This is a genomic window from Mesorhizobium sp. M0119 (assembly GCF_040322615.1).
GTDB lineage: Bacteria > Pseudomonadota > Alphaproteobacteria > Rhizobiales > Rhizobiaceae > Mesorhizobium.
The window spans coordinates 169,621-223,979 of the sequence record NZ_JAMYTU010000006.1; the positions used below are offsets into that span (position 1 = coordinate 169,621).

59 protein-coding genes (2 of these 59 only partly in view) are annotated in these 54,359 nt (G+C 62.9%); 28 read left to right on the forward strand and 31 right to left on the reverse strand.

The annotated features are described in order from the left end of the window. On the forward strand, positions 1–652 hold the 3' portion of the coding sequence (locus NKJ40_RS08650) for a M48 family metalloprotease (RefSeq protein WP_352465721.1). It extends 818 nt beyond the left edge of the window; the window shows 652 of its 1,470 coding nt (coding positions 819–1,470); its start codon lies off the left edge, out of view; the stop codon is at positions 650–652. Between the two features lie 13 nt (positions 653–665). On the opposite strand, the gene NKJ40_RS08655 is transcribed toward NKJ40_RS08650, so the two are convergent. Next, positions 666–1,523, reverse strand: coding sequence for an RNA polymerase factor sigma-32 (locus tag NKJ40_RS08655; protein ID WP_031194549.1), 858 nt, complete (start codon positions 1,521–1,523; stop codon positions 666–668). 325 nt (positions 1,524–1,848) lie between these two features. Here NKJ40_RS08655 and NKJ40_RS08660 point away from each other — a divergent pair, with 325 nt between their 5' ends. From NKJ40_RS08660 to NKJ40_RS08670, 3 genes are all read left to right on the forward strand, one after another. Continuing rightward, the gene (locus NKJ40_RS08660) at positions 1,849–2,622 is read left to right on the forward strand and encodes an amino acid ABC transporter substrate-binding protein (RefSeq protein ID WP_352465722.1); all 774 of its coding nucleotides are present in this window, start codon (positions 1,849–1,851) and stop codon (positions 2,620–2,622) included. 120 nt (positions 2,623–2,742) lie between these two features. Then, positions 2,743–3,423 carry an ABC transporter permease subunit gene (locus tag NKJ40_RS08665; protein WP_292664797.1) on the forward strand — a complete coding sequence of 227 codons (681 nt, stop codon included), beginning with the start codon at positions 2,743–2,745 and terminating at the stop codon, positions 3,421–3,423. Then, on the forward strand, positions 3,420–4,193 hold the full coding sequence (locus NKJ40_RS08670) for an amino acid ABC transporter ATP-binding protein (RefSeq protein ID WP_292664798.1): 774 nt from the start codon (positions 3,420–3,422) through the stop codon (positions 4,191–4,193). The genes NKJ40_RS08665 and NKJ40_RS08670 overlap by 4 nt, the downstream gene beginning before the upstream one ends. A gap of 75 nt (positions 4,194–4,268) precedes the next feature. On the opposite strand, the gene NKJ40_RS08675 is transcribed toward NKJ40_RS08670, so the two are convergent. From NKJ40_RS08675 to NKJ40_RS08695, 5 genes are all read right to left on the reverse strand, one after another. Continuing rightward, the gene (locus NKJ40_RS08675) at positions 4,269–4,850 is read right to left on the reverse strand and encodes a CarD family transcriptional regulator (protein WP_006327799.1); all 582 of its coding nucleotides are present in this window, start codon (positions 4,848–4,850) and stop codon (positions 4,269–4,271) included. 368 nt (positions 4,851–5,218) lie between these two features. Next, a complete protein-coding gene (gene fdxA / locus NKJ40_RS08680; RefSeq protein WP_352465723.1) occupies positions 5,219–5,557 on the reverse strand; it encodes a ferredoxin FdxA in 339 nt (112 codons plus the stop codon). 149 nt (positions 5,558–5,706) lie between these two features. Further along, complete coding sequence (locus NKJ40_RS08685; RefSeq protein ID WP_352465724.1) at positions 5,707–6,093, reverse strand: RNA-binding S4 domain-containing protein; 387 nt, start codon at positions 6,091–6,093, stop codon at positions 5,707–5,709. Between the two features lie 12 nt (positions 6,094–6,105). Then, positions 6,106–9,507 carry a helicase-related protein gene (locus NKJ40_RS08690; RefSeq protein WP_352465725.1) on the reverse strand — a complete coding sequence of 1,134 codons (3,402 nt, stop codon included), beginning with the start codon at positions 9,505–9,507 and terminating at the stop codon, positions 6,106–6,108. Between the two features lie 700 nt (positions 9,508–10,207). Further along, the gene (locus NKJ40_RS08695) at positions 10,208–10,792 is read right to left on the reverse strand and encodes a TetR/AcrR family transcriptional regulator (RefSeq protein WP_352465726.1); all 585 of its coding nucleotides are present in this window, start codon (positions 10,790–10,792) and stop codon (positions 10,208–10,210) included. Between the two features lie 83 nt (positions 10,793–10,875). Here NKJ40_RS08695 and NKJ40_RS08700 point away from each other — a divergent pair, with 83 nt between their 5' ends. Continuing rightward, a complete protein-coding gene (locus NKJ40_RS08700) occupies positions 10,876–12,126 on the forward strand; it encodes an FAD-dependent oxidoreductase (protein WP_352465727.1) in 1,251 nt (416 codons plus the stop codon). Positions 12,127–12,193: 67 nt separating this feature from the next. Here the strand turns inward: NKJ40_RS08700 and phbB are convergent, their stop codons facing one another. Further along, entirely contained in the window at positions 12,194–12,919 is a 726-nt protein-coding gene (gene phbB / locus NKJ40_RS08705) for an acetoacetyl-CoA reductase (protein ID WP_352465728.1), read from the reverse strand. A 104-nt stretch (positions 12,920–13,023) separates the two neighbouring features. Continuing rightward, entirely contained in the window at positions 13,024–14,208 is a 1,185-nt protein-coding gene (locus tag NKJ40_RS08710) for an acetyl-CoA C-acetyltransferase (RefSeq protein WP_352465729.1), read from the reverse strand. A gap of 278 nt (positions 14,209–14,486) precedes the next feature. Between NKJ40_RS08710 and phaR the strand changes: the two genes are divergently transcribed. Then, on the forward strand, positions 14,487–15,095 hold the full coding sequence (phaR, locus tag NKJ40_RS08715) for a polyhydroxyalkanoate synthesis repressor PhaR (protein WP_352465730.1): 609 nt from the start codon (positions 14,487–14,489) through the stop codon (positions 15,093–15,095). 109 nt (positions 15,096–15,204) lie between these two features. On the opposite strand, the gene NKJ40_RS08720 is transcribed toward phaR, so the two are convergent. Beyond that, the gene (locus NKJ40_RS08720) at positions 15,205–15,651 is read right to left on the reverse strand and encodes a hypothetical protein (protein ID WP_352465731.1); all 447 of its coding nucleotides are present in this window, start codon (positions 15,649–15,651) and stop codon (positions 15,205–15,207) included. Between the two features lie 101 nt (positions 15,652–15,752). Between NKJ40_RS08720 and NKJ40_RS08725 the strand changes: the two genes are divergently transcribed. Further along, the gene (locus tag NKJ40_RS08725; RefSeq protein WP_352465732.1) at positions 15,753–16,406 is read left to right on the forward strand and encodes a TetR/AcrR family transcriptional regulator; all 654 of its coding nucleotides are present in this window, start codon (positions 15,753–15,755) and stop codon (positions 16,404–16,406) included. A 41-nt stretch (positions 16,407–16,447) separates the two neighbouring features. Here the strand turns inward: NKJ40_RS08725 and NKJ40_RS08730 are convergent, their stop codons facing one another. Further along, on the reverse strand, positions 16,448–17,596 hold the full coding sequence (locus NKJ40_RS08730) for a citrate/2-methylcitrate synthase (RefSeq protein ID WP_352465733.1): 1,149 nt from the start codon (positions 17,594–17,596) through the stop codon (positions 16,448–16,450). Between the two features lie 92 nt (positions 17,597–17,688). On the opposite strand from NKJ40_RS08730, the gene NKJ40_RS08735 reads away from it, so the two are divergent. The 6 genes from NKJ40_RS08735 (at position 17,689) to NKJ40_RS08760 (ending at position 25,940) form a co-directional block, all read left to right on the forward strand. Then, positions 17,689–18,777 carry a citrate synthase/methylcitrate synthase gene (locus NKJ40_RS08735; protein ID WP_352465734.1) on the forward strand — a complete coding sequence of 363 codons (1,089 nt, stop codon included), beginning with the start codon at positions 17,689–17,691 and terminating at the stop codon, positions 18,775–18,777. A gap of 199 nt (positions 18,778–18,976) precedes the next feature. Then, positions 18,977–19,759 (forward strand): 3-hydroxybutyrate dehydrogenase, encoded by a 783-nt coding sequence (locus tag NKJ40_RS08740; RefSeq protein WP_352465735.1) that lies wholly within the window; start codon positions 18,977–18,979, stop codon positions 19,757–19,759. Positions 19,760–19,785: 26 nt separating this feature from the next. After that, positions 19,786–20,916, forward strand: coding sequence for a patatin-like phospholipase family protein (locus NKJ40_RS08745; protein ID WP_352465787.1), 1,131 nt, complete (start codon positions 19,786–19,788; stop codon positions 20,914–20,916). Between the two features lie 382 nt (positions 20,917–21,298). Continuing rightward, a complete protein-coding gene (locus tag NKJ40_RS08750; RefSeq protein WP_352465736.1) occupies positions 21,299–22,510 on the forward strand; it encodes an efflux RND transporter periplasmic adaptor subunit in 1,212 nt (403 codons plus the stop codon). A 2-nt stretch (positions 22,511–22,512) separates the two neighbouring features. Beyond that, the gene (locus tag NKJ40_RS08755) at positions 22,513–25,689 is read left to right on the forward strand and encodes an efflux RND transporter permease subunit (protein WP_352465737.1); all 3,177 of its coding nucleotides are present in this window, start codon (positions 22,513–22,515) and stop codon (positions 25,687–25,689) included. A gap of 92 nt (positions 25,690–25,781) precedes the next feature. After that, a complete protein-coding gene (locus tag NKJ40_RS08760; protein ID WP_023678456.1) occupies positions 25,782–25,940 on the forward strand; it encodes a DUF3309 family protein in 159 nt (52 codons plus the stop codon). 65 nt (positions 25,941–26,005) lie between these two features. Here NKJ40_RS08760 and NKJ40_RS08765 read toward each other — a convergent pair whose 3' ends face one another. Then, complete coding sequence (locus NKJ40_RS08765) at positions 26,006–26,965, reverse strand: SDR family oxidoreductase (protein WP_352465738.1); 960 nt, start codon at positions 26,963–26,965, stop codon at positions 26,006–26,008. A 94-nt stretch (positions 26,966–27,059) separates the two neighbouring features. Here NKJ40_RS08765 and NKJ40_RS08770 point away from each other — a divergent pair, with 94 nt between their 5' ends. Continuing rightward, a complete protein-coding gene (locus NKJ40_RS08770) occupies positions 27,060–27,971 on the forward strand; it encodes a LysR family transcriptional regulator (RefSeq protein ID WP_352465739.1) in 912 nt (303 codons plus the stop codon). Here NKJ40_RS08770 and NKJ40_RS08775 read toward each other — a convergent pair. From NKJ40_RS08775 to NKJ40_RS08790, 4 genes are all read right to left on the reverse strand, one after another. Beyond that, a complete protein-coding gene (locus NKJ40_RS08775; RefSeq protein ID WP_352465740.1) occupies positions 27,929–29,110 on the reverse strand; it encodes an MFS transporter in 1,182 nt (393 codons plus the stop codon). The two genes, NKJ40_RS08770 and NKJ40_RS08775, sit on opposite strands and share 43 nt — an antisense overlap. 146 nt (positions 29,111–29,256) lie before the next feature. Next, on the reverse strand, positions 29,257–29,718 hold the full coding sequence (locus NKJ40_RS08780; protein ID WP_352465741.1) for a cupin domain-containing protein: 462 nt from the start codon (positions 29,716–29,718) through the stop codon (positions 29,257–29,259). Between the two features lie 10 nt (positions 29,719–29,728). Beyond that, positions 29,729–30,037: a DUF1244 domain-containing protein gene (locus NKJ40_RS08785; protein WP_352465742.1), complete on the reverse strand. Its 309-nt coding sequence runs from the start codon at positions 30,035–30,037 to the stop codon at positions 29,729–29,731. 27 nt (positions 30,038–30,064) lie between these two features. After that, on the reverse strand, positions 30,065–30,862 hold the full coding sequence (locus NKJ40_RS08790; RefSeq protein ID WP_352465743.1) for an N-formylglutamate amidohydrolase: 798 nt from the start codon (positions 30,860–30,862) through the stop codon (positions 30,065–30,067). A gap of 285 nt (positions 30,863–31,147) precedes the next feature. Between NKJ40_RS08790 and NKJ40_RS08795 the strand changes: the two genes are divergently transcribed. The 3 genes from NKJ40_RS08795 to NKJ40_RS08805 all read left to right on the forward strand — a co-directional run bounded on the left by NKJ40_RS08795 (position 31,148) and on the right by NKJ40_RS08805 (position 34,304). Then, positions 31,148–31,594 carry a DUF1036 domain-containing protein gene (locus NKJ40_RS08795; RefSeq protein WP_502903696.1) on the forward strand — a complete coding sequence of 149 codons (447 nt, stop codon included), beginning with the start codon at positions 31,148–31,150 and terminating at the stop codon, positions 31,592–31,594. Beyond that, positions 31,591–33,021, forward strand: a complete 1,431-nt coding sequence (pyk, locus tag NKJ40_RS08800) for a pyruvate kinase (protein WP_352465744.1) — start codon at positions 31,591–31,593, stop codon at positions 33,019–33,021. The genes NKJ40_RS08795 and pyk overlap by 4 nt, the downstream gene beginning before the upstream one ends. A 215-nt stretch (positions 33,022–33,236) precedes the next feature. Next, a complete protein-coding gene (locus NKJ40_RS08805) occupies positions 33,237–34,304 on the forward strand; it encodes an NAD(P)H-dependent flavin oxidoreductase (RefSeq protein WP_352465745.1) in 1,068 nt (355 codons plus the stop codon). Positions 34,305–34,345: 41 nt separating this feature from the next. Here the strand turns inward: NKJ40_RS08805 and NKJ40_RS08810 are convergent, their stop codons facing one another. Further along, positions 34,346–34,945 (reverse strand): tetratricopeptide repeat protein, encoded by a 600-nt coding sequence (locus NKJ40_RS08810; protein ID WP_352465746.1) that lies wholly within the window; start codon positions 34,943–34,945, stop codon positions 34,346–34,348. Positions 34,946–35,040: 95 nt separating this feature from the next. Next, positions 35,041–35,166, reverse strand: a complete 126-nt coding sequence (gene ykgO / locus NKJ40_RS08815) for a type B 50S ribosomal protein L36 (protein WP_006327841.1) — start codon at positions 35,164–35,166, stop codon at positions 35,041–35,043. Between the two features lie 249 nt (positions 35,167–35,415). Between ykgO and NKJ40_RS08820 the strand changes: the two genes are divergently transcribed. Beyond that, positions 35,416–35,838 (forward strand): lysozyme inhibitor LprI family protein, encoded by a 423-nt coding sequence (locus NKJ40_RS08820; RefSeq protein WP_352465747.1) that lies wholly within the window; start codon positions 35,416–35,418, stop codon positions 35,836–35,838. 71 nt (positions 35,839–35,909) lie between these two features. Here NKJ40_RS08820 and NKJ40_RS08825 read toward each other — a convergent pair whose 3' ends face one another. From NKJ40_RS08825 to NKJ40_RS08880, 12 genes are all read right to left on the reverse strand, one after another. After that, complete coding sequence (locus NKJ40_RS08825) at positions 35,910–36,986, reverse strand: 5-(carboxyamino)imidazole ribonucleotide synthase (protein ID WP_352465748.1); 1,077 nt, start codon at positions 36,984–36,986, stop codon at positions 35,910–35,912. After that, a complete protein-coding gene (gene purE / locus NKJ40_RS08830; protein WP_352465749.1) occupies positions 36,983–37,480 on the reverse strand; it encodes a 5-(carboxyamino)imidazole ribonucleotide mutase in 498 nt (165 codons plus the stop codon). The genes NKJ40_RS08825 and purE overlap by 4 nt, the downstream gene beginning before the upstream one ends. A gap of 122 nt (positions 37,481–37,602) precedes the next feature. Continuing rightward, positions 37,603–38,436, reverse strand: a complete 834-nt coding sequence (locus NKJ40_RS08835) for an anti-sigma factor family protein (protein ID WP_352465750.1) — start codon at positions 38,434–38,436, stop codon at positions 37,603–37,605. Beyond that, entirely contained in the window at positions 38,433–38,993 is a 561-nt protein-coding gene (locus tag NKJ40_RS08840) for a sigma-70 family RNA polymerase sigma factor (RefSeq protein ID WP_352465751.1), read from the reverse strand. Before NKJ40_RS08840 ends, NKJ40_RS08835 begins: the two co-directional genes overlap by 4 nt. A gap of 25 nt (positions 38,994–39,018) precedes the next feature. Next, the gene (locus NKJ40_RS08845) at positions 39,019–39,366 is read right to left on the reverse strand and encodes a cupredoxin domain-containing protein (RefSeq protein ID WP_352465752.1); all 348 of its coding nucleotides are present in this window, start codon (positions 39,364–39,366) and stop codon (positions 39,019–39,021) included. A gap of 11 nt (positions 39,367–39,377) precedes the next feature. Beyond that, positions 39,378–40,325, reverse strand: a complete 948-nt coding sequence (locus tag NKJ40_RS08850) for a metallophosphoesterase family protein (RefSeq protein WP_352465753.1) — start codon at positions 40,323–40,325, stop codon at positions 39,378–39,380. A 166-nt stretch (positions 40,326–40,491) separates the two neighbouring features. Beyond that, complete coding sequence (locus tag NKJ40_RS08855; protein ID WP_352465754.1) at positions 40,492–41,697, reverse strand: aminotransferase class V-fold PLP-dependent enzyme; 1,206 nt, start codon at positions 41,695–41,697, stop codon at positions 40,492–40,494. Positions 41,698–41,723: 26 nt separating this feature from the next. Then, on the reverse strand, positions 41,724–42,185 hold the full coding sequence (locus NKJ40_RS08860) for a RidA family protein (RefSeq protein ID WP_292655697.1): 462 nt from the start codon (positions 42,183–42,185) through the stop codon (positions 41,724–41,726). A gap of 34 nt (positions 42,186–42,219) precedes the next feature. Beyond that, positions 42,220–43,014 (reverse strand): amino acid ABC transporter ATP-binding protein, encoded by a 795-nt coding sequence (locus NKJ40_RS08865; RefSeq protein ID WP_352465755.1) that lies wholly within the window; start codon positions 43,012–43,014, stop codon positions 42,220–42,222. Between the two features lie 4 nt (positions 43,015–43,018). Then, positions 43,019–43,669, reverse strand: a complete 651-nt coding sequence (locus NKJ40_RS08870) for an amino acid ABC transporter permease (protein ID WP_292655692.1) — start codon at positions 43,667–43,669, stop codon at positions 43,019–43,021. Between the two features lies 1 nt (position 43,670). After that, a complete protein-coding gene (locus NKJ40_RS08875) occupies positions 43,671–44,336 on the reverse strand; it encodes an amino acid ABC transporter permease (RefSeq protein WP_352465756.1) in 666 nt (221 codons plus the stop codon). Between the two features lie 68 nt (positions 44,337–44,404). Continuing rightward, a complete protein-coding gene (locus NKJ40_RS08880; protein WP_352465757.1) occupies positions 44,405–45,286 on the reverse strand; it encodes a transporter substrate-binding protein in 882 nt (293 codons plus the stop codon). A gap of 127 nt (positions 45,287–45,413) precedes the next feature. Between NKJ40_RS08880 and NKJ40_RS08885 the strand changes: the two genes are divergently transcribed. Continuing rightward, on the forward strand, positions 45,414–46,217 hold the full coding sequence (locus NKJ40_RS08885) for an IclR family transcriptional regulator (RefSeq protein ID WP_292655683.1): 804 nt from the start codon (positions 45,414–45,416) through the stop codon (positions 46,215–46,217). Between the two features lie 51 nt (positions 46,218–46,268). Here NKJ40_RS08885 and NKJ40_RS08890 read toward each other — a convergent pair whose 3' ends face one another. Continuing rightward, positions 46,269–46,472 carry a YdcH family protein gene (locus NKJ40_RS08890; RefSeq protein WP_352465789.1) on the reverse strand — a complete coding sequence of 68 codons (204 nt, stop codon included), beginning with the start codon at positions 46,470–46,472 and terminating at the stop codon, positions 46,269–46,271. 240 nt (positions 46,473–46,712) lie between these two features. Between NKJ40_RS08890 and NKJ40_RS08895 the strand changes: the two genes are divergently transcribed. The 7 genes from NKJ40_RS08895 (at position 46,713) to NKJ40_RS08925 (ending at position 53,438) form a co-directional block, all read left to right on the forward strand. After that, a complete protein-coding gene (locus tag NKJ40_RS08895) occupies positions 46,713–46,892 on the forward strand; it encodes a YdcH family protein (protein WP_023678481.1) in 180 nt (59 codons plus the stop codon). Between the two features lie 199 nt (positions 46,893–47,091). Then, positions 47,092–48,345: a flavodoxin-dependent (E)-4-hydroxy-3-methylbut-2-enyl-diphosphate synthase gene (gene ispG, locus NKJ40_RS08900; RefSeq protein ID WP_352465758.1), complete on the forward strand. Its 1,254-nt coding sequence runs from the start codon at positions 47,092–47,094 to the stop codon at positions 48,343–48,345. Positions 48,346–48,349: 4 nt separating this feature from the next. Beyond that, positions 48,350–49,204 carry a lytic transglycosylase domain-containing protein gene (locus tag NKJ40_RS08905; RefSeq protein ID WP_352465759.1) on the forward strand — a complete coding sequence of 285 codons (855 nt, stop codon included), beginning with the start codon at positions 48,350–48,352 and terminating at the stop codon, positions 49,202–49,204. Positions 49,205–49,365: 161 nt separating this feature from the next. Further along, complete coding sequence (locus NKJ40_RS08910) at positions 49,366–50,562, forward strand: phosphoglycerate kinase (protein ID WP_352465760.1); 1,197 nt, start codon at positions 49,366–49,368, stop codon at positions 50,560–50,562. 140 nt (positions 50,563–50,702) lie between these two features. Then, positions 50,703–51,728, forward strand: coding sequence for a class I fructose-bisphosphate aldolase (locus NKJ40_RS08915; RefSeq protein ID WP_352465761.1), 1,026 nt, complete (start codon positions 50,703–50,705; stop codon positions 51,726–51,728). Positions 51,729–51,879: 151 nt separating this feature from the next. After that, a complete protein-coding gene (locus tag NKJ40_RS08920; RefSeq protein ID WP_352465762.1) occupies positions 51,880–52,620 on the forward strand; it encodes a DUF899 domain-containing protein in 741 nt (246 codons plus the stop codon). An 86-nt stretch (positions 52,621–52,706) separates the two neighbouring features. Next, on the forward strand, positions 52,707–53,438 hold the full coding sequence (locus tag NKJ40_RS08925) for an SGNH/GDSL hydrolase family protein (protein ID WP_352465763.1): 732 nt from the start codon (positions 52,707–52,709) through the stop codon (positions 53,436–53,438). A gap of 117 nt (positions 53,439–53,555) precedes the next feature. Here the strand turns inward: NKJ40_RS08925 and NKJ40_RS08930 are convergent, their stop codons facing one another. Then, complete coding sequence (locus NKJ40_RS08930) at positions 53,556–53,717, reverse strand: hypothetical protein (protein WP_008873884.1); 162 nt, start codon at positions 53,715–53,717, stop codon at positions 53,556–53,558. A 204-nt stretch (positions 53,718–53,921) separates the two neighbouring features. Here NKJ40_RS08930 and NKJ40_RS08935 point away from each other — a divergent pair, with 204 nt between their 5' ends. Then, complete coding sequence (locus NKJ40_RS08935) at positions 53,922–54,089, forward strand: hypothetical protein (RefSeq protein WP_254816537.1); 168 nt, start codon at positions 53,922–53,924, stop codon at positions 54,087–54,089. Between the two features lie 141 nt (positions 54,090–54,230). Then, positions 54,231–54,359 carry the 5' end (the start) of a hypothetical protein gene (locus NKJ40_RS08940; protein ID WP_352465764.1) on the forward strand. It continues 279 nt past the right edge of the window, so only the first 129 of its 408 coding nucleotides appear in the window; its start codon is at positions 54,231–54,233; its stop codon lies beyond the right edge, outside the window.

Consider the following 54,359-nt stretch of genomic DNA (forward strand, 5'->3'; position numbering starts at 1 on the left):
CGATTCATTCCTTGCTGGCATAGACGGGCTGCTTTACGGCGACACGCCGGAGGAAGGCTATGTGCGCGGCGAAACCTTCCTGCATCCTGGCCTCGGCGTGTCGTTCTCGGTGCCCAACGGCTTCATCATCGACAATTCGGCGGCGGCGGTGACGGCGACAGGCCCGGGCGACATCGCAATCCGCTTCGACGGCGTCTCGATCGACAAGGACCGCTCGCTGACCGACTACATCCGCAGCGGCTGGGTTGCCGGCCTCGACGAGAGCAGCGTGCGCCAGGAGACGATCAACGGCAACGAAGCGGCAACCGCGCATGCCGGTGCCGATGGCTGGCAATTTGACATTGCGGTGATCCGCGCCGGCGGCCAGGTCTACCGCTTGCTGACCGCGGCGCCTTCGGCCAGCACCTCGCTGAGCACGGTGGCGCGCTCGGTCAGCGGCTCGTTCCGCATCCTGAGTGCTGCCGAGAAGGCGGCGTTGAAGCCGCTGCGTATCCGCATCGTCACGGTGCAGCCCGGCCAGACCATGGGCTCCCTGGCCGCACAGATGGTCGGCGTCGACCGCAAGCTGGATCTGTTCAGGGTGCTCAACGCGCTGTCGCCGGGTGCCGCGGTTTCGGCCGGCGACAAGGTCAAGATCGTCACCGACAAATAGCAGCTGACGCGATTCAGGCTGCGAGAAATTCCGGATTCTGCTTTACCAGCGCCGCCTTGAGTTTTTCCATGGCGCGCGCCTCGATCTGGCGGACACGTTCCTTGGAGATGCCGAGCGTTTCGCCGAGTGCTTCGAGCGTCGCGCCCTCGTCGCTCAGCCGGCGCTCCTCGATAATCCTGAGTTCTCGCGCATTGAGCGCGCCGAGTGCCGTCTTCAGCCAAACCGAGCGGCGCTCGACGTCGATCGTATCGCCAACGACCTCGTCGGGCAGCGGATCATCCGAAACCAGGAACTCCATCCGCTCGGTTGCGCCCGCATCGTCGGCAAGCGGCGTGTTGAGCGAGCTGTCCGGCGCCGAAAGCCGGGAATCCATCATCGCCACATCGGCCTCGGAAACGCCGAGAGCCGCCGACACTTCGCGGTAGAGCGTGGCATTCGACGTCTGCTCGGCGCCGTTTGCCAGGCGGGCGCGCAGGCGCCGCAGGTTGAAGAACAGCGCCTTTTGCGCCGAGCTGGTGCCGCCGCGCACGATCGACCAGTTGCGCAGGATATAGTCCTGCATCGAGGCGCGGATCCACCAGGTCGCATAGGTCGAGAACCGCACCTCGCGCTCGGGCTCGAAACGGGCCGCTGCCTCCAGCAGCCCGACATGGCCTTCCTGGATCAGGTCGCCCAGGGGAAGGCCGTAGTGGCGAAACCGCGACGCCATGGAAATGACCAGCCGCATATGCGCGACGGTGATGCGGTGCAGCGCGTGCTGGTCATTGTTTTCCTTCCAGCGCAGCGCCAGGAGATGCTCTTCGTCACGTTCCAGATAAGGGGCTTTCATCGCCGCGCGAACCATGGTCCGTCCTGCACTGTCTTGCATCATGCCGCGCTCCTGCTTCAGGCGTTGCGGTGCGATCGAATCGTGAGTTGGCGCCGATGGTTGAAATGGCGGCACCGCGCCCTACAACAGCCAAGAACGTGCCATGCGGGGGAATGTTCCCCCGGACTGTCATGTCGATTGCGCTGTTCCAGGCGATTCACCACCGGCCTTGACTCAGCCGGATGGCGCCGGGAGATGCTGGTTGAGAATGGGATTTCAAGGGCGCGAGATTTTTGAAATTTAGTTTCTTATTCTGGCATCGCGCATCTGTCATTTTCCGGCACTCGCAATGACGCCGGACATCGGCCAAGGACGGGATCACAGAAAAATGAAATGGCTCAAATCGCTCATTGTCGCCGGAACGCTGCAGCTTCTGGCCATCGCCGCAAGTCATGCCGGTGCCAATCTCGACCAGATCAAGCAATCCGGCGTCTTCAAGGTCGGCACGGAAGGAACCTATGCGCCCTTCACCTATCATGATGCTTCCGGCGCGCTGGTCGGCTTCGACGTCGAGATCGCGCGGGCCATTGCTGAGCGCCTCGGCGTCAAGGCCCAGTTCCTCGAAGGCAAATGGGACGGGCTGATCGCCGGTCTCGACGCCAACCGCTACGATGCCGTTATCAACGAGGTCGGCATCACCGCGGCGCGCAAGGCCAAATATGACTTTTCCGATCCCTACATCGCCTCCAAGGCGGTGTTGATCGTGCGCGGCGACAACACCGATATCAAGAGCTTCGCCGACCTCAAGGGCAAGAAGGCGGCGCAGTCGCTGACTTCGAACTTCGGCAAGCTGGCTGAAACCAACGGCGCCGAACTCGTCGGCACCGACGGCTTCGACCAGTCGATCCAGCTGCTTCTTACCGGCCGCGCCGACGCCACCATCAACGACAGCCTGTCCTTCCTCGATTTCAAGAAGCACAAGCCAGACGCCAATGTGAAGATTGCCGCCCAGGAGGAAAACGCCGACTATTCCGGCGTCATCGTGCGCAAGGGCGATCCGGAACTGGTGGCCGCCATCAATAAGGCGCTGGCCGACATCAAGGCCGACGGCACCTACAAGAAAATCGCCGACACCTATTTCGGCCAGGACGTTTCGAAGTAAAACGGCTTCTCGTGTGGGCCGAATGCCGGCCCGCGTCGTTCGTATCGCGGCGAGCTGTCTTTGACGGCCCGCCGCTTTCGCGTGATATGAGCAACGGCAATCTGGCAAGGAGGAGCCTTCGTGCCGCACTGGCTGCAATTGATGCTGGAATCCCTGCCTACGTTGCTGTGGGCTGCACTGATCTTCACCGTGCCGTTGACGCTGCTGTCGTTTGCATTCGGTCTTGTCCTCGGCCTGGTCGTGGCGCTTGTCCGGCTGTTCGGTCCCAAACCGCTGGTCGCCGTGGTCCGCTTCTACGTCTGGATATTCCGCGGCACGCCGCTTCTCGTGCAACTGTTCCTTATCTTCTACGGCCTGCCATCGATCGGCATCCTGCTCGACGCCTTTCCGGCAGCACTGATCGGCTTCACCTTGAACATCGGTGCCTATTCGTCGGAAATCATCCGCGCCGTTATCGGTTCGGTGCCCAAGGGCCAGTGGGAAGCGGCCTATTCGATCGGCATGACCTGGGCCCAGGCAATGCGGCGCACCATTCTTCCACAGGCGGGGCGCGTCGCGGTGCCGCCGCTGTCCAACACCTTCATCTCGCTGGTCAAGGACACTTCGCTCGCCGCCGCCATCACCGTGCCGGAAATGTTCCAGGCAGCGCAGCGCATCGTCGCCACCACCTATGAGCCGCTGATCCTCTATGTCGAGGCGGCGGCCCTCTATCTGATCATGAGCTCCGTGCTGTCGGCCTTGCAGGCGCGGCTGGAAAAGCGGCTCAACCGTTATGGCGGCTTCCTGGAGGCGCGCGCATGATCGGCCTCACCAACATCGAAAAGCGCTTCGGCGACAATCTCGTGCTGAAGGGCGTGACCGTCACCATCGAGGAAGGCAGCGTGACGGCGCTCGTCGGGCCATCGGGCGGCGGGAAAAGCACGCTTTTGCGCTGTATCAACCTGCTCGAGCTACCGACGTCAGGCACGGTGCGGATCGGCGACGATGCACTCGAATTCCACCCCGGCGGCAGGGTCTCGACCAGGGATATCCAGCGGCTGCGGCTGCAGACCGGCATGGTGTTCCAGAATTTTCAGTTGTTTCCGCATCGCACCGCGATCGAGAACATCATGGAGGGGCTGGTGACGGTGCTGAAATGGCCCAAGGAAAGGGCGCGCGAACGGGCGCTCGCCCTGCTCGAAAAGGTCGGCATGGCGCACAAGGCCGATGCCTGGCCGGCAACGCTGTCAGGTGGCCAGCAGCAGCGCGTGGCGATTGCCCGGGCGCTGGCGCCTTCGCCGAAAGTCCTGCTCTGCGACGAGCCGACCTCGGCGCTCGATCCGGAACTGGCGCAGGAGGTGGTCGATGTGCTCGGCAAGCTCGCCAGCGAGGGCACGACCATGGTGATGGCGACGCATGATCTGCGGCTCGCCTCGAAGATCGCGCGGGAAGTGGTGTTCCTCGATGCCGGCAACATCGTCGAACAAGGCCCGGCCGCGGTGCTGTTCAGCAACCCGGAACGCCAGCGGACCAAGCGGTTTATCGCGACGCTGAAGCACGAGGCGGAAAGGGAGGGCGGTGGCGAGCGCTAGAATGGCCATCGCCAGTCAGCCAAAACAAAAAACCCGGCGCGAGGCCGGGTTTTTCTGAATTCGAAAGCAAAAAGCTCAAGCAGCCTCTTCCTGCTCGGCTTCCTCGTTGTCGGCCTTGGCGCCGCGCTTCGGACCCTTGTTGAGGTTCACCTCGATGAGGCGCACCGCTTCGGTCTCCGACATGCGGTTGACGGCCGCGATCTCGCGGGCCATGCGGTCAAGCGCCGCCTCGTAGAGCTGGCGTTCGGAATAGGACTGCTCCGGCTGGTTGTCGGCGCGGTAAAGGTCGCGCACAACTTCCGAGATCGAGATCAGATCGCCGGAGTTGATCTTGGCATCATATTCCTGGGCGCGGCGCGACCACATGGTGCGCTTGACGCGGGCGCGGCCCTGCACGACCTTCAGCGCGCGCTCGACATAATCCTCTTCCGACAGCTTGCGCATGCCGATCGAGGTCGCCTTGGCGACCGGCACCTTGAGGCGCATCTTATCCTTCTGGAAGTCGATGACGAACAGCTCCAGCTTGTGGCCCGCGACTTCCTGCTCATCGATCGAGACGATCTGGCCGACACCATGCGCCGGATAGACGATGTACTCGCCGGTCTTGAAACCGTGGCGCGCTGCGGTGGACTTCTTCTGCGGGGTGATCGTTGCCATTACGCCCTGAACTCCTTGTTGTGGTACCGGCATCGTGCCGGCCCGAACTCGTGCGACCGGGGTGACCGGTCCTTAGCCACACAACGATGAACTCACCGGAAAGGCCAGGACCGGCAAATCGCAACATTGCGACCGCCTGCCCCAGATCGCTCTGGTCCGGATTGAGAAATTCACCTTTCAGTGATTTGGGGCGTTTGCGCCATAAATCGACGTTGTGTCACCGGCATGTTTGGTTCGTGTAACACAAAAAGTCGGAAGAATCAAGGTTTTGCTGCACGCGCGAAGGCCACGCGCCGTCGCCGCCTGTCAAGGCAGTTAATGTATCACGTCTGTTACGCGACGTCAGGCCGCCGCAGCCGGCAGGCTCGTCAATCGCCTTCACCGGGCTCCGGGGAGAAATATTTCTCGAATTTGCCAGTTTCGCCATCGAAGTCTTTAGCGTCGGCCGGCGGCTCCTTCTTGGCGGTGATGTTGGGCCATTTCTCGGCATATTCGGTGTTGATCTGCAGCCATTTGTCGAGGCCCGACTCGGTGTCGGGCTTGATCGCGTCGGCCGGGCATTCCGGTTCGCAGACGCCGCAATCGATGCACTCGTCCGGGTGGATGACGAGCATGTTCTCACCTTCGTAGAAGCAGTCGACCGGACAGACCTCGATGCAGTCCATGTATTTGCATTTTATGCAATTGTCGGTCACGACATAGGTCATTGGTCGGCTCCGGGACGTCCCATTTTGTTGGGCTTTTTTGGTGAGGTAACGCCTTTGTCCGCTGGTGGCAAGGGCGGCCCTTACCAGCGGTGCCGCGGTTTTCCGGAATGGAATTCCAGCGGGCCGGCAAAGCGGAAGTTCGACCTTGCTCAATCGTCGCCGAGCAGGTGGTCGGTCTGGCGGCGTTCTTTCTTCGTCGGGCGACCGCTGCCGGCCTCGCGCAACGGCGGCACCGCATCGGGAAGCGCCTCGCCCTTGGGTGCGGGGGGCGGCGACATGTCCTCGTAGAGCAGGCGGGCTTCTTCGGCCGGGCCACGCCGTACGCCGGTGCCAAGGACTTTCCAAACGAAGATCCGCCGCTCCAGCGTGATGGTCAAAACATCGCCCGGCCGGACCATATCGGAGGCATGCGCTGCTTTGTCGCGATTGATGCGGACGCGTCCGGCGACAACCAGCTTGGCTGCCAGCGTGCGCGATTTTACCGCGCGCGAGAAGAACAGCCACTTGTCGATGCGCTGGCGGGCATCAGTGACCATCGGACGAGCAGCTTACTTCTTCAGCTGGTCGCGCAACGCGGCGAGCTTGGCGAAGGGCGAGTCCGGATCGAAGCGGACCGGGCGTTCCTCACGCGGCTTTGGCTGGAAGGCGGGCTTTGCGCCTTGGGCGCCGCCTTTGCCGTCCTGCCGGCCAGCCTTCCAGTCGGGCCGGTTTTCGCGCCGGTCTGGGCGTTCGCCTTGCGGCTTGCCGGCGCGCTGCTCTCCAGCCTCGCCTTGCAGTTTAGGCTTGAACTTGCTGCGGTCGAAGCGCGGCTTGCCGGCGCCGTCGCGCTGGTCGTGCCGCCCCTGACGGGCGGGCCGGTCGCCCGGCGTCGGTTGCCCGCCGGCATCCACCGGCGCATCGCTGCGGCCGTCCGGCGCAGCTTGACCATTGCGCGCGCGACTGTCCCGATGATTGTCCCGGGGGCGGTTGTCATGCTGGCGATGACGCGGGCGCTGGTCGAAACGACCCTGCCGCCACAACAGGATAGGTTTTGGCTCCTCCGCCTCTGGGGCAGCTTCGCCGGCGACGGCTCCTGCCGTCGCTGCAGGTTCGGCCGGCGATGCTTCCGTAGTGTCGGAAACCGGCGGCTCTGCCGGTGCCGCAGCTTCAGTTTCCGCCCCAAGTTCCGCCCTTGGCTCGGCCGCTGGTTCCGCAGGTGCTTCAGCAATCGCCTCGGCGGCGGGCTGGGTCTCTTGCGTGACTTCTGCCGCAGCTTCAGGGGCTGGAGCTTCCGGCTGGTCTTCCGTTTCGGTCACGGCTTCGGCCGCAGCCTCCGCAACTGGGGCCGCATCCGACACGGGCTCGGAAACCTCCGCCGGCGGCTCTGCCGCGGCAGCTGCTTCCGCCATCCTCGCCTGCTCGGCTTGCGTTGCCTCTTCCGCCGCCTGCTTTGCAGCGGCAGCTTCACGCGCGGCATTGTCCTGTGCTTCGAGCCGCGCCTTGACCTCGGCCGCCGGTTTGGCATCGGCGCGATAGCCGAGTCCCTTCAGGATTTCTTCCATGTCGTCGGCGGTGGCGCCGAGGATCGACATCATCGGCGGCGTCACCACGAAGGACTGGCCGTCATAGGCGCCGTCGGGGCGAGGCCCAAGGCCCGGCTTCCAGTTGGTCGCCGGCCGGATCAGGTCGGCCAGCCGCTCGAGAATATCGACGCGTACAGCACGCCGGCCCAGATTGCGGTAGCCCGCCAGCTTGTAGAAGGTCTTGTCGAAGGTCGGATCGATGACCACCGAGGTGCGGCCGGAGGCCAGTGCGTGAACGACATCGCCGAAGCCAGGTTTGTCCTTGCCGTCGTTTCTCAGCGCCCACAGCAGCGTTATCAACCCGGCCGGCGCCGGCTTGATCAGCGCCGGCACGAAGACATGGTAGGCGCCGAAGCGCACGCCGAGACGGCGAAGCGCCGCGCGGCCTTCCTGGTCGAGGGATTTCATCTCGTCGGCGATGTCGCGACGGTTGATGAGGCCGAAATGCTCGACGAGCTGGAAAGCGATGCCGCGGCCGATGCCAGTGATCTGCTCGGCGTTCTTGAGGTCGACCAGCGGCTTCAGCAGGAATTCGATCTGAAAGTTGACGAAGCGCTCGGCGCGCGCCGCAACCTTGTCGCGGGCCGGGCCGGTGAGTTGCTCGTCGGCGAGCAGAACGAGACGCGGCTTCAAAGCGTCTTCGCCGGCAACCAGTGTGCCGATCGGGGCGCCGATCCAGCGCAGCGTGCCATCCGAACCCAGCGCGATGTCGCCATTGGCAGAGGCGCCGAAGCGCTCGGCCCGCGCCTCGAACTCGGCGGCAAGCGCTTTCTGCGCCGCCGCCCGCACCGCCTTGGCGTCCTCGCCGCCGGCGCTCTGGTCGGCGGTGAAGCGGAAACCCTGCAACTCGCCGACATGGTGGCCTTCGACGAGGACGGTTCCGGTTGGGCTGATTTCGGCTTCAGGCATCGTGTTTTCTCTAAGGCGCCGCATGAGGACGGAAGTCCTGCGGTCTACAAAACGTTTCGTCAACCGCTCATGCAGCGCATCCGACAATCTGTCTTCGATTTCGCGCGTCTTTTCCTGCCAGTGTGCCCGATCGGCCAGCCAGCCGGGCCGGTTGGAAACGAAGGTCCATGTGCGGATCTGGGCAATCCTGTGCGACAGCGTGTCGATGTCGCCTTCGGTGGTGTCGGCACGGCGCACCTGCTCGGCCATGTAGTTCTCGTCGACATGGCCTTGCCTGGCAAGGTCCATGTAGATGGAGGCGATCAAGTCGGCGTGCTGGGCCGGCGCGATTTTCCTGTAGTCGGGCAGCGCGCAGGCTTCCCACAGCAGCGCCACGCGTCCGGCATCGGTGGTGAGTGCCCGGACGTCCTCGTCGCGCGACAGATGCTCGAGCGCCTGCGCGTCTACTGCCGGCAGTGCGCGCGTCAGGCCTTCGACCGGGGCGTTGGTCTCAATCGAGCGCTTCAGCGCATCGAGGTTGGCGAAATCGAAATGCGCGGTACGCCACTGCAGCACCTTCACCGGATCGAAATCATGCGCCTCGATGTTCTTGACCAGTTCCTCATCCAGCGGATCGACCTGGCCGGTGACGCCAAAGGTGCCGTCGCGCAAATGCCGGCCGGCACGGCCGGCAATCTGGCCGAGCTCGGCCGCCGTCAGGTTGCGGTACTGGTAGCCGTCGAATTTACGGTTCTGGGCGAAGGCGACATGGTCGAGGTCGAGGTTGAGGCCCATGCCGATGGCGTCGGTGGCGACGAGATAGTCGACGTCGCCCGACTGGAACAGCGCCACCTGGGCGTTACGGGTGCGCGGGCTGAGTGCGCCGAGCACGACGGCGGCACCGCCCTGCTGGCGGCGGATCAGCTCGGCGATGGCATAGACCTCGTCGGCCGAGAAAGCGACGATCGCGGTGCGCCGCGGCAGGCGGGTCAGCTTCTTCGAGCCGGCATAGGCAAGATGCGATAGGCGTGGCCGGGTCACCACCGACACGCCCCGCAGCAGGCGCTGCAGGATGCCGTGCATGGTGGCCGCACCCAGCAGCAGCGTCTCCTGGCGGCCGCGCAGATGCAGGATGCGATCGGTGAAGATGTGGCCGCGTTCGAGATCGCCGGCGAGCTGGACCTCGTCGATGGCAACGAAGGCGGCGTCGGTCTCGCGCGGCATCGCTTCCACGGTGCAGACCGAGTATTTCGCGCCCGCCGGCTGGATCTTTTCCTCGCCGGTGATGAGCGCAACCTTATGGGCGCCGACCTTCTCGCAGACGCGCGTATAGACCTCGCGGGCAAGCAGCCTGAGCGGCAGGCCAATGACGCCGCTTTCATGCGCCACCATGCGTTCGATGGCGAGATGGGTCTTGCCGGTGTTGGTCGGGCCGAGCACGGCCGTCACGTCTCGACCCGACAGGATCAGCGGTTCAGTGTGTTTCGGATGGATGTTCATCGGCCTGGAAATAAGGCTCTCTGCCTCGCATTGTCGGGAGCGCGCCCATATTGGCCGCGTATGACAGGCGACACATAGGGATTTCGGGCGCGAAGCGAAAGCGGAATGTGCCGAGGGCAGGCCGATTGGTCGCTTCAAGCCAGAAAATCTGTTCCCGATTAACAGTTGGAACGAGTCTGGAACGAATCAGCGACGAATCACTGACTGGCGCTGATTCAGGGTTTGTTCACGGCTACATCTGGGCTTTCTGCCAGCGAGTCTCACCACATGCTGAATCACAGAAACTGGCCCGATTCATGCAAGCGGCATCCAAGCGAGCACTGCGGTTAACCTTTGCCGGTGAATGATCGTGGCCGGCCAATCTGCTTCGCCCAACATTATGAAATTATTGATGTTTCCTAATACGCTTTAATCATTTCGAGGGTGTTTTCAGCTCTCGCCGTTAACGTTCCGCTCAAAGCCGGAACGAATCGGCGACGAATCAGAGATAGGCGAAGTTTCTTGGTTTGTTCACCGCAACATGTTGTGTTGTGAACATCTTTCCCACCGAGAATCCACAGGCTGCCGGCGGTTTTTGCACAGGCTGCGCGGCGGCCGTTAACCTTTGTGTACTGGTTCGGCACACGCGGCGTCATGGCCATCGGGTCGACGCAGTTGCTGCATGAGGCTCACACTCGGCCAGCCACGCTGAACGGCTTGTTCAGGATACGTCCGCTCCGACGGCATAGCGCTGCAATGTGGGGCCGACGTTCTGGATGATTTCGTCTTGGGACAGGGCGACGACCGGCGGAAGCCGCAGCAGGTACCGGCACATCGCCAATCCCAGCAACTGGCTGGAAATGAGCCCGGCCCGCCGGCCCGCATCGGCTGGATCAGCGACCGCCGCAACCAGTGGCCTCACCTGGTTGGCAAATACATCGCGCAACTTTTCGGCGGCAAATTCGTTCGACGTCGCCGAACGCAGCAGAATTACCATGCCGGTACCGTTGGCCGGATCTTCCCAGATTTCGAGAAATCGCCTGATCAGTGTCTTGCCGATGTCGGTTCGGTCGATCACCCGTAGTGCGGGCAATTTCAGATCGACGACGGCCGCCCTGGCGAACAACTCGTCCTTGCTGCGGAAATAGCGGATCACCATGGCCGGATCGATCGAAGCATGGGCCGCGACGTCACGGATCGAGGCGCCGTCATAGCCGCGTTCGGCGAACAGGAGCCTCGCGGCCTCAAGTATCTGAGCCCGGGTGCGATCCGACTTGCTGGGTTTCTTCGACTGATTCTCGGTCATGAAAATGCATATGCCAACGGTCGTTGACAAATGCAATGGCTTCGGCTAAAAAGTCAACATATGTTGACAAATGGAGAGAGAAAATGTTGCCCGATACAACGGAAATCCTGATTATTGGCGCCGGCCCGACCGGCTTGGCGCTGTCCATCGTGCTGCACCAGGCCGGGGTCGACCATGTTCTGATCGACAGGCTTGGGGAGGGCCTTCAGACCTCGCGGGCTGGCGTCATCCACGCTCAGACGCTGGAAGCGCTGGAGCCGCTGGGCGTCACGCAGCGGCTGAGCGAACTTGCCCTGAAGCTGCAGAATTTCGCCATCCGCGACCGCAATCGGGCACTGCTCAAGCTCGATTTCGGAAGGCTTCCGTCGAGGCATCCCTATCTGATGATGCTGCCTCAGAATCTCACCGAGCAGGTGTTCGCCGAGCGGATTGCCGCCCTGGGCGGCGTGATCCACCGCATGGTCGAGGCCAAGGCCGTGGTTCAGGACACTGACGGTGCGTGGGTGACGGTGGTCGAGAACGGCAGCGAGAAGATCATATCGGCACGCTACGTTGTTGGCGGCGACGGTATGCACAGCCTGGTGCGCAGCTCGGCCAGCATCGAGTTCGACGGCGCGGCCTATGAGGCGTCGTTCGTTCTCGCCGACGTTCGTCTCGACTGGCCGGTTGGGCCAACCGAAGTGTCGCTGTTCTTTGCGCCAGCCGGGCTGGTGGTGGTGGCGCCGCTTCCGGACAGATCGTACCGCGTCGTCGCGACAATGGACGACGCGCCGGAAAAACCCGCGGTCGCAGACATACAGGCGCTGCTGGACAGCCGCGGACCGACCGGCAAACGAGGCCGGGTGCTCGACCTGAAATGGAGCTCGCGTTTTCGCGTGCATCACCGCCTGGTCCGGTCATACCGCAAGGACCGGTTGTTCCTGATGGGCGATGCCGCGCACGTACACAGCCCGGCCGGAGGGCAAGGCATGAACACCGGCATCGTCGACGCGGTCGTGCTTGGTCAGTTGCTTGGCGACGTGGTGAACGGCGTGCGCCCGGAAGCGGAGCTCGAACTCTATGAAACACTGCGACGCCCGGCGGCCCAGGAGGTGCTTGACCTGGCTGCCATGATGACCGGCATGGCGCTTACCCGCAGTCCGGTGAAGCGGTTCGTCCGCAACCTCATGCTATCGGTGCTGAACCTCACACCATTCCTGAAGCGCCGCATCGCCTTGAAGCTGTCGGGCCTCAGTCGGGCGCCGCTTGCCCGTCTGCCGGCGCCCGCGTGCGAGGCAGGTTCAATTGCCCAAATCCAGCCTGAAGCCAGCCCAGCGCTGAAACGTGCCGCGTGACAGCCCGGTTATCTGCCCGTACCTGCCGTCAGGCCGGTACGGGGGGGCATCCGCGACATCCCAAGCCTCAGCTAATGTACTGGCCGCCATTGGCTGATATGGTCGACCCGGTGATGAAACCGGCATCGTCGGAAGCGAGGAAGACGACGCAGCGCGCGATCTCCTCCGGCTCGCCGAGACGGCCGACCGGGATCTGCGGGATGACGCGCTCGTTAAGGACCTTCTCGTCCATCGCCTTGACCATCTCGGTGGCGATATAGCCGGGGCAGATGACGTTGACGGTGATGCCGGCGCGCGCGCCTTCTTGGGCCAGTGCCTTGGTGAAGCCGATATCGCCCGCCTTCGAGGCCGAATAATTGACCTGGCCGACCTGGCCTTTCTGGCCGTTGATCGAGGAGATGGTGATGATGCGACCGAACTTGCGGTCGCGCATGCCGCCCCACAACGGATGCGTCATGTTGAAGACGCCGGAAAGGTTGGTATCGAGGACCTCCTTCCATTGCTCTCGCGTCATCTTGTGGAACATCGCGTCGCGAGTGATGCCGGCATTGTTGACCAGCACCGAGACGGGACCGAGATCGGCCTCTACCTGTTTGATGCCGGCGGCGCAGGCCTCGTAGTCGGCGACCGACCATTTATAGACCGGGATGCCGGTCGCGGCCTTGAACTTTGCCGCCGCTTCCTCGTTGCCCGCGTAGTTTGCGGCGACCGAATAGCCGGCGCTTTTCAAGGCGACCGATATCGCCGCGCCGATGCCGCGCGACCCGCCTGTGACGATTGCAACCTTTGTCATATGTCCTCCCGGGAAATGCAGATGACTGAGCGTTGAAGCGGTGGGGTTTGCCCTCTATTCCCTACTCGCTTTGCGCCAGCATCCTATTCGTATCGCTTATCTCATCACAATGCTTCCACGCACATGGCAACACCCATGCCGCCGCCGATGCACAGCGTCGCAAGACCTTTCTTGGCATTTCTGCGGCCCATTTCGTAGACCAGCGTGTTGAAGATGCGCGCGCCCGAGGCGCCGACCGGATGGCCGATGGCGATGGCGCCGCCATTGACGTTGACGATCGCCGGGTCCCAGCCCATGTCCTTGTTGACGGCGCAGGCCTGCGCGGCGAAGGCCTCGTTGGCTTCGACCAAATCGAGGTCGCCGACCGACCAACCGGCCTTGGCCAGCGCCCTGCGCGAGGAGGGGATCGGTCCCGTCCCCATGATCTGCGGGTCGACGCCGGCGGTCGCCCAGGAAACGATACGCACCAGCGGTGTGATGCCGCGCCTTGCGGCTTCCGCTTCGGTCATCAGCACCACGGCGGCGGCGCCGTCGTTGATGCCGGAGGCATTGGCAGCGGTTACCGTGCCTTCCTTGTCGAAGGCGGGCTTGAGCTTGGTCATGGCGTCGATTGTCGCGCCGTGGCGGATGTATTCATCCTGGTCGACTATCGTGTCGCCCTTCCTGCCCTTGACTGTGAAGGCAACGATCTCGTCCTTGAATTTTCCGGCTTTCTGCGCGGCCTCGGCCTTGTTCTGGGAAGCCAGTGCGAACTGGTCCTGGTCGTCGCGGGTGATCTGGAACTGGCGGGCGACGTTCTCCGCGGTGTTGCCCATATGATAGCCATAGAAGGCATCGGTCAGGCCGTCCTTGATCATGGTGTCGATCAGCTTGAAATCGCCCATCTTGACGCCACCGCGCAGATGCTGCGCGTGCGGAGCCATCGACATTGATTCCTGGCCGCCGGCAACGATGATCCTTGCGTCGCCCTGGGCGATCTGTTGCATGCCGAGCGCGATGGCGCGCAAGCCGGAGCCGCAGAGCTGGTTGAGGCCCCAGGAGGTCGCCTCCTGCGGCACGCCGGCGGCCATAGCCGCCTGTCGCGCCGGGTTCTGCCCTTGAGCCGCGGTCAGGATCTGGCCGAGGATGACCTCGTCCACCTCCTTGCCGTCAACGCCGGCTCGGACAAGCGCTTCCCTGACGGCGACGGCACCCAGTTCATGGGCTGGCGTGTTGGCGAAGGCGCCGTTGAAGGAGCCGACAGGCGTGCGCGCTGCACTGGCGACAACGATGGCGTTGGAAGCGGACATGTTCTTCTCCAGGCTTTCGGGGAACGATTTCGGGTGCCGTCGGGGACTTTTCTTGCCCTTTCCACAACCCGAGTCAAACCCGAAATGGCTAGGGCGTTGCTCCGTCGCAAGCAGGCCGCGCGTCGCGGCGACGGCAGCCCATCCGTGCTGCGCAGCATAAAATGTTCTCGCACTGCACAAACTGCTTGGATTCATGACGCTTTTGCGCATATCCTTTAAAAAGGCGCAATCGTTACCGGCGGCTTACTTAAGCTGCCCGGTGTCCGGGGAGGATGCAGATGGCCGCAAAAGACGAACCTATTGTTATCAAGAAATATGCCAATCGCCGTCTCTACAATACGGGCACCAGCACCTATGTGACGCTCGAGGATCTCGCTGAAATGGTCAAAAAAGGCGAGGACTTTACTGTCCAGGACGCCAAGACCGGTGACGACATCACGCATCCGGTGCTGACCCAGATCATCTTCGAGCTGGAGAACAAGGACGGGCAGAACATGCTGCCGATCCCGTTCTTGCGTCAGCTCATCGCCTATTACGGCGACCAGATGCAGATGATCGTGCCGAGCTTTCTCGAACAGTCGATGCTGGCCTTCTCGAAGGAGCAGGAACGCTTTCGCGAGCAGATGAAAGATGCCCTCGGCAAGTCGCCGATGGACATGATGAAGATCGCGACGCCGATCAAGGTTCTGGAGGAGCAGACGCGGCGCAACATGGAGATGTTCCAGAACGCCATGCGGCTGTTCACGCCGTTCCCGCCTGGGGGGTCTGCGCCGGCAGCAGCGCCGGCCGAACCGGCCAGGAAGGAAACATCGGAAAAACCCGACGACCTTCAGGAGCTGAAGGAGCAGATCGCCGCGATGCAGCGCAAGCTCGACACGATGTCGTGACTGCCGGCCGGCGAAGCGCCGGCCCAAATTTCCCTCAGCAGGCCCGTGTCAGAAAACATCTTCGCCTCGAAGGTGAAGATGTCATCCATGCTCTATTTCGTGGCATGCCCTATTTCGTGGTCACCGTCACCAGAGCGGTAACAGGTTTGCCGTCTACTAGAATGGGCCGGTGATGATCATCGGCAAGAAGCACGCCGATCACGTGTCTGCCGGCGGCATCCGGGCAATGGCCGAAACGGGCCTTGATAAGATCACCGCCAAAGTCGCTGTTCATGCTGTTGTACGGCTTGCCGGGGATGTTGCAGGTGTCTCCGTTGGGATCGATCTTCATATGCACGTGGCCGCATTGCTTGATTTCCCCGCACTCACCCGCAGGGAGCAGCCTGAAGTTGCTCCTGACGACAACGCCTATCGCCTTCTCAGGAGCATTGCCCAGTTCGACAACTGAACCTGCCGTCGGCCAGACGACTTCCAGGGTGGGCCGATCCTCGGCCTCGGCAGATACGAGCGACAATAAGGAGAAAGCGAGGGCAGTCGTTGCGATGATGCGAAACATGGTAACCTCCGTTGCGATGTAAGCAGTGATTACATACGCAGCGCTCGAACACAAGGGAAATAATCAGTGATTACATTCCGCTCTCGTGTTATTTGGCTGAGATGACCAAGACTACTGATTCCGACGAAGCCGGAGATGCCAAGCGATATCATCACGGCAATCTCGTCGAGGCCTTGATCACGGCAACCGTGGAGATCATCGAGGAACGGGGAACCGAGCATGTGTCCGTACGCGAGGCCGCAAAACGTGCCGGCGTTTCACCCGGCGCACCATTCCGGCATTTTCGATCGAAAACAGCGCTGCTAACCGCAGTCGCCGAACAGGCCATGGATCGGCTGACAAAGGCTGTTGCCAAGGCGCAGTCGAAAATCGACAGCGCAGATCCCATTGAGGCCTTCGAAGCAATCGGGCAAGGCTATCTGGAATGGGCAATTACCAACCCCACGCATTTCCAGATCATCAGTTCCCGAACCCTGATTGATTTTGAAGGGTCGGACAGCCTTCGTGATCAGAATGAGGCTATTCGGCGGACGATGATCGACTTGCTGACGCAAGCGCAACAACAGGGTCGGCTTGCTCCCGACACCGACTTTGATCATCTTGTGCTTGCCGCGCGTGCACTCGTTTACGGGTTGGCACGCATGGCGATCGATGGTCATTTCCGGGAATGGCATCCGTCCGAGCCGCCAGCCCTGGCCGCGCAGCGGGCTCTCCGACTTTTCATGAGCCGGATGACCATTCCATCTAAAGCTTAGTCCGCCAGCACCCAAAAAAGGGGCCGAGATTGCGCCGCCAGCTAATGGAACTCCGGCAGCGGTCCCTGGTAGCGGGCGCGCGGCCGGATCAGGCCGCTGCTTGTCACCTGCTCCACGGCATGCGCGGCCCAGCCGACGCTGCGGCCGAGCGCGAACAGACGGAACGGCGCATCGGACGGCAAACGGAGACTGCGCGTCAGCGCAGCCAAGGCGAAATCGACGTTCGGGCGCATGCCCGTTGCCCCAAAGGCCGCATCGCAAAGCCGTGACACCCCATCATCGACATCTATCGCGGCCAGCAACGGTTCCGCACGCGGATCGCCGTCGGGATAAAGCGGATGGCCAAATCCGGGCAGTGGCCTGTCGTGACCGAGCCAGCGACCGACAGCCGCATCCGGGCCCAATCTCTGCGCATCCTCCGCCAGCATCATGACCGCCTCCGCGGCGCCGCCATGGCGCGGACCGGAGAGCGTGGCGAGGCCGGCAAGCAGGCAGGCCGAAACAGGTGCACCGGTCGACGCGGCGACCCGCGCGGCGAAGGTCGATGCGTTCAGTTCGTGATCGGCCAACAGCACGAGCGAGCGGCGGATCAAGTCTGTGCAGGCAGCATCGAGGGACCAGCCCTGCGCCAGCCTTTCATGCACGGCACCGCTTCCGCGAACCGCGCCGAGCGCCTGGGCCAAAGCGGCGATGGCGCCGGCCGCATCGTGGTTGAGCGAAGCCGATCGGCGGCCGAGCGAAGGCCGGCCGTTAGCCGCCAACGCGGCCAATTCCGCGAAGGCAGCCGGCCCGCCAGTTGCGCCGTTGCCATGGCGGCTCGCCGAGATGAACGACACTGGTGCGTCGGATGCCCAAAGCAGGTTTGCCGTCTGCTCCAGCGTGGCAGTCTCGCAGAGTGCAACCGCATCCTGGCCGCGATAGACGAGACGGCCGTGCAAAACGGTCGAGATCGTGGTGGCGATTGCCGGCTCACCCCAGGCGATTGCACTTTCGGCGATAGCCTGGGGATTTCGGGCGCGCGCCCGCCGGCTCGCCAGCGCCGCGATGTCGTCGGCGCGATACTGACTGCGGCGTGGGTCGGCCCGATCCGGCCGCATGCCGATGCGTCCGCGGCTGACATAGGCATAGAGCGTCTGAGCGCGCACCTTGAGACGCTCTAAGGCTTCGTCCCGCGTCAGCCACTCCGTCATGTTAGCCTTGGCATGTTGATTCAGTTGATCAAGATTGATGGTCCAGTCGCCAACCCTTATCTACCGCCCAGAAAGGGTCAAGGAGAAAACCAATGGCGAATGGGCTCGATGATGTGGTGGCGGCGGAAACGGTGCTCTCCGATGTCGACGGTCTTGCTGGCCGCCTGACCATTCGGGGCCATTCGTTGCCCGAACTGGCAGGCCGCTGGAAATACGCCGAGGTGGTTCATCTGCTGTTCGACGGCTTTTTCGACGATCTTCCCGGCGACAAGGAACTGGCGAAGGCGATCGGTCGGGCGCGCAGCGAAGTGTTCGAGCAGATCGAACCCTTGCTGCCGTTTCTCGCATCCCTCGATATCTACAGCGCGATGCGCGCCGGCATCGCCGTGCTGCGGGACGGCGACAAATCGTCGGACGCGCTGCGGCTGGTTGCGGCACCCGCCGTGCTGACGCCGGCCTTGCTGCGCTTCCAGCGCGGCGAAAGCCCAATTGCGCCTGATAGCAAGGCCGATCATGCCGCCGACATGCTGCGGATGCTGACCGGCATTGCGGCTTCGCCGAAGTTGGCGAAGGCACTCGATACCTATCTCGTGACGGTTTGCGACCATGGTCTCAACGCATCGACCTTCGCCACGCGCGTGGTCGCTTCGACGCAGGCCGGGCTTACTTCGGCGGTGCTGGCCGGGCTCGGAGCGCTCAAGGGGCCGCTGCATGGCGGCGCGCCAGGTCCGGTGATCGAGATGCTGGATGCGATCGAGGCGCATGGCGACGCCGCCGGCTGGCTGCGTGACGAGATCGGGCGCGGCCGCCGCATCATGGGCTTCGGGCATCGCATCTACCGCGTGCGCGATCCGCGTGCCGATGTGCTGAAAGCGGTGGTGCGACAACTCGGCGCCAAGGGCGAAGCCGGCCACCGGCTGGCGTTTGCTGAAGGCGTGGAGCAAGCGGCGCTCGAAGTGCTTCGCATCGCCAAGCCGTCGCGCTCGCTCCAGACCAATGTCGAGTTCTTCACAGCACTTCTGCTGGAAGCGGCGGGCTTTCCGAAAGAGGCGTTCACCAATGTCTTTGCTGCCGGGCGCGTCGCCGGCTGGATCGCCCATGCGCGCGAGCAGCAGACGAGCGGACGGCTGATCCGGCCGCAGTCGCGCTATATCGGGACGGTGCCGGACCTCGTCGCCTAAGGATTTCTCCCCGAATGCATACGGAAACCGGCCCGCTACAGCCGGTGCCGGACACTCTCTCGTCGAGATGAGAGAGGTCCTCATGACAAAAATTTCATGTCATTGCTCCACACATCCGCTGTTCTTGGGTGACAGAGAGCCTATATGCTGCAGTGCAGCATGGTTCCACGGGAGCCCGCCTCGAAAGGAATAAGCCGCCTTGACCGCCAGAAAAACCGCCATCGTCACCGGTTCCACCTCGGGCATCGGCCTGGCAATTGCCCACGCGCTCGCGGCCGAAGGCTGCAACGTCGTCGTCAATTCCTTTTCTGACACCGCCGACGATCACGCCATCGCCGATGCGATCGCGAAGCACCACAAGGTGAAGACCGTCTACGTCAAGGCCGACATGTCGAAGCCGGCCGAGTGCCGGGCTTTGGTGGCGAAGGCAGCCGAGGCATTCGGCTCGGTCGAAATCCTGGTCAACAACGCCGGCATCCAGCATGTCGCGCCGGTGGAAAGCTTCCCGATCGAGAAGTGGGATGCGATCATCGCCATCAACCTGTCATCGGCCTTCCACACCATCGCCGCCGCCATCCCGCTGATGAAACAGGCCGGTGGCGGCCGGATCGTCAACGTCGCCTCGGCCCACGGCCTTGTCGCCTCGCCGTTCAAGTCGGCCTATGTCTCGGCCAAGCATGGCATTATGGGCCTGACCAAAACGGTTGCCCTGGAGCTGGCGCGCGACAAGATCACCTGCAATGCCATTTGTCCCGGCTATGTGCTGACGCCGCTGGTCGAGGCGCAGATCCCCGATCAGATGAAGGCCAACAAGATGGACCGCGAGACGGTGGTCCGCGAGGTCATGCTCGAAAAGCAGCCGACGAAGGAGTTCGTCACCGTCGAGCAGGTTGCGGCGGCCGCGGTGTTCCTATGCTCGGATACGGCGGCGCAGATCAACGGCACGCACATCTCTGTCGACGGCGGCTGGACCGCTCAGTGAGCCTTCCAGCGGTCAAGGGCCACGCCATGCCGAAAAACGGCAAGGCGGAAGAGCCAAAGAAGATCAACATCGCGCTGCAAGGCGGCCGTTCGCACGGGGCGTTTTCCTGGGGCGTGCTCGATCGGCTGCTCGAGGACGGGCGCCTCGATATAACGGCGGTTTCAGGCACCAGCGCTGGCGCCATGAATGCCGTGGCGCTGGCCGACGGTTTCATCCGCGGCGGGGTCGAGGGCGCGCGGCGCAAGCTCGACGATTTCTGGCGTGCGGTGGCGGCAAAGGGCCGCTTCAGCCCGGTGCAGCGCATGCCTTGGGACGTCGCCTGGGGCAATTGGTCGATCGAGAACACGCCCGGCTATTTCCTGTTCGATACGATGTCTCGGGTATTTTCGCCCTATGTCGCCAATCCGCTCGCCATCAATCCGCTGCGCGACGTGGTCGAACGTGAGATCGACTTCGACAATGTGCGCGCCTGCAAGTCGATGGAACTGTTCATTTCCGCGACCAATGTCGAGACCGGCCAGTTGCGGGTCTTCTCGGACGGCGAGATCGACCTCGACACGGTGATGGCGTCGGCCTGCCTGCCGCAATTGTTCCGTGCCGTCGAGATCAAGGGCGTTCCCTATTGGGATGGCGGCTATGGCGGCAACCCGGCACTGTTCCCGTTCTTCAAGACGGCGGCCACCGAGGACGTGCTCTTGGTGCAGATTAATCCGGTGGTCCGCGAGGGGACGCCGAAGAGCGCCAATGAAATCCAGAACCGCATCGACGAGATCACCTTCAATGCCGGGCTGTTGCGCGAATTCCGCTCGATCGCCTTCGTCAAGGAACTGATCGCCGCCGGCCGATTGCCGCACGGCGAATATCGCGACATCCGCATGCACCGCATCGATGCCGACGAAGCGTTCAAGGATCTGTCGGCATCGTCCAAGGTCAATGCCGAATGGGCGTTCCTTGCCTATATGCGCGACCTCGGCCGCAGCGCAGCCAGTGACTGGCTGGAAGAAAATTATGACGCCGTCGGCAAGCGGCCGACGATCGATCTGTCCGGCGAGCTCGACGACGGCTTGAAGCCGGTGCGTGGGCCGGCACCGGGCCGGCGGGTCAAGGAGTTTCTTGCGGCGCGCAAGCAGCCCGAGGCCACCCGCCGTCCAGCCTAGAACGGTTCATCGCTGCACGGAAACGCCGAACCGCTCTATCTTTTTGTTTTGATGCAATTCCGGACGGAAAACCGTTTCACACTTTTCCTGGAATTGTTCTGGCTCCTCCGCAAAGCAGATGACATCGCAATCTGTCCAATCATCCTGACACTTGCTGCCATACCGCTGTTTTGGCGATCACAGCCGATGCTGCAGCCGCATCTTTGCGGACGAAGCAACAATCCATCAACTTTTCTGACTATATTGCGATGCAACTTTGAGGTAGAAGCGCGCTTCGCCGATCACGGCAATTTGAATACGGCCTCGCGCGCACCCATATCGGCGACGCGCCCCAAGTAGAAGACGCGGCCTGGCCGAACCCCGCGCACTGGAAAAAATGACGATGCCGAAATTCAGGTTTCACAAGCTTGCAGCCATTGTTGTGCTCATCGGGTTCGCCGGCTGGATGGCGACAGGCGAATTCTCGTCCGTCGGCAGCGCGTCCGCCGACAACAAGCCCAAGACCGGAGAGCTCGAGCAGCCCAAGGCAGCCGACGCAGGCAAGCCCCAAACTGGCGAACAGGGGGCTGCCAAGCCGGGGACTGCCGAGGCAGAACAGCCCAAGGCGCCCTTGCGCACGGTCGCGATCATAACCCCGCCGCGGCGCACCTATGCACGCGCTATCCGCATTTCCGGACTGACCGAAGCCGACAAGCGCGCCGTCCTGGCGACACGCGTCGCCGGCGTCATCGACAAGCTGCCGGTCAAGCAGGGTCAGCACGTCAAGACCGGCGACCTCATCCTGATGCTTGCCGCCGAGGAAAAAATCTCGGCGGTCGACAACGCCAAGCAGCTTGTCGTGCAGCGTGAGGCGGAACTGGCTGCGGCCTTGCGGTTGATGAAAACCGGCAATCTGCCGACGCTGCAGCTCGATACGGCCCGCTCTAACCTGTCGCTGGCCAAGTCGCAACTGGACGCCGCGCAAGCTGAGCTCGACCGCAATGAGGTGAAGGCGCCCTTCGACGGCGTTATCGACCGGGTGCCGGTGGAGCTTGGCAGTTCGGTGATGCAGGGCGGCGAGGTGGCTACCATTCTCAGCCTCGATCCGGTGATTGCACGCGGCGAGGTCAGCGAACGCGATCTCGGCTATTTGAAGATCGGCGACAAGGCAAATGTGCGTCTGGTCAGCGGCCAGAATGTCGAGGGCACCGTGCGCTACATCAGCCGCGATGCATCTTCGGCAACCCGTACCTTCCGGGTCGAAGTCGCCATCCCCAACGCCGATGGTTCCGTACCGGCCGGCATGACGGCCGAAATCGCGCTCAGCGCCCAGCCGACCGACGCCGTGATGCTGCCGCGGTCGGTGGTGACGCTCGGCGACAAGGGCGACCTCGGCATCCGCGCCGTCGACAAGGACGACAAGGTCGTGTTCTTCCCGATCGACCTGGTCGACGACACGCCGACCGGCCTGGTGCTCGGCGGCATTCCGGCCGACGCCCGCATCATCGTCGCCGGCCAGGAGCTGGTGAAGGAAGGCGAAGTGATCAAGCCGGTCGAAGCCGACCAGGCGACCATCCAAAAGCTGTTGGGCGAAGCGACGACCGGGACGCAGTAATCATGGACATCGTCAAACTTGCAATCAGCAATGCCCGGCTGACCATTTCGGTCCTGGTCTTTCTCATCCTTGCCGGTGCGGTCGCCTACCAGTCGACGCCGAAGGAAGCGGAACCGGACGTTCCTACCCCTTATGTTTACATAAATGTCGCCTATCAAGGCATTGCGCCCGAAGACGCTGAAAGGCTTCTGCTTAGGCCTCTGGAGACAAAGCTCAAGAGTCTCAAGGGGTTAAAGGAGATGAAATCATCCGCCTATCAGGGCGGCGCCTTTGTCTTTCTTGAGTTTCTGCCGTCGATAAAAGTCGACACCGCGGTGACTGATACACGCTCGAAGGTTCAGGACGCGAAGGCTGATCTGCCCCAAGCGGCAGAGGAGCCGGTTATTACCGAGGTCAACATCTCCGAATTCCCCGTCCTGGTCGTGACGCTGTCGGGCGAGGTGCCCGAGCGCGTGCTGACGGCGGCGGCGCGCGAGCTGCGCGACCGCATCGAGGAAGTGCCTGGCGTGCTCGAGGGCTCGCTGCAGGGTGCGCGCGACGACCTCGTCGAAGTTGTCATCGATCCGATGAAGCTGTCTTCCTACGGGCTGCAGCTCGACCAGTTGATCGGTGCGGTCGGCGCTTCCAACAGTCTTGTCGCCGCCGGCAATATCGAAGGGTCCGAGGGCAAATACGCGGTCAAGGTGCCGTCGCTTATCGAGACGCCAGAGGATGTGGCGGCGCTTCCGGTCGTCGCCGGCCCCAATGCTGTGGTGCAGGCCAAGGATATCGCCACCATCCGCTCGACCTTCAAGGACGCCGAGACGGTTACCCGCCTCGACGGCAAGCCGGCGATCGCCATCGAGGTGAAGAAGCGCATCGGCTCCAACCTGATCGATACCCTTGCCAAGGTCAGGGAGGTGTCCGACGCCTTCATCAAGACGATGCCGGAGGGCATGCACGTCACGTACACGCAAGACAAGTCCGTCTTCGTGAACCAGTTGCTCGGCGATTTGCAGAACCACGTGATGATCGCCGTCATCCTGGTGTTCATCGTTATCCTCTATGCACTGTCTGGCCGTGCCTCGCTGCTGATCGGATTGGCCATCCCCTCATCCTTCCTGATCGGCATCCTGTTGCTGGCGATGATGGGCTACACGATCAACATGATCGTGCTGTTTAGTCTCATCCTGGCGGTCGGCATGCTGGTCGACGACGCCATCATCGTCACCGAATTCGCCGAGCGACGCATGAGCGAGGGCATGCCGAAGGAACAAGCGTTCGCGCTTGCCGCCAAGCGCATGGCCGGCCCGGTCATCGCGGCGACGATGACGCGCATTGCCGCCTTCTCGCCGCTGTTGTTCTGGCCGGGAATCATCGGCGATTTCATGAAATATATGCCGATCACGCTGATCGTGACGCTCTCGGCCTCGATGCTCTATGCGCTGGTCTTCGCGCCGACGCTGGGCGCGATATTTGCCAAGGCGCCGGCCCATCACCCCGACGACAATCGCGACGGCTGGTACATGGCCGTGGTCAAGCAGGCGGTGCATTTCCCTATCACCGTGCTTGTCCTCACTGTGGCGCTGTTGTTCGGCGTAGGCTACGCCTATTCGAAATTCGGCGCCGGCGTCGAATTCTTCCCGAATGTCGAGCCGGACTACGGCCTGCTCTATGTCCATGCCCGCGGCAATCTTTCGCTTGCCGAAATGGACGCGGCCACCAAGACGGCGGAAAACCGGCTGCTCGGCTGGCCGGGCGTGAAGTCTGTCTATACCCGTGTCGGCAAGACGCAGGGCGGCGGCCAGGACGTTCCGGAAGACGTGGTCGGCGTGATCCAGTACGAATTCGTCGACTGGCGTGAGCGTAAATCGGCGAACTCAATCCTGGACGAACTGCGCGGCGTGATGGCCGGCATTCCCGGTGTCGACGTCGAGGTTCGCGTGCCGGAAGCCGGCCCGCCTACCGGCAAGCCGATCCAGATCAGGCTTTCGGCCGTCGATCCGAAGGGCCTTGACGACAAGGCCCGCGCCGTCGCCGCGCGCATAGCCAAGGTGCCCGGCGTCATCGATATTTCCGACGGTCTGGCGCCGCCCGGCGTCGACTGGGCGCTTGAGGTCGATCGCGCCAAGGCGGCGCAGTACGGCATCAGCCCGACCGCGGTCGGGACTGTCGTGCAATTGGTGACAAACGGGCTGAAGCTCAGCGAGTACCGGCCCGCCGGCGCCGATGACGCCGTCGACATCAGGCTGCGCCTGCCCGAGGATCGGCGCACGCTGTCGACGCTCGACGAACTCAGGGTGCAGACCGCGCAAGGCTCGGTGCCGATCTCGAATTTCGTCGTGCGCAAGCCGGAGCCGACGGTCGGTATCCTCAACCGCATCGACGGTGCGCGAACGGTGGTCGTCCAGGCCAACGTCGCTGCTGGCGCCCAGGTGGCTGCCGTCCAGCAGGAGGTCACCAAAGCTGTCGCAGACATGAATCTCGGCAGCGGCATTCGCTGGAAGCTTGCCGGTTCGAACGAGGACAGCGCGGAGGCCGGTGCCTTCCTCAGCAAAGCCTTCGGCGCGGCGATCTTCCTGATCTTCATCGTGCTTCTGGCGCAGTTCAACAAGTTCACCAGCGTCTGGCTGGTGCTGTCCTGCGTGGTCATGGCGACGATCGGCGTGTTCCTCGGGTTGCTGCTGACGGGAGAGGCATTCGGTATCGTCATGTCGGGCATCGGTGTCATCGCGCTGGCCGGTGTGGTGGTGAACAACAACATCGTGCTGATCGACACCTATGACCGGTTGCGCGAAGAGGGCTGGGACAAATACGAAGCCGTTCTGCAGACCTGCCGCGAACGTGCCCGCCCGGTGGTGCTGACGGCAGTGTCGGCGATCCTCGGCGTGCTGCCGATCGCTTTCGGCCTCGGCCTCGAAATCTTCCATCACGAGACGACGATCAACGCGCCGTCGACGCAATGGTGGATTTCGCTGTCGTCGGCGATCGTCTTCGGGCTGTCCTTCGCCACCGTGCTGACGCTGGTGGTGACGCCGTCGATGCTGATGGTGTTCACTCGCGCCAAGGTCAAACCCGGTGCGCGTCGTGGCTGGTTCAGCCGCCTGTTCGGGCGTGGCAAGCCCGAGATCTCCTCGGAGGGCCTGGAGGCCGATCTGGGCACCGAACCGGCGATCGCCTTCCCGAAGGCCGCCGAATAGATCGACGTCCCAATCAAGCAAAGGCCGCCCGGGAACAATGGGCGGCCTTCTGCATTGTTCCGTCATTGCAACCTCAAAGCGAGGATTTTCTGATGACGATCAGCACCATTCTCATCATTATTCTTATTCTTATTCTGATCGGCGCGGTTCCGGCGTGGCCGCATTCGCGGTCCTGGGGTTACGGACCTTCCGGCATCGTCGGCGTCATCCTGATCGTTGTCCTGGTGCTGCTGTTGATGGGCCGGATCTGACCGCAATCATTGGTCGTGACAAGCGGCGGATGACCATCTGGCCATCCGCCTTTTTTGGTTTGTTGTTAGGCAACTTTTTGCGTCGTCTTGAGCGTGGCGATGCCGATATCCTCGAGCGCTTCCGACACTGCATTTTCCAGCGGCGTGTGCGGGATCACACCGATAATGCCTTCCAGCCTGCCTGAAGCCAGCCGGTGCGGCTCGAAGCGGAGATAGGACATCGAAACGATCTCGCGCCACATCGCCACAAACGGGCTGCCGGCACGCAGCACCCACCACGGCATCGAGGTCAGTTTCAGAGGGCGCCCGAGCGCCTTCTCCGCGGCTGCCTTGATCTGCAGGTCGGTCACCGCATGGCCGGGAAAGTTCAGCGCCTCGTATGAGCCGAGCTTGCCGAGCTTGTCAGCCAGCCCGACGAAAGCCTTAGCCAGGTCCGGCAGATAGGCCCATTCATGCACGAGGTCGACCGGTCCCGGTGCCGTATAGATACCCTTGGTCATCTTGGCGGCAACAACCAGATCGAACCACGATCCGCTGCCGGTGCCACCGAAGAAATCACCGGCGCGCAGCAGGATCGTGCGCACCCGACCCGCGTCGGCCTCGCGGCGAAACAGATCTTCCATGGCGACGCGGATGCGGCCCTTTTCCGTCGTTGGGCGAAACGGCGTGTCTTCGGTGATCACCGCCGGCATCGGCGAGCCGTAATTGTAGACGGTGCCCGGGAAGAGATGCAGTGCGCCATTCGCCCGGCAGGCAGCCATCACATTCTCGGCCATCGGCAGGCATTTGCTCCAGTCGGTGTAGAGTGGGTTGAGGCCGTTGAAAATGATATCAATGCCGTCGGTGGCGCGGATCAGCGCATCGCGGTCGAGCGCGTCGCCGGCGATCGCCGTGGCGCCTTTGAGCTCCGACGGCACCTTGCCGCCGCGGGTGACGGCGCGAACGTCGTAGCCGGCATCGAGGAAGGCCTTGGCCACCGTGCGGCCGAGCCGGCCATTGGCGCCGAGAATTGCGATCTTGGTCATTGTTCGTCTCCGTGTTTGCGCTACGACCGCAATGTGATCTCCTCGCAAACGAATGAAAATTGACTAAAGCTGGCGATCTGATATTCAATTTTGAATGGATATCGACTGGAACCTGATCAAGAGTTTCGTCACCGTCGCGGAGACCGGCAGCCTATCGGCGGCCGCACGAAAACTTGCCGCAAGCCAGCCGACGCTCGGCCGCCACATCACCGAACTTGAACAGGCGCTCGGCGTCACCCTGTTCCGGCGCGGCCGGCGCGGCTATGCGCTCACGGAAGCGGGCAGCACGCTCTTTGAACGGGGCCGCGCGGTGAGCGAACAAGCGAGCGCCTTTTCGCTGCTGGCGCTGGGATCGGTCGAGGCGATCGAGGGCACGGTGCGCATTGCCGCCAGCGAGGTGGTGGCGGCCTATGTGCTGCCGGAAATGACAGCGAGGCTTGGCGTCGAGGAGCCGGGCATCGAGGTCGAGATCGTCGCCTCGAACCAGGTCGAAAACCTCTTGCGTCGCGACGCCGACATTGCCATCCGCATGGTCAAGCCGGCGCAGAATGAACTGGTCGCGCGCAAGGTGACCGACATTCCGCTCCGCGCCTGCGCGGCAAAATCCTATCTCGACCGGCGTGGCCGTCCGCGCGAGGCCCGCGATCTGGCCGGCCACGATCTGGTCGGCTTCGACCGCAGCGATGAGATCATTCGCGGCTTCGTCCAATTCGGCGTCGCGCTCACCCGCAATGCCTTCCGCTTCAGGACCGACAATCAGATCGTGCTTTGGGAAGCGGTGCGGGCGGGAAACGGCATCGGCTTTGGCCAGGAGCCGCTGGCTGAGCGCGATGCGCTGGTCGAGACAGTTCTGCCGGGCCTCCCGCTGCCGACGCTGCCGGTGTGGCTGGCGATGCACCGCGACGTGCGTACCAGCGTGCGCATCCGCCGCGTGGCGGATTTCCTGTACGAAGAGTTCAAGCGCTATTCAGCCGGTGCAGGCTCGGCAGCAAATTCGGCGCGGTGAGCGAGCCCAGCCATCACCAGCACGACGATCAGTAGCCCAGAGAGAGCGACGAAGATCGGGCCGAAGCTCGAGTGTTCGGCGATGAAGCCGATCGCCGACGGCGCCACCAGAATGCCTGAGTAACCCATTGTGGTGACGACGCTCATGCCGGTGCCGGACGCCATGCCCTCCTGGTTGCCGCCGGCCGAAAAGATGATCGGCACCATGTTGGCAATGCCGAGGCCGCAAAAGGCAAAGGCGGCAATGGCCAGCCAAGGCGAGGGAGCCAGCCCGGCCACCAGCATGCCGGCAGCAGCGGCAAGGGCCGAGGCGCGCAGCGTCGTAACGGCACCGAAACGGTTGCGGACGCCATCGCCGAGAAAGCGCATGACGGCCATGACGCCGGAAAAGGCGGCATAGGCCAGGCCTGCGATGGCAAGATCGGCGCCGAGCTCCTGCCTGAGATACAGCGCCGCCCAGTCGAGTACCGCACCTTCGGAGATCATCGTCAGCAGCGCCATCAGCCCAACCAGATAGACCAGCGGGTTTGCCGGCAGAGCAAATTTGTGGTGCTCGGCGACTGGGTGCTTGTCCTCGACGATCAGGTAGCGGATCGCTACGGCGATGACGGCAAAGGCAAGAGCCGTCACCACTGTCGCATGGGCGAGGTGACCGTAGTTCTGGATGGCGAAACCCCCCAAAGCGCTGCCGGCGAAACCGCCAAGGCTCCAGAAGCCGTGCGAGGACGACATGATGGCACGGGACAGCCGCCGTTCGACTGCCACTGCATTGGCATTCATGGCGACGTCCATGCCGCCGATCGAACCGCCGAAGATGAACATGGCGACGGCCGCCAAGGGCACGTTGGGGGCCAGGGCCACGACCAAAAGGCCGAAGCTGCCGGCAAGTCCGAACCAGCGCAGCACCGTGCGCGAGCCATGCTTCGAGATCAGATGGCCGCACCAGGTCATGGCGGTGACGGCGCCGGCACCGAACAAGAGGATCAGCAGGCCGAGCGTGAACTTGCTGATGTCCAGCCGGGTCAGGAACACCGGGATCTGCGGCGCCCAGCTGCCGGTCAGAAAGCCGTTGGCGAGGAAGATGCAGGCCACTGCCCAGCGTCCACGAATCGCGGTCTGCATGATTTTCTGCGCGTCCATCGGGTAGAATCCGGTCCGGAAATGGCTTTGCGCGGCAAATTAGATCGATTCAATTCACAGTCAAGCGCTCTTCGCCGAAAGTGCTTGGACCAGGCGCTACGTCCTCTCGCGTCGGCCAACCATCTCGGCGGTCCACTCCGAAATCCCTACGGCTCGGGATAAGGTACGCCATCCTTGTGCAAAAAGTGGCCGTCGGCGTTGGTGCTCATCATGTCGATGTCGGAGCAGGTGGTGACGTCGTCGGGCCGGCGCGAACCGACTTCGAGATAGATCGCCATCGCGCCCGATTTGTTGATCATGTGATGGCCATTGCCTGAGCCTTTCGGAAAGGCCGCGCAGTCACCGGCGCGCAGCACCGTCTCGCCGGCATCTTCGACGAGCGTCAGCTCGCCTTCGAGCACGTAGACGAATTCGTCTTCGTGCGAATGCCAGTGGCGCTGGCTCGACCAGTTGCCCGGCGGCAGGCGCATGAGATTGATGCCGAAGTCGGTGAGCCCGCCGGCGTTGCCCAGCCGCTGCCGCACGCGTTCGGCACAAGGTGCATCGAACGGCGGTGGATAGGATGAGCCCTTGCGTCCGGGCACGTCGGCAACGTCGATCTTAGGCACGGCGTCCTCCCTAGTGATCCCTAGGGCGTCTTGCCTCGAACTCGGCCTTCTTGGCGTCGGAGGCTTCGACCTGATTCAGTGCCTGCCACTCGGCATAGGGCATGCCGTAGATGATCTCGCGCGACCGTTCCTTGCTGAGTTCGACACCTTCGGCTTGCGCCGCATCGCGGTACCAGTTGGACAGGCAGTTGCGGCAGAAGCCGGCGAGGTTCATCAGGTCGATGTTCTGTACGTCGGAACGCTCGCGCAGATGCGCGACCAGCCGGCGGAAGGCAGCGGCTTCGAAATCGCACTTTTGTTCGTCGCTGAGTTCGGTCATGTCCTGTTGGCCTCCCTTGGGCCTCCATCATACCGGCCCGGTGCGCGAGCCGAATATTTTCACCGCATGTATATCGGCACGTCGATCTATCGCGTCAACGATCGGCGCCAGCCGTTCGGCCCAGGCGAGGGCACCCTTCCGGTCGGCGATCAGGTCCTGGCGGATCTCGAGCAGCGCATGGGCAAAGCCGTTGACGATGGCGTGCCTGAACATGGTATCGCCGCGCAGTGCGCCGTCATAGGGTTCGTTATCGCCGACGATGAGGCTGTTGTCCTCGGAGAGCATGTCGATCAGCGGCCGTGCCACGCGGTCGTCGATGTCCCACAATATGCCGACGTGCCACGGCCGCACGAATCCCTGCATGGTCGGTGTGAAGGAATGCACCGAAAAGATGAAGGGTGCCTGCGCGGATGCTTGCGCCACTGAGGCGATCATGGCGCCAACAGCATCATGATAGGGGCGGTAAAAGCGGTCCAGCCGTCTTTCGCGCTCCTCCGGCGCCATGGGATAATTTCCCGGGATGACGGTGCCGTCATAGAGCTGGCGAATCAGCGTTGGATCGTCTTCGCCGCGATTGGGGTCGATCAGCAGTCGCGAAAAATTGGCAAGCACCGCCGGAACGCCGAGCAGACTTGCGAGTTCGCGGGTTACAGTCTCGACGCCGATGTCGTAGGCGATGTGGCGGTCGAACTCCGCCGCCGGCAGGCCGAGGCTGCCATACTCGTCCGGCAGGTCGCGGCGGGCGTGATCGGCCAGAAGTACCATGCCGCGCTTGCGGTCGCCTTCGACGATGTCGAAAGGCGCGAAAACTGTGGATCGGGTCATTGGCGGGAAAGGTCTGTTCGCTGGCTTCCGGGGAGGGTGGTATGTCATTCCATGAAGAGAACGCTCGCGCAATGCCGTTGTTTGGCCACGGTTTCTGCCAAAAAACTGAGCAGGGGCGACCGCAAGCGCGCCAGAGCCTTCTAAATCGATTGGAATTGGACAGATCGGCGCGTTGACATGCGTACGGACTTTTCCGAAAAGGGGCGTTGAGAGATGCACATGTGGTTCTTGAGGGGTTTCAGGATGGGTTTCGCCGGCAGGCTGCGTGTGCGCCATGCCTTGGCCATGCCGCTCCTGATACTGGCCATGGGCCTTTTCGCGGTGATTTCGGCCTCGCCGGCACGGGCCGATTTCCGCGTCTGCAATGCCACGCAGAACCTGGTCGGCGTCGGCATCGGCTATCGCGCCAAGGCCGGTTGGATTACCGAAGGCTGGTGGCACATCGAAGGATCGAGCTGCAAGACGCTGATCGAGGGACCGTTGTCATCAAGATTTTACTATCTTTATGCAGAAGACGCCGAGCGCGGCGGACGCTGGGATGGCCCGATCAACATGTGCGTGGCCGAAAAAGAGTTCAAGATCGCCGGCGTTACCGATTGCGTCGCCCGGGGCTTTCAGCGCGCCGGATTCCAGGAATATGACACGGGCGAGCAGGCAAGCTGGATGGTCCAGCTGACTGACGAGCCAGCAACGGATGGCGCTCCAGCCGCCCCGGGAACAAACAGTCAATGAGACGCAGCCGCAAGGTCAAGATCCTCGCCACCATCGGTCCGGCCTCCTCGTCCGAGGAGATGCTGAAGAAGCTGTTCGAAGCCGGCGCCGACGTGTTCCGCATCAATATGAGCCACACCGACCATGAATTGATGCGGACGCTCGTCGGCCGCATTCGTGCCGTCGAGGAGGCGGTCGGCCGGCCGATCGGCGTTCTCGCCGACCTGCAAGGGCCAAAGCTGCGCGTCGGCAAGTTCGCCAACGGCAAAGAGGTGCTGATCGTCGGTCAGACCCTCACGCTAGACGACAATCCCGAGCCCGGCAATTCGACGAGGGTATACCTGCCGCATCCCGAAATCCTGCGTTCGGTCGAGGCTGGTCATCGCCTGCTGATCGACGACGGCAAGCTCGAGCTCAAGGCGGTCAGCAGCAACGGCAAGGCGATCGTCTGCACCGTCGTCGCCGGCACGACCATTTCCGACAAGAAGGGCGTCAGCCTGCCCGACACCGACCTGCCGGTCGGCGCGCTGACGGAAAAGGACCGCCGGGATCTCGACGCGGTTCTGGCGACCGGCGTCGACTGGGTGGCGCTGTCCTTCGTGCAGCGGCCAGAGGACCTGGCCGAAGCGCGCAAGATCGCACGCGGCCGGGCGCTTATCATGGCCAAGATCGAAAAGCCACAGGCCGTCGCCCGGCTGGCCGAGATCATCGAGCTTTCGGATGCGCTGATGGTCGCCCGCGGCGATCTCGGCGTCGAGATGCCGCTCGAAGCCGTGCCAGGCATCCAGAAGCAGATCACCCGCGCCGCGCGCCGTGCCGGCAAGCCGGTGGTGGTCGCCACGCAGATGCTGGAATCGATGATCACCGCGCCGGTGCCGACCCGTGCGGAGGTCTCGGACGTGTCGATCGCGGTGTTTGAAGGCGCCGATGCGATCATGCTTTCGGCAGAGTCCGCCGCCGGCGCCTATCCGGTCGAGGCGGTGGCGATGATGGACCGGATCGCCACCAAGGTCGAAACCGACCCGACCTATGCTGGAATTATCAATGCGCAGCGCTCGGAACCGGAAGCGACCGGAGCCGACGCGATCTCGCTCGCCGCCCGCGAAATAGCCGAGACGCTGAAGCTGTCGGCGATCATCACCTATACCGCGTCCGGCACGACCGGCCTGCGCGCCGCGCGCGAGCGGCCGCAAGTGCCGATCGTGGCGCTGTCGCCGATCCTCAACACGGCGCGGCGGCTGTCGCTGTTGTGGGGCACGCATTGCGTCGTTTCCCCCGATGCCAGCGACCTCGACGACATGGTCGACCGCGCCTGCCGCATCGCCTTCGACGAAGGTTTCGGCAAGCCGGGCGACCGCGTCATCATCACCGCCGGCGTGCCGCTGAGGACGCCGGGATCGACCAACATGCTGCGCATCGCTTATGTCGGATCGGAAGTCGGCCGCTAATGTCGGCGGCGGCTGCCGGATGGGCCGGCTGCATGGCGCGTCGTAAACGCGGCGCCAGCCCGGCGCATCGACGGCAGTTGGGTTAGGATCGACGCCGAACGCCGCCAGCTTGCATCAGCCTGTGGCCGGCCGTGAAGCGGTTCGAAGGCCCTATCCGACTTGAGCTGGAAGTCAGTTAAGGTAATCTCTCCTGGGAGAAAGAGGAGGGTGATCCAATGTGGATGCGCACTGATCTTCTGGAACTCCTCGGCATTGAGCACCCGATAATCCAGGCGCCGATGAGCGGCATCGCCACGCCGGAACTCGCGGCGGCAGTCAGCAATGCCGGGGCGCTTGGCTCGCTCGGATGCGGCATTCTGCCTGCGGCAGCTATCCGCGAGCAGCTCGTGGTGACGCAGCACGCCACCAATCGTCCGATCAACGTCAACTTCTTTGCGCACCCGGCGCCGATACACGATGATGCGGCAGCCCAAAGTATGCGCGACCGCCTTCGCGGCTGCTATGAGGAGGTCGGCCTCGGACCGATGCCCGAAGCGGGGGAGCCATTCCCCACCTTCGATCGTGAGCGTCTCGAAATTGTGCTCGAACTGCGCCCCAAGGTGGTCAGCTTTCACTTCGGCCTGCCCGACCCCGCATTTGTGCAGCAGTTGAAGGCCGCCGGCTGTATTGTCTTGTGTTCGGCTACCACTGTCTCGGAAGCGCGCCAGCTTGAGGCAGGAGGGGTGGACGCCATTATCGCCCAGGGATACGAAGCGGGTGGGCATCGCGGCACATTCACTGGCGACCCTGCTATCGGCACAGCCGGCACTATGGCCCTCGTGCCGCAGATTGTTGATGCCGTGCGGGTGCCTGTAATTGCCGCCGGCGGTATCTTCGACGGTCGCGGCATTGCTGCCAGCTTTGCACTTGGTGCATCTGGCGTGCAGATCGGCACGGCTTTCCTGGCCTGTCCTGAAGCCAATGTGCAGCCAGTCTATCGCGTGGCATTGCGCTCGGCCAACGACGAGAGCACGTCGGTGACTCGCTGCTTCACTGGCCGCCCAGCGCGCGTGGTGCGCAACCGGTTTGTGATGGAAATGGCTGGTGAGGAAGATGCTGCGCTGGCGTTTCCGCTACAGGCGAGTCTGGTCATGCCGCTTTCAATGGCAAAAGATGAAAGCAAGCGGGCTGACTTCTTGCCCATTTGGGCCGGGCAGGGCGTTGCGAAGCTGCGGGAGATGCCGGCGGCCGCCCTTGTGGAGAAACTCGTCACGGAAGCAAGCGGCATAGAAGTAGGGGAGTAGGGGAGTAGGGGAGTAGGGGAGTAGGGGCTCCCTTACTGGTCTCAAATGCCTTCGCCGGCAAGCTCCTCGGAAAGTGCGGCGACCTGGTCCTGGGCGCTGCGCATCATTGGGTAGATGCCGAGAACGCGCTGCCAGGCTTCGAGCGCCGACTGCTTGTGGCCGGTTTCGGCCATGATCTGGGCCAGGCCCGAAAGCGCGCCGAAATGGCGTGGTTCGAGCTGCAGGGTGCGGTCGATGTCTGCCATCGACTTCCCGTAGTTCTTCATCATGAAATGAACAGTGGCGCGCCGGTTCCAGCCTTCCGCATAGGTCGGCTGCAAAGTCACCACCTGATCGAGGAAATCGAGTGCGACATCGAATTTCTGGTTTTCGATCGCCTTTTGCGACCATTGCATCATCAAGTCGATAGAGGCGCCGCCCGACTGGGACCACTCGCTGCCGATGCGTCCGGCGATGCGCTCGGCGGCCTTTTCATTGCGTTCGCGCTTGAGATCGGCAAATAGCTGATCGAGCCGCGCCTGTTTCGTCTTGACGACCGGAGGTGCTGTCGGCGGAGTTGTGGTCGGATCTTCAGCCCAAGCCGGCAGCGAGACAGCGCCGGAAACGAGGAAAGCCGTGAAAAATGCAAAAAGAATCCGCATCGCGGGAATCTAGCCCCCGACGCCGGATCGTCAAACTGAATTTAGCGTGAGAGGCGTATCATGCGCACGGAGGCACGCAGCCTCCGGTCGAAAACTCAACCTTGGCGCGCCTTGTAGCGCGGAGCGGTCTTGTTGATGATGTAGACGCGGCCCTTGCGACGAACCAGCTGGTTGTCGCGGTGACGCGCCTTCAACGCCTTGAGCGAATTCTTGATCTTCATGGTCTTGCCCGTCGGTCTGGGCCCGGTCCCGGGCCGAATTATTAAGGCGCGCCCACAGACGCGCCTTTGAACTGTGCGTGGCTCATAGACGAGGAGCGTTGCCCGTGTCAACCGCAAGTGCTTGCCGTAAGCGCGTTGTCTAAACGATACGGGCCGTTTCGTATCATCACATATCGCACTGGCGCCTTGCGGCATTGCGCGGGCTTGAGACGGCTGGAATGATGCGGTTGCCGCGAATTGGAGATCATCATGCGCCGAATTCTTGTGTCCACCTGTCTTGCCGTCCTTGCGGCAGGTTCTGTTGCCCATGCGCAGGAATGCGACCGCAACGACGACAGCCAGCAGATGATGAACATCTGCGCCGACGAGGACTACAAATCCGCCGACGTTAAGCTCAACAAGGCCTACCAGGAGCTCATCAGCGGAAGCGATGCAAACGCCAGGAAGCTGTTGCAGACGGCGCAGCGCGCCTGGATCGCCTTTCGCGACGCGGAATGCAGCTATTCCGCCGCGGACAGCGAGGGCGGCTCGATCTATCCGATGCTGGTATCGGAATGCCTGACACGGCTGACCGACGACCGCACCAAGCAGCTCACCGCCGATTCGACCTGCGCGGAAGGCGATGTGAGTTGCGCCAGTCCCGACGAGGACGAGAGCGGCGACATCCAGTAAGCGTAGGATTTAACTTTTTGTTTGAGCATGATCTTTTCCGAAAACCGGATTCCACTTTTCGGGATCATGCTCTAGCTGCGGCGGCTCACGCGCGTAAAATGGCCCATCTTGCGGCCGGGCCGCGCCTCGGCCTTGCCATAGAGGTGCAGCATCAGATCGGGCTCGGCGAGCAGCTCAGGAACGCGCCGGACATCGTCGCCGATCAGGTTTTCCATGACGCAGTCGAACTGCCGGGCGGGATTTCCCAGCGGCAGGCCGGCGACGGCGCGGATGTGCTGCTCGAATTGCGAGACGGTGCAGGCGGCCTCCGTCCAGTGGCCGGAATTGTGGACGCGCGGCGCTATCTCGTTGGCCAGCAGCGAACCGTCGGCAAGGACAAAGAATTCGACGCCGATGACGCCGACATAGTCGAGCGCTGCAAGGATCTCTGCCGCCGCCGTTTGAGCCGCAGCCGCCGTCTCGGACTTTACTTCGGCCGGCAGCGTCGAGCTGTGAAGAATACCGTTGCGATGGACATTCCACGCTGGATCGTAGGCGGCGAGCGAGCCGTCGATGCCGCGCGCAGCGATCACCGAAATCTCGAGCTCGAAGGTGACGAAGGATTCCAGGATCAACGGCACGTTGCCCATCGCCTCGCAAGTGCCGGCAAAGCCGCCTGTTTCCATGTTGCGGAAGACACGCTGGCCCTTGCCGTCATAGCCCAACCGGCGCGTCTTCAATATGCCGCTGCCGTTGAACTTTTTCAGCGCAGCCGTCAGTTCGTCGTCATTGTCGACAGGGCTGAAATCCGCGGTCGGTATGCCGATGCCGTTGAGGAATTTCTTTTCCGCCAGCCGGTCCTGCGCCACTTCGAGTGCGCGTGCCGGCGGATAGACCGGGACCATGGTGGCCAGTGCCGCGGCGGCCGCAACCGGAACGTTCTCGAATTCATAAGTAACGACGGCACTGGCCGCGGCCAGCTCGCCGAGCGCGGCCGCGTCGTCATAGGCGGCGACGATCTGCCGGTTGGCGACCTGTGCCGCCGGGCAATCCGGCTGCGGCTCCAGCACGACGATGCGGTAGCCGAGGCGGGCCGCAGCCATCGCCAGCATGCGGCCAAGCTGGCCGCCGCCGATGATGCCGATGGTCGATCCCGCCAGCAGGCTCACGGCGCGTCCGTGGGCTCGGCGGCGACCTTGGCGGTCTGCGCGGCACGCCAGCTATCCAGCCGGGCGGCGAGCTTTTCGTCGCTCAGCGCCAGCACCGCGGCAGCCAGAAGGGCGGCGTTGACAGCGCCGGCCTTGCCGATGGCCAAAGTGCCGACCGGAATGCCGGCCGGCATCTGCACGATCGAAAGCAGCGAATCCTGGCCGGACAGCGTCTTCGATTCCACCGGCACGCCGAACACCGGCAGCGGCGTCATCGCCGCCGTCATGCCGGGCAGATGCGCCGCACCGCCGGCACCGGCGATGATCACCTTGTAGCCGGCCGCCTTGGCGCCCTTGGCGAAGTCATAGAGCCGGTCGGGCGTGCGGTGGGCCGAGACGATCAGGCGCTTGTGCGGAATTCCAAGCGCCTCAAGCGTTTCGGCGGCGTGGCGCATCGTCGCCCAGTCGGACTGGCTGCCCATGATGATGGCGACGTCGGCGCGTTGATCGTTCAAGCTTCTGCTCCCCGGCAGCAAAGGCGCGCATTAGCGGAAATCGAGGGGAGCCGCAAGGATGGCCAGAAAGGGAAAGTCGCTTGTGCCGTTTCTGTCGCTACACAAATGGATAGCGGCGGTGGTTATCGGGCGGCCGCGGCTCGGAAGCGGTCGACGAAGTCGTCGAGTTCAGGCCGTTCGGTATCGGAAATCGCCCAGTAGGAAAAGGCACTGTCGCTCCAGTGGACCAGCGAGAAGCCACCGGCAGAAAGATCGACAGGTCCGGTTGTCGAGCCGGTTTCCTCAGGCGCGGCGACGAGCGTGATCAGGTGCTCGCAGTGCCTGTAGACCAGTGCCGGCACCGTCCGGTCGGCGATCACCTCGACCCGGCCGCCGAGCAATGCGAAGCCGTCATTGGCAAGATCGGGCGCCGGTGGCGACAGGCCGACCCGGGCATCGAGCCAAGGTTTTACGGTATGCCGGTCCGACGAGACGACGTCCACCGGGCTGGCGGCCAGCAGGCTGCGGCGGTGGCCGCTGGCGACTGCGGCCGCAAAGCTGTCGGGCGCCCTGCTCAGCATCATCCATTGCGTCGCGCCGCTGGCCAGCACGGCGGTAACGATGATCGACGCCGCCAGCGCGCGCCAGTCGAACGCGCCAAATCGGTGCACCGCTCTGTGCGCCGGCAGCACTCGAGCGGCGGGCGCCCGCGCCGACAGCACTTTCTCCGTACCGGCTGTCCCGATTGCAGCGATGCGAGCCTTGAAATCCTCACGGACATCGGGCCTCGGCAGCCCGCTGACGACCGTCTGCAGCGCAGCGATGCGGGCATGCTCGGCGGCGAGCGCCGGATCGGCCGCGATGCGTCGCTCGACAGCCAATGCTGCTGCTGCGTCGAGCTCGCCATCGACCAAGGCATGGATCATCAGCTCCATGCCCGCCGGGTCATCGGGCAGTCCATCGTTGTGCGCGCTCATGGCGCCCTCCCAAGTTGGGATGTCAGCAGGCCGCGCGCCCTCGCCAGCCGCGACATCACCGTGCCTAGCGGGACGCCAAGCAGCGTCGCGATCTCGCGATAGCTGAGGCCGTTGATGTCGCGCAGCACCAGCGTCTCGCGAAATTGCTGCGGCAGCGCGGTGATCGCCGCCTCAAGTGCGGCCGTGTCGGCCTTGGCGATCAGGCTTGCCTCAGGACTATCCGTATCCGGCAGGCCGGCGCCGTATGCAGCCGTCATGTCATCGAGGTCGCTCAGGTCGCCGACGGCGACGATACTGCGCGGCCGGTTGCGCGCCAGCCAGGAGTAACAGGCGTTGCGCACGATCGCCAGCAGCCAGGCGCGGGCATTGCCGCCGGCATAGCCGGCGATGCCCGCATGCGCCTTCAAACACGCCTCCTGCACCACATCCTCGGCGTCGGCGGCGTTGCCGGTCAACCAGCGGGCAAGCGCAAGCGCATCCGCGAGATGGGGCAGAACCACCTCGCGAAAGCGCTCGGCCGCGGCCTCTTGGTTCAACACCGTCGCATCGCCCGGCATCCCGGGCAGAACCTTCCGAACATCCTCACGGAGCGACGGTGATCCTGCCCTGCATGTGCGGGTGAAGCCCGCAGAAATAGGCATAGTCGCCCACTTTGGTGAAGGTGAAGGCATATGTGTCACCGGTGTCAAGCGCCGTGGAGCGAAACGAGCCATCGTTGGCGACCACCAGATGCGGGATGTCGTCGTCGTTCTCGAAGGTCACGGTAGTGCCCTGCTTTACCGTCAGCACCGCCGGTGTGAAGGCAAAGTTCTCGATCTTGACCATTGGCTGGTCTGCTGCGTTCAGTGGCATAGCAACCATTATCAGGATCGCCGCCAAACCGAACGCGACAGGGGATACGACGAAGAGGCGGGCTGGAAAGCGGATCATTGCATTTCCCCTCAGGCCAGCGTGCTGTCGATGATGGCGAGGTCCTGCCCGCCTTGCTTGACCGTCACGCTGCTTGTGCCGAGCATGCTGCGCAACTGGCCGGCAGGTACCGTCATCGGCCCGGGTGAGGCTGCGGTGCCCGGCGCCGGTTGCGGGAAAGCGGTCGAGCGCGCGGTATGAAAGGTAACGTTGCCTTCGACCTTCTGCATGATCTGGTGGATATGGCCGTTGAGTACGGTGACAGAGCCGAAGCGCTTGAGCAGGGCCAAGGCCTGCGCCGCGTCGTCGGTGCCCCAGCCCCATTCGGGATAAACAGCCCATAGCGGGATGTGGGCAAAGACGACGATTGGCGTCGAGGCGGTGACCGCCTTCAGATCATCGGCCAACCATGCCAACTGGTCGGCGCCGAGATTGCCGAGCCCGCCAGCCTTCAGGTTGACGACGTTGACCAGCCCAATGAAATGGACGCCGTTCTGGTCGAACGAATACCAGCCGGCGCCCTTGGTGCCCTTGCCGTAGCGGTCGAGATAGGCCTGGCCATTGCCGTCATCGATCAGGTCGTGCTCACCTGGCACATAATGCACGTCGAAGCCTGCGCCGCCGATGATCTGGGCAGCGTTGTCGAACTGAGCGGCCTTCGACAGATGGGTGATGTCGCCGGTGTGGATCATGAAAGCGGGCTTTTGCGGCAGCGCCTGGATCTTGCCCATGGCCTCCTTCAGCGTGTCGATAGCGTGCGGGTTGGCAGCCTTGTCGAAGCCGATGTGGCTGTCGGAGATCTGGAGGAAAGTGAAGCCGGTGGCCAAGGCCTCTGCGGCTTCCGCCGCACCGAGCAGGCTGAGCGAAACCGGCACGCCGGCCGAAATCGTCCAAAGCACTCCCGTGCCGGCCCAGATCATGCATTCCAGTGCATGACGGCGGCTGATGCCGTCAGCTTCATTGTCGTGGTGGTGGGTCATACCGGTCTCCTGCAACGCTGGAAATGGCGTCTGCTTGGGAGACCAACGGGCGGGGTGGTTTATTCCGCCCGACGCCCAAAAGGTCATTCACAGTGCCGTGATGGCGCACTGGCCCGATGCGAAGCCGGCGCTGGAGGGCACTGGCTCGACCACGCTCTGCCGATGTCTAGTCAGGCCAGCGCAACGCTCCGGCGGACTGCTTGCGAGCGGGTTTCATCGCATCCGCGGGCCGATCGGCAGCGCTCAATATAGCCCGCAGGCGTTCGGCGACGATCTCCGCCTCGCCGGCATGGAGATTGCACGGATCAAGGAAGAAGTGACCGCGCTCGACCTCGTGGTTGCGCACGATCACGGGCGGCGAACCCGCGGCGAGCGCCGAGGCGAGGCCGGCGGCGGTGAAGCGGCTTTCCGGTGCAACAAACACCTGCAGGCGGTCGAGAGGATTTCCGGTCGGATCTGGAATGATACGTGTCTCGATGCCGGGCAGGCCCTGCAATGCGCCTTGCCACAGAAGCAGTGCGGCTTCTTCCCGCTGGCGAATGCCGGCATGGTCGCGCTGTTCCCAGGCTTCCAGGGCTGCCATGGTGCCGGCAATGCTCTCCTTGCCGACCTTCATGGCGCGCGCGACGCCACGATTCTGCAGATAGGCGGCCCGCACCAGATCCTTGCGCCCGGTGACGATGCCGCTTGTCGGCCCTGAGAGAAATTTGTGCCCGCTGTAGACGACAATGTCGGCGCCGCGCGCCAGAAAGCCGCGCAAATCGTATTCCGAGGCGGCGTCGACGATCACCGGCACGCCCCTGGCGTGGCAAATCTCGCAGAACTCCTCGAGCGAGAGCATGCCGTATTGCACGGTGTGGTGCGCAACGACGTAGAGGGCTGCCGCCGTCCGGTCCCGGATCGCCTCGGCAACATGATAGTCCTGGGTGACGCTGACCGTGCCGGCAGGCACTGCCGTGGCTCCGGCAAGCCGGATCGACTGGTCGATCGGCGCGCCATAATTGACGATATGGCCAAGCTGGACGATGACCTCCGATTTGAGGCCCTCGGTATCGTCCGGCAGCCGCTCGATCGCAAGAAGGCTGGTTCCGGTCATCGCGCCGGCAATCGCCATGGTTATGCCGCTGGCGCAGCACGCGGTGATAAAGCCGGCCTCGCCGCCGGTGAGGCGTGCAATCACAGTACTTGCGGCGCGCTGCAGATCGTCCATCTCGACCCATTGCGAGGCGATTTCCGACATTGCGGCGATCGCCTCGGGAACGATGATCGAAGCGCCGAGCGCCGTCATCGTGCCGGAAACATTGATGATCGGGCGAAGGCCGAGCCGTTCGCGGATTGTCGTGTTGGAACGGTCAGCGGCATAGGTCGTCATCTCTGCAGATCCTGTTTCGAAAGCTTTCAAGCGGCGATCTCGACGACCGCCTCGATTTCAACTGTGATGTTGCCCGGCAGCGAGCCGACACCGATCGCGGAACGGGCATGTCCGCCAAGCGTATCAAAGACGGCGGCGAAAAGATCGGAACAGCCATTCACCACCTTGGGGTGCTCGCTGAATGTCGGCGTCGCATTGACAAAGCCAAGCAGCTTGACGACGCGCACGATGCGGCCGAGGTCGCCGGCCGCCGCATGCATGACGGCGAGCAGGTTCAGGCCGGTCAGACGGGCATGATCGTAGGCCTCCTCCACGCTGACATCCTCGCCGACCTTGCCGGTGCAGAGCGCGCCGTCGGCGCGCAACGGCCCCTGGCCGGAGAGGAAGATCAGCCGTCCGCTCTCGGCATAGGTGACGAAGTTGGCGATGGGCTTCGGCGGCTCGGGCAGTGTCAGGCCCAATTCCGCGAGCCGGATGTAAGGCGTCATAAAAGCTCCTTGCGACAGCTTTCGCCGTCCGATGTCAAAAATGCGAGGCGCGAAACCGCGCCAGGAAACTGCGAAGGCGTTCATTGTCGAACCCCGCCGCCAGAATCTCGGCGGGTGGTCCGACGGCGCTGACGCCGCCATCCGCCATGAAAACGATGCGGCTCGATGCGTCGCGCGCAAAAGCCATTTCATGCGTGACCATCAGCATCGTCATGCCGTCTTCGGCGAGGCTGCGCACGACCTCGAGCACCTCGCCAACCAGTTCCGGGTCGAGGGCCGAGGTTATCTCGTCGAGAAGCAATATCTTCGGCTCCATCGCCACGGCGCGGGCGATGCCGACGCGCTGCTGCTGGCCGCCGGAAAGCTCGGCCGGCAGACTGTCGGCCTTGTGGGCGAGGCCGACTCGGCCGAGCCAGTGCTCGGCAATGGTGCGGGCCTCGGCATTGCTCTTGCCGCGCACCTTGCGCAGACCAAGCATGATGTTGCCGGCCGCAGTCAAATGCGGAAACAGATTGAAGCTCTGGAACACCATTCCGGTCTCGGCTCGCATCGCCGCCAGGTCGCGCTCGCTGCGTCGCTGGTGTGTTCCCGTCTCGCGATAGCCGACCTCCTTGCCATCGATACGGATCGAGCCGCTGTCGTAGCTCTCCAGGAAGTTGACGCAGCGCAGCAGCGTGGTCTTGCCGCTGCCGGAGGGGCCGATGACCGTCACCACCTCGCCGCGTGTCACCTGCAGGCTGACGGAGCGCAGGACCTCGACGGATCCAAAGGCTTTGGAAACCTCGGTGACATCGAGAAGTGCCGGATTCTGGTGCGAGGCGTTGGACATCTTGCTATTCCCGGATGAAGGAGAAACGCCGCTCCAGGCGCCGGCTGGCCAAGGAGAGGGCGTAGTTGACGGCGAAGTAGACGAGCGCGCCGAGAATGTAGAGCGGCATCGCCTCATAGGTGCGGCCGATGACCTGGTTGATTGCCTGCATGAGGTCGGTGATGCCGAGCAGCGAGACCAGCGCGCTGCCCTTCACCGCGTCGGTGACGCCATTGATCCAGGGTGGCAGGAAGCGCCTGAACGCCTGCGGAAAAATGACGTAGGCCAGCCGCTGGCGAAAAGTCAGTCCGATCGCCATCGCCGCCTCGGACTGACCCTTGGGAATCGAGCCGACGGCGCCGCGTAAATATTCGACGACCTGTGCGGTCTTGAACAGGGTGAGGGCGAGTACGGCCGCCCAAAAGGATTCCAGATGCAGCCCCACCGCGGGCAGGCCGTAATAGACGAAGAAGATCAGCACCAGGATCGGAATGCCGCGTATGGTGTCGCTGAAGATGCGCACTGCCCAGCGCAGCGGAGCCGGACCATAGACAAGGCCGACGCCCATCAGCACGCCGGCGATGAGCGATAACACCACGACCAGCAGCGACACCCACAAGGTTACGGCAAAGCCTTCGGCGAGGAACGGCAAGGCGTAGATGATCTGGCTCAGCATGTCAGCGCGCCGCCTTGAACCGGCGCTCGACCAGTCGCAGCGCGAAAAGCAGCGCGTAGCCGGTCAACAGGTACATCGCAGTCACCACCAGATAGACCTCGACAATGCGGAACGTGTTGAAGTTGATCCACTGGGCGCCATAGGTGAGTTCGGGTACCGAGATGACCGACGCCACCGACGTATCCTTGAAGAGCGATATGAATGTGTTGGAAAGCGCCGGCAGGGTTATGCGCAGCATCGTCGGCAGGCGCACATGGAGCAGCCTTTGCCATGACGTCAGGCCGATTGCCTTGCCGGCGTCGAGCTGCCCGCGCGGCACCGCCTCAAGCCCCGAGCGAAACACCTCGACCAGGTAGGCGCCGCTGTAGAGCGACAGCGTGGCAATGAATGAGGTTTGCGCGCTGTAGGCAATGTCGACCACCGTCGGCAAGCCGTAGAAGACCAGATAGACGAGCAGGATCAGCGGCACGTTGCGGATGAACTCGACATAGCCCGCGATGATGGTCCGCACCGCACGTCCGGCCGACACGTACCAGACCGCCAGAACGAGCCCGATGACGATGCCGATCGCGATCGAGATTACGGCCAGCTCGAGGCTGAGCAGCAGTCCGCCCCAGAGCTTGTCGAAATGCCGCCAGATCAGGTTGAAGTTGAGGGTATAACCCATGCGTCCTCGTCATGGAGGGCTGTGATGAGAGAGAGGGCGGAAGGACGTTGTCCTTCCGCCTTCTTGCATCAGATGACCGGGAAACCGGGATGGCGCGCCGGCGGCTCCTGTCCGAAATAATCCTTGAACGCAGCGTCGTAGAGTGCCGTTTCATGGCCGAACATGGCGATGGTGAAGGTCTGGTTGACGAAGGTCAGCCAGTCGAGGTCGCCCTGCCGCAGCGCGGCACCATAAAGCATCGAGAACCAGCTCTTGCCGGCATCGAAGTACTTATCCGGATTGCGCGAGGCGAGCCAGCGCACCGTTGACAGATCGACCGCGGCGGCGTCGACGCGCTTCGATTCCAGTGCCTGCAGCACATTGGCCTGCGTGTCTATCTGCATTACCTGCGACTCCGGCAGGACGATATGCACGTTTGCCTCGGCATCGACGTTTTGCAGGATGGAAATCCGGGTCGCCGAACCGCCGGCAAGCAGCTTGTCGAAGGTCTTGTTTTCGGCGTTCGGAAGGGTCAGCAAGGCGATGCCTTCGACGTAGTAGGGCCTGGAGAAGTGGATCAGCTGCGAGCGCTGGGCGGTCATGGTCATGAACTGGATGGTGATGTCGACCTTGTTGGTGGTCACGTTTGGAATGCGCTGAGCCGGATCCTGCATGACGAATTCCACTTTGGTCGGATCGTCGAAAAGCCCCTTGGCGAGAATGCGACCCATGGTGATGTCCATGCCGACCAGTTCGCCGGCGTCGTTCTCGAAATGCCAGGGCGCATTGGTACTGCCGGTGCCGACGATCACCTTGCCGCGCTCGAGAACGGTGCGCAGCAGGCTGTCGGGCGCTGCCTGGGCCGCCGCTTTCCGAACGTCGACCGCGGTAGCGACGCTCATCACTCCGGCCGTTGCAAGCCCGGCCATTCCCAGTTTCAGAAATTCACGCCTTTTGGATGTGTCGTTCACGACGACCTCCTCTCGTGTTGTGTTCCCCTTTGGACCAGCAATACAGCATCGGTTGCAACTGGCATCATTGTCCCTTACAAGAGACTGCTGTACTCTGTACAAGACAGATTAACATCAGGAATCGATAATGCAAGATGGCAATGCCTTGGCCGCTCGATCGGACGTCGGTCTGGACGAGGACAAGAATTCGGGTTCCCGGGAGAAGGGCCTCAACCGGGTCCTCCAGATTCTGGAGTTTCTTCACGCGACCCAGCGCGCAATCGGCATTGGCGATCTTGCCAAGGGGGTGAACGCGCCGCGTTCGACGACCTACACGCTTGTGCGCTCACTGGTCGACGCTGGCCTGCTGGAGATGGCCGGAGACGGCAATCGGGTCTATTTCGGAAAGAAGCTTTATCTCTACGGAATGGACTATGTACGGGGCAACGACCTGCTCAGGCGGGGGCGCCAGGAAGTCGACCATTTGTCGCGCGAGACCGGCGAGACCTCGGAGTTGTGCATGCTGCAAAGCGGCCGCTACACCATCGTCCATTCAAGCCCGGGAACGAGGCCATTCAGGATCAGCTCGGCGACGGGTCTGCAAATACCGCTTCCCTGGACAGCGTCCGGGCGGCTGCTCCTCGCCGGCTTCGACAGGGCGGCGATCGAGGATATGGTCTCGGAAGACGATCTCGTACTGCCGGACGGCCGCAGGTTGCGGCTCGACGACTTCATAGCCGACATCGCCGTCGCCAAATCGGCCGGCTACTGCGTCACCTCCGGCCTTGTCGATGCCTACACAAAATGCCTGGCCGCGCCGGTCTTTTCAGCGCCGGGCAGGGTCGAGGCGACGATGTGCCTGGTGGTTCCCATCGATACCTCGACCGAAAAGACCGACGATCTGATAGCGCTGTTGCGCGAGCGCGCCGCACGGCTTTCGATCGCGGCATAGCCGCCTTTCCAGCAGGCCGGCGCCGGCGTTCGTTCAAGCAATGGCGTTCGTTCAAGCAATAATGTCTGGAATGATCTTGTCTTCCAGCGCCATCAGCCTGTCCTTCAGGAAAAGCTTCTTTTTCTTCATGCGCTGGATCTGCAGCGGGTCGCAATTCACGGCGATCATCGCGTTGATGGCCGCGTCGAAATCGGCGTGTTCCTGCTTCAGCCGGGAATATTCGAGGCGGATATCTGCCTGTTCCTGATCGGACATCTTTACCGTCTGCACGTCTGCGGCGCCCAAACTATGGGCCTGATTGGGCGGGACCGGGGGTCTTCTTGCACCGGCGCGCAGCCCATACCACATTTCATATTGTCGTGGAATGCTACCACGCAGCATTCGACATCGGTGCTCGATGGTGGCAAACTGTCATTATGCCGTCACAGAAGCGAGCCTGCGGTGGACGTACCTTGGCGGCTGCAATCGAGGAAACCATGAAAGGGAGAACCAATCATGTCTCTTGCATCCCATCTTGATGAGCTGCAGCGGAAACACGGCGACATCGAACGGGAAATCGACGATGCGATGACCCATCCATCGGTAGACGACCTCGAAATCGTGAATCTCAAGCGGCGCAAGCTGGCGCTCAAGGACGAGATTGAAAAACTGAAGGCGAAACCGACGACGCACTGAAGCCCTTCCAGGACTAGCAGCGCCGCCCGGCGCGCGATCTTTCCGGTGGCATCGCTATGCTGCCGGAAACACTCGTGGATTTGCGGCAGCTGCCGTCTTGTCATTACCGATTTGCTAGGCCTGCGCGCCAGTCGCCATTGACAAGCCATCTTTGCTCCTCCACCTCATGCCCGGACCTTCAAGATCAAAGGCAGCCGGCATGACCGGATATTTTTCCTCACCCTTCCCACGCCGCAGGTCGGTCGGTGTCGATGTCGGCGGCGTGATGGTCGGTGGCGGCGCGCCGGTCGTCGTTCAGTCGATGACCAACACCGACACGGCCGATGTCGACCAGACGGTCGCGCAGGTGGCGGCGCTGCATCGCGCCGGCTCCGAGATCGTGCGCATAACCGTCGATCGCGACGAAAGCGCTGCCGCCGTACCGGCCATCCGCGAGCGGCTGGAACGGCTCGGCATCGACGTGCCGCTGGTCGGCGATTTCCATTATATCGGCCACAAGCTCCTGGCCGATCATCCGGCCTGCGCCGAGGCACTGGCCAAATACCGCATCAACCCAGGCAATGTCGGCTTCAAGGACAAGAAAGACCGGCAGTTCGCGGCGATCGTCGAGATGGCGATCCGATACGACAAACCGGTGCGTATCGGCGTCAATTGGGGTTCGCTCGACCAGGAGCTGCTAACCCGGCTAATGGACGACAACCAGGCCCAGGGCTTTCCGCTGACCGCACAGGAAGTGACGCGCGAGGCAATCGTGCAGTCGGCGATCCTGTCGGCCGAAATGGCCGAAGAGATTGGCCTTGCCCGCGAGAAAATCATCCTATCGGCCAAAGTCAGCGGCGTGCAGGATCTGATCGCCGTCTACACCGAGCTTGCCACCCGTTCCGACCATGCGCTGCACCTCGGCCTGACGGAGGCGGGCATGGGCTCGAAAGGCATCGTCGCCTCGTCCGCGGCCATAGGCATCCTGCTCCAGCAAGGCATCGGCGACACCATCCGCATCTCGCTGACGCCGGAGCCGAACGGCGACCGCACGCGCGAGGTGCAGGTGTCGCAAGAACTGCTGCAAACCATGGGCTTCCGGCAGTTCGTGCCGATCGTCGCCGCCTGCCCGGGCTGCGGCCGCACGACCTCGACCGTGTTCCAGGAGCTTGCCCAGAACATCCAGGCCGACCTGCGCAAGAACATGCCGGTGTGGCGCGAACAATATCCCGGCGTCGAGAACCTCAAAGTCGCGGTGATGGGTTGCATCGTCAACGGTCCGGGCGAATCCAAACATGCCGATATCGGCATTTCGCTGCCCGGCACCGGCGAGACGCCGACCGCCCCGGTTTTCGTCGACGGCAAGAAGGCGGCGACGCTGCGCGGCCCGTCGATCGCCGCGGATTTCGAGAAAATGGTTTCCGACTACATCGAACGGCGATTTGGGCAACACGGCAAAGCCGCGGCGGAGTAGTTCTATGCGGCGTTTGCTTGGGGCGACGCTGGTTGTCATTTGCGGGCTGGGCTGGGCGACAGCCGTCCAGGCCGATCCGCCGCGGCCCGCCAAGCAGAAGCTGATCGATCGAGTTTGCGATCTTATCGAGACGCATGCCGACCAGAACGGCCTGCCCAGGGATTTCTTTGCTCGGCTGATCTGGAAGGAAAGCCGTTTCGATCCCAATGCGGTCAGCCCCGTCGGCGCGGAGGGTATCGCCCAATTCATGCCGGGTACCGCCAAGATGCGCGGGCTCGCCAATTCCTTCGACATCGAACAGGCGATCCCGGCCTCGGCAAAATACCTCGCCGAAATGAAATCCGGTTTCGGCAATCTCGGCCTCGCCGCCGCAGCCTACAATGCCGGCGAGAACCGGGTGACGCGCTGGCTGAATTCCGGCGGATTCCTCCCGATGGAGACCGAAAGCTACGTTTTGGACGTCATGGGCGAGCCGGCCGACAAGTTCACCGATGCCGCGTATGCCGGCGTCATCCGGCCGCTCGACAAGAAGGCGAGTTTCGCTGCCGCTTGCCGCGAGCTGCCGGTGATCATGTCCAGAACCGTGCCGATGTCGTCGATCAACATCAAGCCGTGGGGCGTGCAGGTGGCCGGCAATTTCCGTCGCGCCGCGGCGCTCAATCAGTGGAGCAACGTGAAGCGCCGGTTTCCAGCCTTGCTCAGCGGTCGCGATCCGGTGGTCAGCCGGGTGCGCACACCGATTGGCAGGCGCGGCATCTATGCGGTGCGGATCGGCGCCGACACCAAAGCCAGGGCCGACGATATTTGCCAGAAACTGCACAGCGTGGGCGGCGCGTGCATCGTGGTCCGCAATCGATAAGCCACAAGTCGGTGCGTTTCGCGTCGTTGCTGCCCATCTCGCTCCCCGCGGGCACTTCGTCCTCGACACGTGAATCATATTTTCGGTGAACCCTTAGGCAGGTCTTGCATCGTCGTCGATGCGGGGTAAGGTCCCCGCGATTTTTCGCGAAAGGGATCAGCATGGCCGACTTCAAGACACTGGACGACATCGGCAATATCAGCGGCAAGCGTGTGCTGGTGCGTGTCGACCTCAACGTTCCCGTCACCGAGGGCAAGGTCACCGACGCCACCCGTATCGAGCGCATTGCGCCGACCATCGCCGAGCTCTCCGGCAGGGGAGCCAAGGTCATCCTGCTTGCCCATTTCGGCCGGCCCAAGGATGGACCGACGCCGGAATTCTCGCTCGAACCGATCGCCAAGGCGACGGCAGACGTGCTCGGTCGTCCGGTTGGCTTTGCCGCCGACTGCATCGGCGACAAGGCGGCGAGCGCCGTTGCCGCCATGGAGAGCGGCGACGTACTGCTGCTCGAGAACACCCGCTTCCATAAGGGCGAGGAGCAGAACGACCCGGCCTTCACCGAAAAGCTCGCCGCCAACGGCGACATTTTCGTCAACGACGCCTTCTCCGCCGCGCACCGCGCCCACTCGTCGACGGAAGGGCTGGCGCATGTGCTGCCGGCCTTCGCCGGCCGTACCATGCAGGCCGAGCTCGACGCGTTGGAAAAGGGTCTTGGCAATCCCGTCCGTCCGGTTGTCGCCATCGTCGGCGGGGCCAAGGTCTCGACCAAGATCGACCTGTTGATGAACCTGGTGAAGAAGGTCGACACGCTGGTCATCGGCGGCGGCATGGCCAACACGTTTCTCGCGGCACGCGGCACCGACGTCGGGAAATCCTTGTGCGAGCATGATCTCGCGACCACCGCCAAGCAGATCATGATCGAGGCGGCCGAGGCCGGCTGCGCCATCATCCTGCCCGCCGACGGCGTTGTCGCCAGGGAGTTCAAGGCCGGCGCCGCCAACGAGACCGTCGCCATAGCAGACGTGCCGGCCGACGGCATGATCCTGGATGTCGGTGCAAAGACCGTGAAAACCATTGCCGAATGGATCGACCGCGCCGCGACCCTGGTCTGGAACGGGCCGCTCGGCGCCTTCGAGATCGAGCCATTCGACCACGCAACGGTGGCGACGGCCAGGCACGCGGCAGCGCGCACCAAGGCCGGCAGACTGGTCTCGGTCGCTGGCGGCGGCGACACGGTGGCCGCGCTCAACCATGCCGGCGTCAGCGACGACTTTACTTATGTCTCGACGGCCGGCGGCGCTTTCCTCGAATGGATGGAAGGCAAGCCCTTGCCCGGCGTCGACGTCTTGAAGCGCTAACTGCGGCAGCAATGGCAGTGCGAAGGAGTGCGCCCGCGACTTTCAATCGATTCGCGCTTGTTTGGCGAATTGGTTCGACTTGAACCTGCGTTGCTCTGGTGGTCTGCTGGGCGCGGATCAATTCTTTCAGGAGAAGCACGATGAGCGAACGTCTCGAGGACATTGCCGCCGCGATGGTGGCCAATGGCAAGGGCCTGCTGGCTGCCGACGAGAGCTCCGGCACCATCAAGAAGCGCTTCGACGTCATCGGCGTCGAGTCGACCGCCGACAGCCGCCGCGACTATCGCGAGATGATGTTCCGCGCCAGCGATGCAATGACCAAGTACATTTCCGGCGTCATCCTCTACGACGAGACCATTCACCAGAAGGCCGCCGACGGCACACCGCTGGTCGACATCATCAAGGCATCAGGCGCTATCCCCGGCATCAAGGTCGACGCCGGCGCCAAACCGCTGGCCGGCTTTCCCGGCGACACCATCACCGAAGGCCTGGACGGCCTGCGCGAACGCCTCGCCGACTATTACAAGCTTGGCGCCCGCTTTGCCAAATGGCGCGCGGTGATCGACATCGATGTTGCCAAGGGCGTGCCTTCCGCCACCTCGGTCGGCTCGAACGCCCATGCGCTCGCCCGTTACGCCGCACTTTGCCAGGAGGCCGGCATCGTGCCGATCGTCGAGCCGGAGGTGCTGATGGACGGCGCCCACGACATCGACACCTGCTACGACATCAGCAAGGCGATACTGACAAAGTTGTACACCGAGCTCTATACGGCCCGCGTCGTGCTCGAAGGCACCATCCTGAAACCGAACATGGTCCTCGCCGGCAAGAAATCGGGCAAGGTCAGCAGTCCCGAGGAAGTCGCCGAAAAGACCATAAAACTGTTCCGCGAGACGGTGCCGGCCGCGATTGGAGGCATCGCCTTCCTTTCGGGCGGACAAACGGACGAGCAAGCGACAGCCAACCTCAATGCAATCAACGCAATCGGCCCGCATCCATGGAAGCTGACCTTCTCCTACGGCCGCGCCTTGCAGGCCGCTCCGCAGAAGGCCTGGAGCGGCAAGGCGGCAAACGTCGCCGCCGCGCAGGCCGCCTTCGCCCATCGCGCCCACATGAACCATCTGGCAGCGCTTGGACAATGGCAACCGACGCTTGAGCAAGCCGCCTGACCGAAAACATCTTGCGTTTCTCCCGACCCGGGCCACGTGCCCGGGTTTTTGTTTGAAAGCAGCAATGGCTGCAATTTCTTGCAACTGAAATGCAGCTCGGTGTCGGCATTCGTCGCTGCCGAACGTCCTCCGTGAAAAGAGGAGCAGACCGATGCCAAACAACAAGACCGTTTCGCAGGAAGACTGGTTTCGGGCGCACAAGGCGCATCTGGCGCGCGAAAAGGAATTGACGCGCTTTCGCGATCGCGTCGCCGCCGAACGCCGCGAACTGCCGTGGCTGAAGATCCGTAAGGACTACGTCTTCGAGACCGAGCAAGGGCCAAAGAAACTGCCTGACCTGTTTGGCGGCAACAGCCAGCTGATCGTCTACCATTTCATGTTCGGGCCGGGCGCCGATTATCGCTGCGAAGGCTGCTCATTCCTTGCCGATCATATCGACGGCGCCAACCAGCATCTCAGGCACCACGATGTCTCACTTGTCGTGGTAGCACGGGCGCCATTGGCCGAATTGCTGCCTTACAAGCAGCGCATGGGCTGGAAATTCGACTGGGTGTCGTCCTACGCCTCGGACTTCAACTTCGATATGCAGGTGTCATTCACCGACAAGCAGATCGCGGCCGGCGACACGACCTACAATTTCGAGCGGCGTGCGCGGAGATCGAAGGACCTTCCCGGCACCAGCGTGTTCTATCGCGACGAGAAAGGTGACATCTTCCTGACTTTTATCTCGCGCTCCAGAGGCGGCGATCCGCTGATCGGCGCCTATCACTATCTCGATCTGACGCCGAAAGGCCGCAACGAAACTGGCCCGCATCATAGCCTGATGGACTGGGTGCGGCTGCACGACGAATATGCGGACACGCCCGAGATGCAGGACAGCTGCTGCCATTGACGACGGGCGGTCGACCCAAGGTCTTTCGCCTTCGGCCCAACATGCGCTAAGTGCTGTTCGCTATGCCCTAAAAGGGAGGACTTGCCATGCGGCGCTTTCCGACCCTTCTCACCTGGCTCGCCTTTCCGGTTTATGTCTGGCAAGGACTTGGCGTGCGTCGCCGCACCACCCGCATGCTGCCGGCACAAGGTCCGGTCATGCACGAGATATCTGGCCTGGCGCCAGCAATCTCGGTTCTGGTGCTTGGCGATTCCTCCGCCGCCTCGGTAGGCATCGGCAATTCCGAAAACGGATTGGCCGCGCAACTGGCCGTTCTGATTGCGCAACGCACCGGCCGCACCGTGCGCTGGCGGGCAGCCGGCTTCAACTCGGCAACCTCTGGCCAGATCCGCGATCATGTGCTGCCCAATCTATCGGCCGATCCGTGGACGCATATCGTGCTGGCCATCGGCACCAACGACACCAAGAATTTTCATTCGGTACCGCGCTTCAAGCGCGAGTTTGGCGGCCTGCTCTACGCGCTGCGCGCCAAATGGCCGGAGGCGCGCGTCGTGTGGTCGCCGGTGCTGGAGTTCACCCGGGCTCCGGCAATGCCGCCGCTGCTCGGCAAGATCCTCGAAATCCGCGCCGTCGAAATGAACCGGATGGGCGAGCGCCTTTGCCTCGAGCGCGGCGCCATACCGGCGCCCCGCCTGCCGATCACCGATGCCGATGCCGGCTTCGCATCGGATGGATTTCATGCTTCGGAAGCCGGCTACCGAGCCTGGGCGGAACATCTGGTCAGCCTGATGATTGGCAACGAACCGGGCGTCGCGTAGCGGGTCGCCCGCACTAAAGCGCGTCGCGTTCGATTGGCCCCATCCGACGCGCTTCAGATTCTTGTTTTTATGCATGTCGTTGGCGCAAAATCGCTGCACACTTTTGCGCGACATGCATTACGTCCAGTGCCCGAGCACCGCCGTAATCGAAATCGCCGCCATCGCCAACAGCGCCAGCTTCCAGAAATCGCTGCGCCGCTTCAGCCCGGGCCAGCCGAGCGGTTTGATGAGCTGGATGACCATCATGGCGATGATGACGAGCGCGAGAAGTTTCGACATGCAGCCTTTGATCAGCATCGCGGCTGGCTGTCAAAGCGGCTCCCGCGATCACCGTCTTTCCACTGCGGCAGGCTCTTTTTCAGCACTGCCTGATCACTTCGGTGGACAAATCGGAATGCCGGTCACGAGAGCTGCACCCTCCTGACAGACTGCTGTCAGCAGGGGTGTGCGATAGTGCCTGCATCGAAAGAGAGGAGACCAGCCATGAACGGTTTTACCATTCTGCGTAGCGTGCAGCACTATGTCGGCAAGATCCGGACGATGCGCAACGAGATCCGCACCCAGCGTTTCATGAATACCCTGCCGGCAGACATCCGCAAGGATATTGGTTGGCCGGACATGTATGGCGACCGCCGCAATGGCGGCAATTGAGGCAAGCTTTCTGCGTGGCGTTTGGATGCGACCTGGCGACGAGCTGAAATGGGCATGCTGAAGCCTCCTGACAGTATGGTGTCAGGAGGCTCGTGCCATAGTGCGATGGCCGCCGGAGACGGATGGCCGAGAGGACGATCGATGAAAAGCTGGAACGACAGGCTGAACACGCCTGGCATCAACGGCATAAAACCGTCGCCACGCACCATCGGTGACGTCGTCGAAGGGCAGCCGATGCTGGTTCCTACAGCTCGCCAGGTCCATGCATTC

Excerpts from the sequence above, each read along its gene's own strand:
- NKJ40_RS08805 (WP_352465745.1), top strand. The coding sequence starts at position 33,237 with ATGTGGATGCGCACTGATCTTCTGGAACTCCTCGGCATTGAGCACCCG.
- NKJ40_RS08730 (WP_352465733.1), bottom strand. The coding sequence starts at position 17,596 with ATGACGGAGTGGCTGACGCGGGACGAAGCCTTAGAGCGTCTCAAGGTG.
- NKJ40_RS08820 (WP_352465747.1), top strand. The coding sequence starts at position 35,416 with ATGCGCCGAATTCTTGTGTCCACCTGTCTTGCCGTCCTTGCGGCAGGT.
- NKJ40_RS08735 (WP_352465734.1), top strand. The coding sequence starts at position 17,689 with ATGGCGAATGGGCTCGATGATGTGGTGGCGGCGGAAACGGTGCTCTCC.
- NKJ40_RS08895 (WP_023678481.1), top strand. The coding sequence starts at position 46,713 with ATGTCTCTTGCATCCCATCTTGATGAGCTGCAGCGGAAACACGGCGAC.
- NKJ40_RS08700 (WP_352465727.1), top strand. The coding sequence starts at position 10,876 with ATGTTGCCCGATACAACGGAAATCCTGATTATTGGCGCCGGCCCGACC.
- NKJ40_RS08860 (WP_292655697.1), bottom strand. The coding sequence starts at position 42,185 with ATGACGCCTTACATCCGGCTCGCGGAATTGGGCCTGACACTGCCCGAG.
- pyk (WP_352465744.1), top strand. The coding sequence starts at position 31,591 with ATGAGACGCAGCCGCAAGGTCAAGATCCTCGCCACCATCGGTCCGGCC.
- NKJ40_RS08870 (WP_292655692.1), bottom strand. The coding sequence starts at position 43,669 with ATGCTGAGCCAGATCATCTACGCCTTGCCGTTCCTCGCCGAAGGCTTT.
- NKJ40_RS08890 (WP_352465789.1), bottom strand. The coding sequence starts at position 46,472 with ATGTCCGATCAGGAACAGGCAGATATCCGCCTCGAATATTCCCGGCTG.
- NKJ40_RS08885 (WP_292655683.1), top strand. The coding sequence starts at position 45,414 with ATGCAAGATGGCAATGCCTTGGCCGCTCGATCGGACGTCGGTCTGGAC.
- NKJ40_RS08905 (WP_352465759.1), top strand. The coding sequence starts at position 48,350 with ATGCGGCGTTTGCTTGGGGCGACGCTGGTTGTCATTTGCGGGCTGGGC.
- NKJ40_RS08750 (WP_352465736.1), top strand. The coding sequence starts at position 21,299 with ATGCCGAAATTCAGGTTTCACAAGCTTGCAGCCATTGTTGTGCTCATC.
- NKJ40_RS08775 (WP_352465740.1), bottom strand. The coding sequence starts at position 29,110 with ATGGACGCGCAGAAAATCATGCAGACCGCGATTCGTGGACGCTGGGCA.
- phaR (WP_352465730.1), top strand. The coding sequence starts at position 14,487 with ATGGCCGCAAAAGACGAACCTATTGTTATCAAGAAATATGCCAATCGC.
- NKJ40_RS08745 (WP_352465787.1), top strand. The coding sequence starts at position 19,786 with ATGCCGAAAAACGGCAAGGCGGAAGAGCCAAAGAAGATCAACATCGCG.
- NKJ40_RS08720 (WP_352465731.1), bottom strand. The coding sequence starts at position 15,651 with ATGTTTCGCATCATCGCAACGACTGCCCTCGCTTTCTCCTTATTGTCG.
- NKJ40_RS08840 (WP_352465751.1), bottom strand. The coding sequence starts at position 38,993 with ATGCCGGGCGATGCGACGGTGTTGAACCAAGAGGCCGCGGCCGAGCGC.
- NKJ40_RS08660 (WP_352465722.1), top strand. The coding sequence starts at position 1,849 with ATGAAATGGCTCAAATCGCTCATTGTCGCCGGAACGCTGCAGCTTCTG.
- phbB (WP_352465728.1), bottom strand. The coding sequence starts at position 12,919 with ATGACAAAGGTTGCAATCGTCACAGGCGGGTCGCGCGGCATCGGCGCG.
- NKJ40_RS08855 (WP_352465754.1), bottom strand. The coding sequence starts at position 41,697 with ATGACGACCTATGCCGCTGACCGTTCCAACACGACAATCCGCGAACGG.
- NKJ40_RS08915 (WP_352465761.1), top strand. The coding sequence starts at position 50,703 with ATGAGCGAACGTCTCGAGGACATTGCCGCCGCGATGGTGGCCAATGGC.
- NKJ40_RS08690 (WP_352465725.1), bottom strand. The coding sequence starts at position 9,507 with ATGAACATCCATCCGAAACACACTGAACCGCTGATCCTGTCGGGTCGA.
- NKJ40_RS08850 (WP_352465753.1), bottom strand. The coding sequence starts at position 40,325 with ATGACCCACCACCACGACAATGAAGCTGACGGCATCAGCCGCCGTCAT.
- NKJ40_RS08925 (WP_352465763.1), top strand. The coding sequence starts at position 52,707 with ATGCGGCGCTTTCCGACCCTTCTCACCTGGCTCGCCTTTCCGGTTTAT.
- NKJ40_RS08920 (WP_352465762.1), top strand. The coding sequence starts at position 51,880 with ATGCCAAACAACAAGACCGTTTCGCAGGAAGACTGGTTTCGGGCGCAC.
- NKJ40_RS08930 (WP_008873884.1), bottom strand. The coding sequence starts at position 53,717 with ATGTCGAAACTTCTCGCGCTCGTCATCATCGCCATGATGGTCATCCAG.
- NKJ40_RS08695 (WP_352465726.1), bottom strand. The coding sequence starts at position 10,792 with ATGACCGAGAATCAGTCGAAGAAACCCAGCAAGTCGGATCGCACCCGG.
- ykgO (WP_006327841.1), bottom strand. The coding sequence starts at position 35,166 with ATGAAGATCAAGAATTCGCTCAAGGCGTTGAAGGCGCGTCACCGCGAC.
- NKJ40_RS08655 (WP_031194549.1), bottom strand. The coding sequence starts at position 1,523 with ATGATGCAAGACAGTGCAGGACGGACCATGGTTCGCGCGGCGATGAAA.
- NKJ40_RS08790 (WP_352465743.1), bottom strand. The coding sequence starts at position 30,862 with ATGACCCGATCCACAGTTTTCGCGCCTTTCGACATCGTCGAAGGCGAC.
- NKJ40_RS08910 (WP_352465760.1), top strand. The coding sequence starts at position 49,366 with ATGGCCGACTTCAAGACACTGGACGACATCGGCAATATCAGCGGCAAG.
- NKJ40_RS08810 (WP_352465746.1), bottom strand. The coding sequence starts at position 34,945 with ATGCGGATTCTTTTTGCATTTTTCACGGCTTTCCTCGTTTCCGGCGCT.
- NKJ40_RS08670 (WP_292664798.1), top strand. The coding sequence starts at position 3,420 with ATGATCGGCCTCACCAACATCGAAAAGCGCTTCGGCGACAATCTCGTG.
- NKJ40_RS08845 (WP_352465752.1), bottom strand. The coding sequence starts at position 39,366 with ATGATCCGCTTTCCAGCCCGCCTCTTCGTCGTATCCCCTGTCGCGTTC.
- NKJ40_RS08755 (WP_352465737.1), top strand. The coding sequence starts at position 22,513 with ATGGACATCGTCAAACTTGCAATCAGCAATGCCCGGCTGACCATTTCG.
- NKJ40_RS08710 (WP_352465729.1), bottom strand. The coding sequence starts at position 14,208 with ATGTCCGCTTCCAACGCCATCGTTGTCGCCAGTGCAGCGCGCACGCCT.
- NKJ40_RS08875 (WP_352465756.1), bottom strand. The coding sequence starts at position 44,336 with ATGGGTTATACCCTCAACTTCAACCTGATCTGGCGGCATTTCGACAAG.
- NKJ40_RS08835 (WP_352465750.1), bottom strand. The coding sequence starts at position 38,436 with ATGAGCGCGCACAACGATGGACTGCCCGATGACCCGGCGGGCATGGAG.
- NKJ40_RS08865 (WP_352465755.1), bottom strand. The coding sequence starts at position 43,014 with ATGTCCAACGCCTCGCACCAGAATCCGGCACTTCTCGATGTCACCGAG.
- NKJ40_RS08725 (WP_352465732.1), top strand. The coding sequence starts at position 15,753 with ATGACCAAGACTACTGATTCCGACGAAGCCGGAGATGCCAAGCGATAT.
- ispG (WP_352465758.1), top strand. The coding sequence starts at position 47,092 with ATGACCGGATATTTTTCCTCACCCTTCCCACGCCGCAGGTCGGTCGGT.
- NKJ40_RS08760 (WP_023678456.1), top strand. The coding sequence starts at position 25,782 with ATGACGATCAGCACCATTCTCATCATTATTCTTATTCTTATTCTGATC.
- NKJ40_RS08795 (WP_502903696.1), top strand. The coding sequence starts at position 31,148 with ATGCCGCTCCTGATACTGGCCATGGGCCTTTTCGCGGTGATTTCGGCC.
- NKJ40_RS08675 (WP_006327799.1), bottom strand. The coding sequence starts at position 4,850 with ATGGCAACGATCACCCCGCAGAAGAAGTCCACCGCAGCGCGCCACGGT.
- fdxA (WP_352465723.1), bottom strand. The coding sequence starts at position 5,557 with ATGACCTATGTCGTGACCGACAATTGCATAAAATGCAAATACATGGAC.
- NKJ40_RS08935 (WP_254816537.1), top strand. The coding sequence starts at position 53,922 with ATGAACGGTTTTACCATTCTGCGTAGCGTGCAGCACTATGTCGGCAAG.
- NKJ40_RS08685 (WP_352465724.1), bottom strand. The coding sequence starts at position 6,093 with ATGGTCACTGATGCCCGCCAGCGCATCGACAAGTGGCTGTTCTTCTCG.
- NKJ40_RS08785 (WP_352465742.1), bottom strand. The coding sequence starts at position 30,037 with ATGACCGAACTCAGCGACGAACAAAAGTGCGATTTCGAAGCCGCTGCC.
- NKJ40_RS08765 (WP_352465738.1), bottom strand. The coding sequence starts at position 26,965 with ATGACCAAGATCGCAATTCTCGGCGCCAATGGCCGGCTCGGCCGCACG.
- NKJ40_RS08770 (WP_352465739.1), top strand. The coding sequence starts at position 27,060 with ATGGATATCGACTGGAACCTGATCAAGAGTTTCGTCACCGTCGCGGAG.